General features: G+C 48.1%; 59 protein-coding genes (1 of these 59 only partly in view). 29 read left to right on the forward strand and 30 right to left on the reverse strand.

Annotated features, from left to right (window positions below; translation table 11 throughout):
• A protein-coding gene (locus KNQ04_RS13220; RefSeq protein WP_214851299.1) for a beta-glucoside-specific PTS transporter subunit IIABC crosses the window boundary here: on the reverse strand, positions 1 to 1,507 show its 5' portion. Its footprint begins 392 nt before the window's first position; the window shows 1,507 of its 1,899 coding nt (coding positions 1–1,507); the start codon lies at positions 1,505 to 1,507; its stop codon lies off the left edge, out of view.
• A 165-nt stretch (positions 1,508 to 1,672) separates the two neighbouring features.
• Here KNQ04_RS13220 and KNQ04_RS13225 point away from each other — a divergent pair, with 165 nt between their 5' ends.
• Together KNQ04_RS13225 and KNQ04_RS13230 are read left to right on the forward strand one after the other, a co-directional pair.
• Positions 1,673 to 2,383 carry a GntR family transcriptional regulator gene (locus KNQ04_RS13225; RefSeq protein WP_214851301.1) on the forward strand — a complete coding sequence of 237 codons (711 nt, stop codon included), beginning with the start codon at positions 1,673 to 1,675 and terminating at the stop codon, positions 2,381 to 2,383.
• 242 nt (positions 2,384 to 2,625) lie between these two features.
• Positions 2,626 to 2,841 (forward strand): hypothetical protein, encoded by a 216-nt coding sequence (locus KNQ04_RS13230; protein ID WP_214851303.1) that lies wholly within the window; start codon positions 2,626 to 2,628, stop codon positions 2,839 to 2,841.
• 195 nt (positions 2,842 to 3,036) lie between these two features.
• Here the strand turns inward: KNQ04_RS13230 and KNQ04_RS13235 are convergent, their stop codons facing one another.
• A complete protein-coding gene (locus KNQ04_RS13235) occupies positions 3,037 to 4,239 on the reverse strand; it encodes a cation:proton antiporter (protein WP_214851304.1) in 1,203 nt (400 codons plus the stop codon).
• Between the two features lie 223 nt (positions 4,240 to 4,462).
• On the opposite strand from KNQ04_RS13235, the gene KNQ04_RS13240 reads away from it, so the two are divergent.
• Both KNQ04_RS13240 and KNQ04_RS13245 read left to right on the forward strand, forming a co-directional pair.
• On the forward strand, positions 4,463 to 5,092 hold the full coding sequence (locus KNQ04_RS13240) for an ArsR/SmtB family transcription factor (protein ID WP_214851305.1): 630 nt from the start codon (positions 4,463 to 4,465) through the stop codon (positions 5,090 to 5,092).
• Positions 5,093 to 5,172: 80 nt separating this feature from the next.
• Positions 5,173 to 6,420, forward strand: coding sequence for an MFS transporter (locus KNQ04_RS13245; protein ID WP_214851306.1), 1,248 nt, complete (start codon positions 5,173 to 5,175; stop codon positions 6,418 to 6,420).
• Between the two features lie 53 nt (positions 6,421 to 6,473).
• Here KNQ04_RS13245 and KNQ04_RS13250 read toward each other — a convergent pair whose 3' ends face one another.
• The 5 genes from KNQ04_RS13250 to licT all read right to left on the reverse strand — a co-directional run bounded on the left by KNQ04_RS13250 (position 6,474) and on the right by licT (position 12,409).
• Entirely contained in the window at positions 6,474 to 7,562 is a 1,089-nt protein-coding gene (locus KNQ04_RS13250; RefSeq protein ID WP_214851307.1) for a flavin monoamine oxidase family protein, read from the reverse strand.
• Between the two features lie 75 nt (positions 7,563 to 7,637).
• Positions 7,638 to 8,000: a hypothetical protein gene (locus tag KNQ04_RS13255; protein ID WP_214851308.1), complete on the reverse strand. Its 363-nt coding sequence runs from the start codon at positions 7,998 to 8,000 to the stop codon at positions 7,638 to 7,640.
• Between the two features lie 145 nt (positions 8,001 to 8,145).
• Positions 8,146 to 9,597: a glycoside hydrolase family 1 protein gene (locus KNQ04_RS13260; RefSeq protein WP_214851309.1), complete on the reverse strand. Its 1,452-nt coding sequence runs from the start codon at positions 9,595 to 9,597 to the stop codon at positions 8,146 to 8,148.
• 17 nt (positions 9,598 to 9,614) lie between these two features.
• The gene (locus KNQ04_RS13265) at positions 9,615 to 11,450 is read right to left on the reverse strand and encodes a beta-glucoside-specific PTS transporter subunit IIABC (RefSeq protein WP_214851311.1); all 1,836 of its coding nucleotides are present in this window, start codon (positions 11,448 to 11,450) and stop codon (positions 9,615 to 9,617) included.
• Between the two features lie 107 nt (positions 11,451 to 11,557).
• Positions 11,558 to 12,409 (reverse strand): BglG family transcription antiterminator LicT, encoded by an 852-nt coding sequence (gene licT / locus KNQ04_RS13270; RefSeq protein WP_214851312.1) that lies wholly within the window; start codon positions 12,407 to 12,409, stop codon positions 11,558 to 11,560.
• Between the two features lie 280 nt (positions 12,410 to 12,689).
• On the opposite strand from licT, the gene KNQ04_RS13275 reads away from it, so the two are divergent.
• Positions 12,690 to 13,277 (forward strand): TetR/AcrR family transcriptional regulator, encoded by a 588-nt coding sequence (locus KNQ04_RS13275; RefSeq protein ID WP_353049728.1) that lies wholly within the window; start codon positions 12,690 to 12,692, stop codon positions 13,275 to 13,277.
• A gap of 30 nt (positions 13,278 to 13,307) precedes the next feature.
• The gene (locus KNQ04_RS13280) at positions 13,308 to 14,495 is read left to right on the forward strand and encodes an MFS transporter (protein ID WP_214851314.1); all 1,188 of its coding nucleotides are present in this window, start codon (positions 13,308 to 13,310) and stop codon (positions 14,493 to 14,495) included.
• A 50-nt stretch (positions 14,496 to 14,545) separates the two neighbouring features.
• On the opposite strand, the gene KNQ04_RS13285 is transcribed toward KNQ04_RS13280, so the two are convergent.
• Positions 14,546 to 14,725 (reverse strand): DUF2171 domain-containing protein, encoded by a 180-nt coding sequence (locus KNQ04_RS13285; RefSeq protein ID WP_159172541.1) that lies wholly within the window; start codon positions 14,723 to 14,725, stop codon positions 14,546 to 14,548.
• Between the two features lie 197 nt (positions 14,726 to 14,922).
• On the opposite strand from KNQ04_RS13285, the gene KNQ04_RS13290 reads away from it, so the two are divergent.
• Complete coding sequence (locus KNQ04_RS13290; protein WP_159172542.1) at positions 14,923 to 15,132, forward strand: helix-turn-helix transcriptional regulator; 210 nt, start codon at positions 14,923 to 14,925, stop codon at positions 15,130 to 15,132.
• Positions 15,129 to 15,605: a DUF2178 domain-containing protein gene (locus tag KNQ04_RS13295; RefSeq protein WP_214851315.1), complete on the forward strand. Its 477-nt coding sequence runs from the start codon at positions 15,129 to 15,131 to the stop codon at positions 15,603 to 15,605. The genes KNQ04_RS13290 and KNQ04_RS13295 overlap by 4 nt, the downstream gene beginning before the upstream one ends.
• A gap of 12 nt (positions 15,606 to 15,617) precedes the next feature.
• Here the strand turns inward: KNQ04_RS13295 and KNQ04_RS13300 are convergent, their stop codons facing one another.
• On the reverse strand, positions 15,618 to 16,034 hold the full coding sequence (locus tag KNQ04_RS13300; RefSeq protein ID WP_214851316.1) for a GNAT family N-acetyltransferase: 417 nt from the start codon (positions 16,032 to 16,034) through the stop codon (positions 15,618 to 15,620).
• Between the two features lie 151 nt (positions 16,035 to 16,185).
• Here KNQ04_RS13300 and KNQ04_RS13305 point away from each other — a divergent pair, with 151 nt between their 5' ends.
• The 3 genes from KNQ04_RS13305 to KNQ04_RS13315 all read left to right on the forward strand — a co-directional run bounded on the left by KNQ04_RS13305 (position 16,186) and on the right by KNQ04_RS13315 (position 18,935).
• Positions 16,186 to 16,722, forward strand: a complete 537-nt coding sequence (locus tag KNQ04_RS13305; protein WP_214851317.1) for a GNAT family N-acetyltransferase — start codon at positions 16,186 to 16,188, stop codon at positions 16,720 to 16,722.
• A 195-nt stretch (positions 16,723 to 16,917) separates the two neighbouring features.
• Positions 16,918 to 18,276, forward strand: coding sequence for an alkaline phosphatase (locus KNQ04_RS13310; RefSeq protein WP_214851318.1), 1,359 nt, complete (start codon positions 16,918 to 16,920; stop codon positions 18,274 to 18,276).
• A gap of 11 nt (positions 18,277 to 18,287) precedes the next feature.
• Positions 18,288 to 18,935 (forward strand): hypothetical protein, encoded by a 648-nt coding sequence (locus KNQ04_RS13315; protein WP_214851320.1) that lies wholly within the window; start codon positions 18,288 to 18,290, stop codon positions 18,933 to 18,935.
• A 492-nt stretch (positions 18,936 to 19,427) separates the two neighbouring features.
• Here the strand turns inward: KNQ04_RS13315 and KNQ04_RS13320 are convergent, their stop codons facing one another.
• From KNQ04_RS13320 to KNQ04_RS13340, 5 genes are all read right to left on the reverse strand, one after another.
• A complete protein-coding gene (locus KNQ04_RS13320; RefSeq protein WP_214851322.1) occupies positions 19,428 to 21,092 on the reverse strand; it encodes an FAD-dependent oxidoreductase in 1,665 nt (554 codons plus the stop codon).
• A gap of 12 nt (positions 21,093 to 21,104) precedes the next feature.
• Positions 21,105 to 22,409: an arsenic transporter gene (locus KNQ04_RS13325; RefSeq protein WP_214851324.1), complete on the reverse strand. Its 1,305-nt coding sequence runs from the start codon at positions 22,407 to 22,409 to the stop codon at positions 21,105 to 21,107.
• A 94-nt stretch (positions 22,410 to 22,503) separates the two neighbouring features.
• Positions 22,504 to 22,812: an ArsR/SmtB family transcription factor gene (locus tag KNQ04_RS13330; protein WP_214851326.1), complete on the reverse strand. Its 309-nt coding sequence runs from the start codon at positions 22,810 to 22,812 to the stop codon at positions 22,504 to 22,506.
• Between the two features lie 95 nt (positions 22,813 to 22,907).
• Positions 22,908 to 23,147: a hypothetical protein gene (locus KNQ04_RS13335; RefSeq protein ID WP_214851328.1), complete on the reverse strand. Its 240-nt coding sequence runs from the start codon at positions 23,145 to 23,147 to the stop codon at positions 22,908 to 22,910.
• Positions 23,144 to 23,692, reverse strand: coding sequence for a GNAT family N-acetyltransferase (locus KNQ04_RS13340; protein WP_214851330.1), 549 nt, complete (start codon positions 23,690 to 23,692; stop codon positions 23,144 to 23,146). Before KNQ04_RS13340 ends, KNQ04_RS13335 begins: the two co-directional genes overlap by 4 nt.
• A gap of 190 nt (positions 23,693 to 23,882) precedes the next feature.
• Between KNQ04_RS13340 and KNQ04_RS13345 the strand changes: the two genes are divergently transcribed.
• The gene (locus KNQ04_RS13345; protein ID WP_214851332.1) at positions 23,883 to 24,083 is read left to right on the forward strand and encodes a hypothetical protein; all 201 of its coding nucleotides are present in this window, start codon (positions 23,883 to 23,885) and stop codon (positions 24,081 to 24,083) included.
• An 11-nt stretch (positions 24,084 to 24,094) separates the two neighbouring features.
• The gene (locus tag KNQ04_RS13350) at positions 24,095 to 24,679 is read left to right on the forward strand and encodes a VanZ family protein (RefSeq protein ID WP_214851334.1); all 585 of its coding nucleotides are present in this window, start codon (positions 24,095 to 24,097) and stop codon (positions 24,677 to 24,679) included.
• A gap of 89 nt (positions 24,680 to 24,768) precedes the next feature.
• Here KNQ04_RS13350 and KNQ04_RS13355 read toward each other — a convergent pair whose 3' ends face one another.
• Positions 24,769 to 26,475 (reverse strand): methyl-accepting chemotaxis protein, encoded by a 1,707-nt coding sequence (locus KNQ04_RS13355; RefSeq protein ID WP_214851336.1) that lies wholly within the window; start codon positions 26,473 to 26,475, stop codon positions 24,769 to 24,771.
• A 167-nt stretch (positions 26,476 to 26,642) separates the two neighbouring features.
• On the opposite strand from KNQ04_RS13355, the gene KNQ04_RS13360 reads away from it, so the two are divergent.
• On the forward strand, positions 26,643 to 27,695 hold the full coding sequence (locus KNQ04_RS13360; protein ID WP_214851338.1) for a C45 family autoproteolytic acyltransferase/hydrolase: 1,053 nt from the start codon (positions 26,643 to 26,645) through the stop codon (positions 27,693 to 27,695).
• A gap of 147 nt (positions 27,696 to 27,842) precedes the next feature.
• Here the strand turns inward: KNQ04_RS13360 and KNQ04_RS13365 are convergent, their stop codons facing one another.
• Genes KNQ04_RS13365 through KNQ04_RS13380 form a run of 4 tightly spaced genes read right to left on the reverse strand, consistent with a single transcriptional unit; the run spans position 27,843 to position 30,888 of the window.
• Complete coding sequence (locus KNQ04_RS13365) at positions 27,843 to 28,319, reverse strand: GNAT family N-acetyltransferase (RefSeq protein WP_214851340.1); 477 nt, start codon at positions 28,317 to 28,319, stop codon at positions 27,843 to 27,845.
• Entirely contained in the window at positions 28,316 to 28,903 is a 588-nt protein-coding gene (locus KNQ04_RS13370; RefSeq protein WP_214851342.1) for a GNAT family N-acetyltransferase, read from the reverse strand. Before KNQ04_RS13370 ends, KNQ04_RS13365 begins: the two co-directional genes overlap by 4 nt.
• Before the next feature lie 51 nt (positions 28,904 to 28,954).
• A complete protein-coding gene (locus KNQ04_RS13375; RefSeq protein WP_214851344.1) occupies positions 28,955 to 29,704 on the reverse strand; it encodes a VLRF1 family aeRF1-type release factor in 750 nt (249 codons plus the stop codon).
• A 14-nt stretch (positions 29,705 to 29,718) separates the two neighbouring features.
• Positions 29,719 to 30,888 carry a hypothetical protein gene (locus tag KNQ04_RS13380; RefSeq protein ID WP_214851346.1) on the reverse strand — a complete coding sequence of 390 codons (1,170 nt, stop codon included), beginning with the start codon at positions 30,886 to 30,888 and terminating at the stop codon, positions 29,719 to 29,721.
• A gap of 216 nt (positions 30,889 to 31,104) precedes the next feature.
• Between KNQ04_RS13380 and KNQ04_RS13385 the strand changes: the two genes are divergently transcribed.
• Positions 31,105 to 32,247: an AI-2E family transporter gene (locus tag KNQ04_RS13385; protein ID WP_214851348.1), complete on the forward strand. Its 1,143-nt coding sequence runs from the start codon at positions 31,105 to 31,107 to the stop codon at positions 32,245 to 32,247.
• Here KNQ04_RS13385 and KNQ04_RS13390 read toward each other — a convergent pair.
• Positions 32,197 to 32,763 (reverse strand): DedA family protein, encoded by a 567-nt coding sequence (locus tag KNQ04_RS13390; protein ID WP_214851350.1) that lies wholly within the window; start codon positions 32,761 to 32,763, stop codon positions 32,197 to 32,199. The genes KNQ04_RS13385 and KNQ04_RS13390 overlap by 51 nt on opposite strands.
• Before the next feature lie 55 nt (positions 32,764 to 32,818).
• Here KNQ04_RS13390 and cls point away from each other — a divergent pair, with 55 nt between their 5' ends.
• The 3 genes from cls to KNQ04_RS13405 all read left to right on the forward strand — a co-directional run bounded on the left by cls (position 32,819) and on the right by KNQ04_RS13405 (position 35,460).
• Complete coding sequence (cls, locus tag KNQ04_RS13395; RefSeq protein ID WP_214851351.1) at positions 32,819 to 34,258, forward strand: cardiolipin synthase; 1,440 nt, start codon at positions 32,819 to 32,821, stop codon at positions 34,256 to 34,258.
• Between the two features lie 239 nt (positions 34,259 to 34,497).
• A complete protein-coding gene (locus KNQ04_RS13400; protein ID WP_214851352.1) occupies positions 34,498 to 35,022 on the forward strand; it encodes an HAD-IIIA family hydrolase in 525 nt (174 codons plus the stop codon).
• Positions 35,023 to 35,052: 30 nt separating this feature from the next.
• Positions 35,053 to 35,460, forward strand: a complete 408-nt coding sequence (locus KNQ04_RS13405; protein WP_214851353.1) for an NUDIX hydrolase — start codon at positions 35,053 to 35,055, stop codon at positions 35,458 to 35,460.
• Positions 35,461 to 35,562: 102 nt separating this feature from the next.
• On the opposite strand, the gene KNQ04_RS13410 is transcribed toward KNQ04_RS13405, so the two are convergent.
• Positions 35,563 to 36,024, reverse strand: a complete 462-nt coding sequence (locus KNQ04_RS13410; RefSeq protein ID WP_214851354.1) for an NUDIX domain-containing protein — start codon at positions 36,022 to 36,024, stop codon at positions 35,563 to 35,565.
• Between the two features lie 13 nt (positions 36,025 to 36,037).
• The gene (locus KNQ04_RS13415; RefSeq protein WP_214851355.1) at positions 36,038 to 37,108 is read right to left on the reverse strand and encodes a GGDEF domain-containing protein; all 1,071 of its coding nucleotides are present in this window, start codon (positions 37,106 to 37,108) and stop codon (positions 36,038 to 36,040) included.
• A 328-nt stretch (positions 37,109 to 37,436) separates the two neighbouring features.
• Between KNQ04_RS13415 and KNQ04_RS13420 the strand changes: the two genes are divergently transcribed.
• Positions 37,437 to 38,198 (forward strand): arylamine N-acetyltransferase family protein, encoded by a 762-nt coding sequence (locus KNQ04_RS13420; protein WP_214851357.1) that lies wholly within the window; start codon positions 37,437 to 37,439, stop codon positions 38,196 to 38,198.
• Between the two features lie 2 nt (positions 38,199 to 38,200).
• The gene (locus KNQ04_RS13425; RefSeq protein ID WP_214851359.1) at positions 38,201 to 38,701 is read left to right on the forward strand and encodes an NUDIX hydrolase; all 501 of its coding nucleotides are present in this window, start codon (positions 38,201 to 38,203) and stop codon (positions 38,699 to 38,701) included.
• Positions 38,702 to 38,762: 61 nt separating this feature from the next.
• Here KNQ04_RS13425 and KNQ04_RS13430 read toward each other — a convergent pair whose 3' ends face one another.
• The 3 genes from KNQ04_RS13430 to KNQ04_RS13440 are packed head-to-tail and all read right to left on the reverse strand — an operon-like array spanning position 38,763 to position 41,045.
• Positions 38,763 to 39,473, reverse strand: a complete 711-nt coding sequence (locus tag KNQ04_RS13430; RefSeq protein ID WP_214851360.1) for a DUF554 domain-containing protein — start codon at positions 39,471 to 39,473, stop codon at positions 38,763 to 38,765.
• A 55-nt stretch (positions 39,474 to 39,528) separates the two neighbouring features.
• Positions 39,529 to 40,443 carry a DMT family transporter gene (locus tag KNQ04_RS13435; protein WP_214851361.1) on the reverse strand — a complete coding sequence of 305 codons (915 nt, stop codon included), beginning with the start codon at positions 40,441 to 40,443 and terminating at the stop codon, positions 39,529 to 39,531.
• Entirely contained in the window at positions 40,428 to 41,045 is a 618-nt protein-coding gene (locus tag KNQ04_RS13440) for a GntR family transcriptional regulator (RefSeq protein ID WP_251137057.1), read from the reverse strand. The genes KNQ04_RS13435 and KNQ04_RS13440 overlap by 16 nt, the downstream gene beginning before the upstream one ends.
• Positions 41,046 to 41,256: 211 nt before the next feature.
• Here KNQ04_RS13440 and KNQ04_RS13445 point away from each other — a divergent pair, with 211 nt between their 5' ends.
• The 3 genes from KNQ04_RS13445 (at position 41,257) to KNQ04_RS13455 (ending at position 42,711) form a co-directional block, all read left to right on the forward strand.
• On the forward strand, positions 41,257 to 41,577 hold the full coding sequence (locus KNQ04_RS13445) for a PadR family transcriptional regulator (protein WP_214851362.1): 321 nt from the start codon (positions 41,257 to 41,259) through the stop codon (positions 41,575 to 41,577).
• A 3-nt stretch (positions 41,578 to 41,580) separates the two neighbouring features.
• Entirely contained in the window at positions 41,581 to 42,339 is a 759-nt protein-coding gene (locus KNQ04_RS13450; protein ID WP_214851363.1) for a hypothetical protein, read from the forward strand.
• 129 nt (positions 42,340 to 42,468) lie between these two features.
• The gene (locus tag KNQ04_RS13455; protein ID WP_214851365.1) at positions 42,469 to 42,711 is read left to right on the forward strand and encodes a hypothetical protein; all 243 of its coding nucleotides are present in this window, start codon (positions 42,469 to 42,471) and stop codon (positions 42,709 to 42,711) included.
• 93 nt (positions 42,712 to 42,804) lie between these two features.
• Here KNQ04_RS13455 and KNQ04_RS13460 read toward each other — a convergent pair whose 3' ends face one another.
• Both KNQ04_RS13460 and KNQ04_RS13465 read right to left on the reverse strand, forming a co-directional pair.
• Positions 42,805 to 43,356: a GNAT family N-acetyltransferase gene (locus KNQ04_RS13460; protein ID WP_214851366.1), complete on the reverse strand. Its 552-nt coding sequence runs from the start codon at positions 43,354 to 43,356 to the stop codon at positions 42,805 to 42,807.
• A gap of 19 nt (positions 43,357 to 43,375) precedes the next feature.
• Complete coding sequence (locus tag KNQ04_RS13465) at positions 43,376 to 44,596, reverse strand: MDR family MFS transporter (protein ID WP_353049730.1); 1,221 nt, start codon at positions 44,594 to 44,596, stop codon at positions 43,376 to 43,378.
• A 116-nt stretch (positions 44,597 to 44,712) separates the two neighbouring features.
• Between KNQ04_RS13465 and KNQ04_RS13470 the strand changes: the two genes are divergently transcribed.
• The 4 genes from KNQ04_RS13470 to KNQ04_RS13485 all read left to right on the forward strand — a co-directional run bounded on the left by KNQ04_RS13470 (position 44,713) and on the right by KNQ04_RS13485 (position 48,631).
• Positions 44,713 to 46,338, forward strand: coding sequence for an ABC transporter substrate-binding protein (locus KNQ04_RS13470; protein WP_214851367.1), 1,626 nt, complete (start codon positions 44,713 to 44,715; stop codon positions 46,336 to 46,338).
• 159 nt (positions 46,339 to 46,497) lie between these two features.
• Positions 46,498 to 47,658 carry a globin domain-containing protein gene (locus KNQ04_RS13475; protein ID WP_214851368.1) on the forward strand — a complete coding sequence of 387 codons (1,161 nt, stop codon included), beginning with the start codon at positions 46,498 to 46,500 and terminating at the stop codon, positions 47,656 to 47,658.
• A gap of 174 nt (positions 47,659 to 47,832) precedes the next feature.
• Positions 47,833 to 48,006: a DUF6440 family protein gene (locus KNQ04_RS13480; RefSeq protein ID WP_214851369.1), complete on the forward strand. Its 174-nt coding sequence runs from the start codon at positions 47,833 to 47,835 to the stop codon at positions 48,004 to 48,006.
• A 61-nt stretch (positions 48,007 to 48,067) separates the two neighbouring features.
• Positions 48,068 to 48,631 carry a GNAT family N-acetyltransferase gene (locus tag KNQ04_RS13485; RefSeq protein ID WP_214851370.1) on the forward strand — a complete coding sequence of 188 codons (564 nt, stop codon included), beginning with the start codon at positions 48,068 to 48,070 and terminating at the stop codon, positions 48,629 to 48,631.
• Here KNQ04_RS13485 and KNQ04_RS13490 read toward each other — a convergent pair.
• A complete protein-coding gene (locus KNQ04_RS13490; protein WP_214851371.1) occupies positions 48,617 to 49,120 on the reverse strand; it encodes a DNA topology modulation protein in 504 nt (167 codons plus the stop codon). The two genes, KNQ04_RS13485 and KNQ04_RS13490, sit on opposite strands and share 15 nt — an antisense overlap.
• 248 nt (positions 49,121 to 49,368) lie before the next feature.
• Complete coding sequence (locus tag KNQ04_RS13495) at positions 49,369 to 50,571, reverse strand: MFS transporter (protein ID WP_214851373.1); 1,203 nt, start codon at positions 50,569 to 50,571, stop codon at positions 49,369 to 49,371.
• A gap of 209 nt (positions 50,572 to 50,780) precedes the next feature.
• Here KNQ04_RS13495 and KNQ04_RS13500 point away from each other — a divergent pair, with 209 nt between their 5' ends.
• The gene (locus tag KNQ04_RS13500; RefSeq protein WP_214851374.1) at positions 50,781 to 51,083 is read left to right on the forward strand and encodes a hypothetical protein; all 303 of its coding nucleotides are present in this window, start codon (positions 50,781 to 50,783) and stop codon (positions 51,081 to 51,083) included.
• Between the two features lie 539 nt (positions 51,084 to 51,622).
• Entirely contained in the window at positions 51,623 to 52,144 is a 522-nt protein-coding gene (locus KNQ04_RS13505; protein WP_214851375.1) for a hypothetical protein, read from the forward strand.
• A gap of 112 nt (positions 52,145 to 52,256) precedes the next feature.
• On the opposite strand, the gene KNQ04_RS13510 is transcribed toward KNQ04_RS13505, so the two are convergent.
• The coding region (locus tag KNQ04_RS13510; protein ID WP_214851376.1) for an IS30 family transposase at positions 52,257 to 52,677 on the reverse strand (421 nt) is incomplete at its 5' end.

Genomic DNA, 52,677 nt, shown 5'->3' on the forward strand with positions numbered 1-52,677 from the left:
CGTCCGGGACGTCCATCAGGCGGACGACTTGACCTGACAACGGCGATACAATCGTTTCTTCGTTCGTCAGTGTCACACTGACTTCTTGTTCATGGACAACTGGTGCTGCTTGTCCTGTTGGAGTTGCCGCTGCCACCGTATCTTCACCAAACCCGAGTACTTGGATCAAGACGACCGGTAAGACGAGGGCGATTGCGGCACCAATCAAAAGACCGATAATCGACGACGGGTAATCGGAACTGATGCCGTTGACGAGTGTTAACGGTCCCGGTAGACCGGCGTAGGCAAAATAATATGGTTTAAAGAAACTAGCGACGACGGCTCCGACCGCGCCCGAGATACAACCGTAGATGAACGGTTTCTTAAACCGTAACGTCACCCCGTAAATCGCCGGTTCCGTGATTCCGAAAATCCCCGTCAGACCGGCCGAGACACCGACTTTTTTTGTTTCCTTGTTGCGTGTTTTTAAGATGACGCCTAGGACGGCACCGACCTGAGCGATGACGGCGATCGTCTGATAGGCTTGGAACGAGTCGCGTCCATACTGTTCGAAGTTCGCAAGGACCATCGGCGTGACACCCCAGTGGACACCGAAGATGACGATGACTTGCCAAAAACCACCAATCAAAAGTCCAGCGAGTGCCGGTGCGTGGTCGGCGAGATAGTTATACCCGTTGGCAATCCCTTCTGCTCCGAGTGTCGTAATCGGACCAATCAGCAAAATCGTCAATGGGACCATGATGACCATACTGAAGAACGGGACGAACAGCGGTTTGATGACATCATTGATCGTCCGGTTCAAGAACCGTTCGAGATACGATAAAATCCAGACGAGAAACAACGGTGGTAAGACCGATGACGTGTAGGTCGTTCCGGATAACGCGATGCCGATGAAGGAAATCGACTCACCCGCGACAACACGTGCTGCCATATCAGCCCACGATGGACTGACGAGTGCCGCGCTACAGGCGACAGCGATGAAGGGATTGACTTTAAAATGATTAGCTGCCGTGATGGCGATGAAAATCGGTAAAAACGTAAACGGTGCCCATGAGATAAAGCTGAACACTTCATAGGTTCCCGTTTTTGCGAAGTCCTTAAACAGTAAAGAAATCAGGATGAGTGCACCTTGCAAAATTCCCGCTGCTGCCAGGATATAGACGAATGGAGCGAAGACGGCTGACATCGTTGCGATGATCCGGTTCAAGATGGTACCTTTGTTCGCTTGTATGTCTTCAGCCGTATCATCGAGCTGGACCAATTTCGAAAACGCTTCATAAACCTCACCGACATGCTGACCGATGACGACCTGGAACTGCCCTCCGGATTCGACGACCGTGATGACGCCCGGCAGTGCTGCCACTTGCTCCTTTGCCGCCGTGTCCGACCGCTTCAAGACGAGTCGTAACCGCGTCGCGCACCGCGCTGCACTGATGATATTGTCTTCCCCTCCGACCGCCTCTAAGATCGACCGGGCAAGTTTTTCATAATCCCGCACTTTACTCATGTAAGAACCTCCTTTTTATGATAACCCTTTCATGCACTCTTATTGTAATTGTACATGTACAATTAATCAATACATATTTAATTTAAAAAGACATGTTCGCAAGTATCACCCTTTCATTATGATATAGTTGTGATATAACAATTTTTACGTAAATGAGGGTGAACCATGCTGAAATATCAACAAACGGCGACGGAAATCGAAGCCTATATTGAACGACATGCGTTACAGCAAGGCGATAAATTACCAGTCCTCGATCAACTGATCCGCCAATTTGAAGTCAGTAAGACAACGATGACAAAAGCGCTCGAATTGCTGGAGCGTAAAGGAATCATCTTTCAAGTCCGGGGCAGCGGGATTTTCGTCCGGAAGACGAACCGCAAAGGCTACATCGAACTTTTTTCGACGCAAGGGTTCAAACAAAATCTGGTCGCGCACGACATCCAGTCGAACGTCTTGTCGTTTGAGCTGATCCCGTGCCCGGAAACGATTGCCGAAAATCTCGGTACTACACCAGGCGACATGGTTTATTTCGTGAAACGGATCCGCTATATCGACGGCAACATCATGTGCCTTGAGGAATCCTATTATCGCCAAGCAATCGTGCCTTACTTGAACCGGGAAATCGTCGAACAATCGATTTTCGAGTATCTTGAGACGGCACTCGGGCTGAACATCGGCTTTTCCGACATGTACATGCACGTCGGTAAATTGCCGGAGACGATTGCGGAACATTTGGAACTTGAAGCCGGTGATCCGGCATTGACGGTCGAGACGATTTTCCATTTGACGAACGGTCGTCCGTTCGATTATTCCGTCATCACCTATCATTACGAACACTCGCAATTCGTCGTTCAGGCGAACGGCTTGTATTTATGAGGGGACTTCTCACATGAATGAAGAAGTGCTTTTTTATTACGGCATACTTGCTGGCGGTTTTGTGTTAATTACTCTGAGCGTATTAATATTTTTTTCTTCGTCATGACAGTGAAGCGAGAATCAAGCATTATGTCGGAACACTTCTGATGTTGTTGTGTGGTGTAGGACTAATTGTTTATACCGTTCCGAGCCTAAAATATGTCTTCTTTCAGGATTATGTGACAATTAAAGGAACCTGTACGGTGGAATACGATGATCAATCCAAACCGCGGACGATTGATCTTTATTACGATGAAACAGGTGACTCTTTCAGTTTCTTGGATCGGGCCGACCTCGGTGCGTACGGACCGGATGTCCCGTATACCTGTCACGTGACGGCGACAAAAGATCATGCATTTCCGATTGCTTACCGGATTTATGATGTCAAGACGGATCGGCTGTTGTATTCGTCTGAATGACTGGTCAAGTTAGAGAAAACTACATGATTGCGGATTTGATGATTTCCGATTTGTAACAGCTTGAGACCATCCGTTTTTCTTGTCTTTATGAACACTTACAATGTTCAGGCGAACGGGTTGTATCTGTAAACGCAAAAAAGCAGACATGATCCAAGTACTTTTTGGACAGTGTCTGCTTTTTGATTTTCTATTTAATCATCGTTTATGCCGTTTACTTAAAAAAATCGTCAGCGGATAAATGCCGATACTCTGGACAATCAACGACAGGACGATTACAGCAAACGATAAGGAAATCAACACATCATATTGCGCTGACACCGTTTTTTCGAGCCACAGTAACAACGCGACAGACATCGAACCTTTAATCCCCGCTGCCGTAATGATTGAAATCGTCGAAAAGTCGTCGCGAAATTCACCTTTCCAGGGCGGTACGGCATAAATGAAGCCACCGACCATGATGAACCGTGCCAACAAAGTGAGACCAAAAATGATCAACGCCAGTCCCCATTGTGAAAAAACTAAGTATCCAGCTGCTTGAATCCCAATGAGTAAGAACAAAATCGATAAAAATGTTGGTTTGATGATGTTCCAAAATCCATCCAATGATGCTTTAATCCCCTTCTCCTCATCCGCTTTTTCAATTTCGTAAGACAAGAAAATCCCCAAAATGACGGTCGTGAGAACACCTGAGACACCTAGCGCTTCTGCAAGATAAAATCCACCGTACGACATGACGATACTCAACATCACTTGATATTCTTTTTGCTTCGTCAAGTGAATGATTTTACTTAAAATCCATCCGAGCAGTAAACCGATCAGAATTCCGCCAAACGAAACAAGCATAAATTGTTCGATAAATGTCGTGAAATTAAAACGTTCCCCCGTTTGAAATATCGATAATAATATCGTAAATAAAACGATACTCGTCCCGTCATTGACCATCGATTCTCCTTCCACGATATCGGCAACTTGTTCGTCCCCTGTACTTTTTTTGATGATGGATGTCACCGAGACCGGATCGGTCGGAATCAAGATGGCGGCAAGGAGCAGCGAAGCCGTCAGCGAAAGTGAAATGAACAGATTCGAGATCCAGTAGATTGAGACACCAAGCAATAAGGCCGTCACAATCAACCCGATCGTGCTGAACGCCGTAATGATACCCCAATTATTTTTCAACTGTTTAATCGGAAACTGATACGCTGCCGTAAACAGGAGCGCTGGCAAAAACACTTCAAATACGATTTCCTTCGATAGATGAAGCGAAGAAAAGTACGGGATAAATGAAAGACCCAGTCCAATCACAACGAGCACCATCGGAACAGGAATCATTTTTTGTTTTAAATCGATGGTGTAAATTACGTAGCCGATAAGTAGTAGCATCAAAATTTGATACGTCATACAGTCACCCTTCCCTTACCTGTCGTACTAAAATATTCTATGTGCCCTTATACCTTTTCAATAATTAGTTAAAACACATCCTTCACTCGATTTTCCAATCTGTCAGGTAATACCTCATCCAAGAGAATGTAATGCTTTGCAAAAAATAGTAACTGTTAAAAGTAAATTTATGTTATTCTATTGTCAAATAAATTAGACCGGTCAAATAAAAAGGAGGGATCTCATGAAATCCATTTTAACGCTAACCACTTTAAGCCAATTAAAGGCGCTGAGTGTTCCGATCCGAGCTGAAATCATGATGCGGTTGATCGAAAAACCACTCACGGGTCAAATGTTGTCTGAAAAACTTAACTTATCGCGTCCTAAAGTACACTATCATTTAAAGGAGCTCGAAAAGAATCACTTGATCACGTTAGTCAAAACGGAAGAAAAAGGCGGGATCATCCAAAAGTTTTATCAATCGGTGGCGCGGGGATTCACACCATCACTTGAGCTCTTGCCGCATATGGAAGACGTCAATGAATCCAATCGGCAACTGCTTTTTCAAATGGCCGAAAAAACAAAACAAGTTATCTTATCTGCGCCCGAGCATGCATTTACCCCTCAACGAGCCAGTGAATCGCCTGCTGATTGGAATCACGTCGGTTCAATGTGGCAAATCTCTGTAACGGAGGAACAGTTTAACGATTGGATGAAAAAATATTTTGAATTGATGGAGGAGCTTAGGCACCTCTCAAAAGAACCGAGTGAAGAAACCGCTCAAAAACTTTACTTCTTTTCTACGATGGCGTTTGAAGTGGATGAACTCATCATGGAAACGATTGAACATGAGGATGAAGAAAACAAGGCTTGAACGTATAGCCTTTTTCTTTATTCGTCATTGTCAAATTAAATTGACTGGTCAAAATAATAAATCATTTGGAGGTTTTATGTATGCTTGAGCTTTTGAAAAACCGCAATTTCATGTTTTTATTGGCCGGCCGACTCGTGACGAATATCGGAGACAGTCTTTATTACATCGCCGCGATGTGGCTAGTCCATGACATTGGACAGAGTGCATTTTATACAGGGCTTGCCGGGTTTCTGATTTTATCACCAAAAGCCCTGCAATTTCTTGCGGGTCCGCTGGTCGACCGCTGGAGAATCAAAACGACATTAATCGTCACCCAAATTGTGCAGTCGCTTTTGATTTTGCTCATTCCATTTGCTTACCTGCTCGATTTTTTAAGTATTGCATTAATTTTATCCGTCATGCCACTCCTCGCCTGCATCGAAGAATTTGCCTATCCGACGCAAACTAAAGCCCTGCCCTTGTTTCTTAAAGAAAAAGAACTGCTGCAAGGAAATTCGCTCTTTGCATTTGCTTATCAAGGCGTTGATCTTGTCTTCAATTCATTGGCAGGATTAGCAATCGCCTTCTTTGGTGCCGTCACGATGTTTTTCGTCGATTCAGTGACATTTGCGCTCGCCGCGATGTTTTTTTCATTCCTCAACATGGATTTTGTAAAAACACCAGCTCCAAAAACGCAACACTCCTTAAAACTCACCTTCATAGACTATATCGATGATTTAAAAGAAGGCTTCGCTGTCGTGTTCAAGTCATTACTTTGGGTCTTTCTGATTGGTTCATCTGTTGCAAATTTTGCGATTGGGATGACGGTTGCTGTCCTTCCTGTCTTCGCGGATCAGATCAGCGGTGTACAAACATACGGTATTTTGTTAGCCGCTATGTCAGCGGGTTCGTTGCTCGGTGCACTCCTCGGTTCGACCCTCGGAAAACTACGCGTCGGCATCGTCACGAGCGTTTGTTTTTTAGTCGGGTCCATCTGCTGGATACTTGCCGGGCGGCTCTCAAGTCCATTGATTACACCGATTTTATTTGGTATCGCCTGGATTCCAATCGGTGCCGTAAATGTTTTGTTTGCCGGTGTTACGCAAACCATCATCCCGAACCAAATACTTGGGCGAGTAAATTCAGTCGCGTATAGCTTAGGAATTGCCGCGATGCCGATTGGTTCGTTACTAGGTGGATATGTCGCGACCTTTGTTGATCCCCACTTCATTTTCATGTTCGCTGGACTCGGTATTTCGTTGATTGCATGTGTTTGGTTCTTCCATCCCGATCTCCGAAAGTTACCACAGGTGGAACAAATGACTACTTCGACTTTTAAAATCAGTTAAAAACGCCCCCGGTCATCGAGGACGTTCATGATAAATATTGTGCGTGTCACAAATCACCCATGCCGCATCGTCCATTCGGCGACGACCCGCTTCGCCGACCGGAGCGCCCCTTCGATATGGCCGCCAAACGCAACATCCGTTTCCGTCCCGGCAAGATAAAGTCGCCCTTGCCAGTTTGCGTCGACTGCGATGGGTCCATATTGCGGAAATTCTGTTAACGGGCGGGCATCTGCAGGCGTCGCTGTATCGGGGTCTTGTGCCCAGTCATAATACAGCACTTCCCGCGGATGCCGGGCTGCTTCACCGTACATCGTGATAAGTTGCTCGAGGATACGGGCTTTGACTACTTCCGGTCCGAGTGACTGACGTTCTTCTGCCGTCAACCGTAGGAAACCGAACAAGGCACCGGGGCCGTTCTGCGGTGATGCATCATGAATCTCCTGCAAGGCACCGACCCAGCTCATCCCGAACCCGGACTGCCCTGCTTCGCGCCAAAACGGCGTGTCATAGACGACAAGTGCTTTTGCTTGTCCGGCCATCCAGGTCGGGGTCGTTTGCAGTTTTTCGCGAGTCGTCTCGGAAAATGGCGGTTCGATCGCGACTCGCTCGATAAGACGGGGTGGAAGGGCAACCACGACACTATCATACGTTTCTGAAGTCGTCCGCCCGTCTTTGATTGACGTAACGATTACTTGTTGTTCCGTCTGCTCAAGTTTCGTGACGCGTGTCTGTAAGCGCATTGATGCCGCCGGAAGTTGTGCCGCAATCGCTGTCACGAGGGCTTCCATTCCTCCCGCTAACCGTTTTGACGGGACGATACTGTCCGGTGCCAGCAGATGATGTTCGATTGTTCCTGCTTGCCGTTCGAGTACCATCGCGCCCGTCGTGTGTTGTTCAAATGCCGTCAGACCGAGTTCGGTGACAAGTTCCGTGATGACCGTCTCCGTATCCGGCCAGTACCATGTCGGTCCGAGGTCAAAGCGGTTTGTCTCGTCTCCGTGCGTAGCCGCCATGCTTACAATACGCCCGCCGATCCGTTCCCGTGCCTCATAGACGGTGACCGCTTGTCCCTTCTGTTGTAAAAGTGATGCTGTATAGAGCCCGCTGACGCCTGCTCCGATGATTGCGATGGATTGTGTCATCTTGATTCTCCTTTGCTACGGACAGATCAATTGTCCCTGTCCTCATGTGCTGTAGCAAGTGTACCTTGTTCCGACTCAATCCTCCAACCGCTCGAACTCGAGTAAACGGACAGGCTTAACATATACCTCCTCGTCGAACGTCGTCAGCGAAACGAATGTCTCGCCTTTTTGATAGAGAATTTCGGCTCCTTCTTGATTCACTTTCTTCCAGCCGTCATGCTTCAAGCGTGCTGCATACAGGAGTCCCGGTCCATCTGTTTCTGAAGCAAGTTGCGTCGCGTAGTGTTGACCGTTCGCACCCGTTTGCTCCGTCGCAAAGCGCGGAATCGGGAACGAACTGACAGATGCACCTTCTTTGAACAATAGGGATATCACCCCGTAATACGTTCCACCAATTAGAATCATAATCAAGATAATCGATAATACTTTTTTATACATTTTGTATCCTCCTATTTTTACCCATCTATATCCATTATCTCCATCCCCTTATCTTTTTACCATCTTTTTAAAGTCTAATTTTTTGAACATTCATTCGAAAAAAGGAAAGACCTGACTTCGCTTAGCGAAATCAGGTCTTTCCTTTTTATGAACGCGTTGAAACTGAGTCTTTGTACAAAGCTTGTCCGTTTGTCGCAATCACTTCCTGATACCAGAAAAATGAATCCTTCCGTGACCGCTCGAGTGTACCGGACCCGTCATCTTGCTTATCGACGTAGATGAAACCGTACCGCTTGCTGTACTCGCCGGTCGAGGCACTGACCAGGTCGATACATCCCCAGCTCGTATACCCCATGACCTCGACGCCATCCTCCATCGCTTCAACCATTGCTTGAAGATGTGCTTTAAGATAGTCAATCCGATATTCATCATGAATTGCACCGTCTGCTTCCACCTTATCGTAAGCACCGAGTCCATTTTCGACGATGAACAGCGGTTTTTGATAGCGGTCGTACAGCTTATTTAAAATAATCCGTAGACCACCGGGGTCGATTTCCCAACCCCAATCACTTGCTTTCAAATAAGGGTTTTTGACGCCGTTCATGATATTTCCGGCTGTCATGTCTGTCGTTTTATCAGCCTTTTCCGTCCGTGACATATAGTAGCTGAGAGAGAAGAAATCAACCGTGTATTCTTTCAGGATTGCCGCATCGGTCTTTTCCTGTTTAAGTTCAATCCCATTCTCCGTAAAGAAACGTTTCGCGAATGCCGGATACTCGCCGCGGACATGGACGTCGCCGCAGAAGTAATTCATCATCCGCTCTTCATCGAGTGCGACTTGAACATCTGCTGGATTGGAACTATACGGGTAAACCGGTGCAGCAATTAACATACACCCGATTTGCATCGAGGGATCGACTTCCCGTGCTGCTTTCGTCGCAAGACTACTCGCGACGAGCTGATGATGTAACCCTTGGTATGTCGTTTGAAGATGGTTTTCTTCATCCTGTAATGCGACACCGAGGCTGAGCATCGGCATGAACTGCGCCCCATTGATTTCGTTAAAGGTCAGCCAGTATTTCACTTTCCCTTGATACCGCTCAAACAGAACCCGGCTATACCGTTCAAAAAATATCACGAGACGGCGGTCACGCCACCCCCCATATGCTATTGCCAAATGTCTTGGCAACTCATAATGCGAAATTGTCACAAGTGGTTCAATCTCCTGAGCAATCAACTCATCGATGACACGGTCGTAAAACGCGAGACCTTCCTCATTCGGCTCCATTTCGTCCCCGTTCGGGAAAATGCGCGACCAGGCAATCGACATGCGGAATGTCTTAAAACCCATTTCTTTAAATAAGGCAATATCCTCTTTATACCGGTGATAAAAATCGATGCCTTCATGGTTTGGATATGTGTATTGCTCATGTAATTCAAAGTCAAATGCCGCATCATGAATCAACTGCATCCGTTGTTTCCCGCCCGGCATGACATCAGCAATTGATAATCCTTTACCTCCCTGATCAAATCCGCCTTCAAATTGATTGGCGGCAGTAGCGCCACCCCATAAAAAGTCTGCTGGTACGTTCTTCATTTTCCTCTACCCCTCTCTTATACTAAGATACGTAACACGTCACGTGACGGCTCAACCAATCCGACATACGTCGGAAGAACATCCAAATAGCTGGCTGTGTTTGTCACGATGACCGGCGTGATGATGTCATATCCCGCCTGCTCGATTTCTTTTAAGTCAAACGCAATCAACCGATCTCCTGCTTTGATGTTCTGTCCACTCGTGACGAACGATTCGAAATACTGTCCGTTCAACTGGACCGTATCGAGTCCGATATGAATCAGGATTTCGACACCTGTATCTGAACGTAAACCAATCGCGTGCATCGATTGATATACTGTCACGACTTCACCATCGAACGGAGCGTAAACGACTCCTTCGTTCGGAATGATGGCCACACCTTTGCCCATCGCGCCACTCGAAAAGACTTCGTCATTGACTGACTCCAGAGAAATGATTTCGCCTTTGATTGGCGCGAGGACGGGTAACCCGACTTCTTTTGATAAAGATGGTGTTGTTTCAGTCGTTGCAATCTCTTCCTTCGTCAGGAAGTACGTCAAACTGAAAGCAACCGCCGTCGCCACGAACAAACCGATGAAGGCACCCCAAAACGAGAGGTCAACACCACTTTGAGGAATCATGACTGGCACAGCGAATATGCCAAGTCCGCCCATCGTGTAAGAAGCTGTACCTAGTGCACCGCCAACAAGTCCACCTGCTGCTCCACCGATGACACCAAAGATAAACGGCTTTTTCCGCGGCAGCGTCAAGCCGTACATCGCAGGTTCCGTGATTCCGAAGACACCGGCAATCGTTGAAGATGTACCGAGTCCCTTCGTCTTCTTATCTTTCGTTTTAACAGTAATCGCGAGAACGGCACCGACCTGACCAAACGTTGCCATGAGTACACCGACGCTGATCGTATCAAACCCGATGACGGTAATGTTATTGATGAGAATTGGTACAAGACCCCAGTGCAATCCGAACATGACAAAGATTTGCCAAAACGCTCCGATGAAAGCGATCGCGAGGACTGGACTTAGGTTGTAAATGAACGAGTAAGCACCCGCTAGTCCTTGACTCGCGTACGTCGCAAGTGGTCCGATTGCGAGGAACGTCAACGGGACAACGATTAAGAGCGCGAGCATTGGCGTCGTAAAGTTGCGGACGGCCTCATGCGAATGTTGATTAAAGAACTTCTCGAGCTTCGCTGAGACATAGGTCGCTAGGATAATCGGAATGACGGACGATGCGTAACTCATCAAGACGACCGGAACCGTCAAGAAACTGAGTGCTTCACCTGATGCCTGCAAGGCGACCATCGAAGGGTAAACGAGCGCTCCCCCGATGACCATCCCGATATAAGGATTCCCACCGAACTTTTTGGCAGCTGAATGACCTAAAATGATGGGCAGGAAGTAAAAGAGCGCGTCTGCTGTCGCATTGAGGACGATGTATGTCCCCATGTCTTGCGTCAACAGTCCAAGGGCAACTAAAATCGCCAGTAAGCCTTTCAGTAAACCGCTCCCTGCCATCGGTCCTAAAATCGGCGTGAAGATTCCGGCAATCGTATCGATCAGCCGGTTGAACACCGTCGTTTTTTCACCGTCATCAACCGTCTTTTCAAAACCACCAATCGCGACTACGTCTTGATAGACTTCACTGACATTGTTTCCGATGACGACTTGAAATTGTCCGCCACTTTTGACGACAGTAATGACACCGTCCTGTTGCTTGACCTGTTCAGCGTCAGCCGCTTGCTCATCTTTTAGCTTGAACCGTAAACGCGTCGCACAATGAAACACACTTTTTACGTTGTCTTGTCCGCCAATCAATCGTACGATGTCTTTTGCTAACGCTTGATATTTTCCCATTCGTCTCACTCCCGGTTTAAATAATAGGATAAAAAAAACCTAAACCACTACAAGTAACACCATACTTGTAGTCATTTAGGTTTGGCCTGCATCATCAGTAACCATCCTTAGGATTGACTTTGTTTCATTAAGTTTTCGATGTGAATCATCAAATATAATCGTTCATCCGTCGAAACATGATAGTCGTATTTCGCTTCAATTAAATTCGCAATTTTCAATACACATTCAGCAGCTGCAGGGTACCGATTTTTGACCATTTCGAACAGTGTTTCATCGCCCCCCGCCTTCAAGGCTGCTTTAGAAACGATTCGTTGCACAAAGTACTTTAAATGAGTTAAAAAGCGGGAATAGGCATGTGCTTCTTCATCGAGTTCGATTTGAAAGTGATAGGTAATGATGGTCAAAATCGCTTGTGTCGCCTTCGTCATTTCCGTGACGACGTGTAAGCTTTCTCCTTTTACGCCAAGCATCGAGGCATTGACGAGATGAAGCGCAATCGCGACTGCCTCATCTTCATCGAGCTTGACATTATGCCGCTCATTGATCAGGTGAACGGCTTGTTTGCCAATCGAAAACTCTGGTCCGTAAAAACGTTTGACTTCCCAAATCAGAGGGTTTCGAATGATGATTCCTTCCGCATACCGTTCGAGGGCATAGTGAATATGATCGGCTAGCGTTACGTAAATCGTGTCATGCAACTCGTTGTTCAATTGATGCTCTGCTACTTTAACGATTTCTTTGACAGTCTCGATTTCGTCTTGTGGCATCTGATTCAAAAAATCGATGAATCGTTCCTGTGTTTCCTTACTTTCAAGTGTAAAAATTTTTTCGATACGATTCTCTTCAATCGTATCCCCCGTCCGTTTTTGGAACGCAATCCCGCGTCCCATCACAACATGTTCTTGCCCTTTTGATTCAATCGATACAACGTTGTTATTAAACACTTTTACGATCTGCATGGAATCCATCACCTCCACCCACAGTCTGATGAAAAGAAAAAACCTAAATTCATATCCATCGCCGCAACACGCAACAGATATCAATTTAGGTTTTGCCTGCTTGACCAGTAACAACCCTAACGGTTTATTCTTTTCGTAATCAGAATACAATTTCTTGAAGACTGCGTCAAGAAAAAGTTAAGCGTTTTCATTTTAGGTAAATATTTTTTTAAAACACGTTCCTTTTAAATCTCATACATTGATGATATAGTGTTTTCATAAACTAACGACCGTTAGGAAGGTGAATGAATTGAAAGCTGCACAATTAATCCCGACCGCTTTACGTCACTTCGCGAGTCATGGCTACGAAGGGGCCTCCTTAAACGACATCGCCCAAGAAGTCGGAATCAAAAAACCATCCATCTACGCCCACTATTCCGGGAAGGACGACCTCTTTTTAAAGACGATGGCGTACGCACTCGGTGAACAAAAAAAACATCTTGCGTCCTACTTCGTCGAGACACGGCAGTTGCCGCTTGAAACATCTCTAAAAGGATTCTTCGACTGGTTCATCGAGGAAAGCAACCAAAACGACCAAATGAAGTTTATCCTTCGCATCGCGTATTTCCCACCCGTCAAGCTGGAGCATGAAGTGACGGCGTTGATCAATCCGTTTTTCGATTCGATCCATCGTCATCTAGCACGCTTGTTCCGCGAACGCGACCGGACAGAGCAGATTCTTTACTCGGATGATTATACGAGTGGCGCACTCGCCTACTTGACCGTTGCGGAAGGGACGATGACAGAACTCGTCTATAACGGGATTGACGCCTATCAACAACGACTCACTGCCGTCTGGCCGATTTTTTGGCGCGGGCTCGTCCGTTAAGAAGTCAAATCAGAAACTGAGGTTTAAATCATGCAAAACAACAAGCTCATTTTAGGTACACTTTTACTCAATCTGTTTATCGCCTTTTTAGGGATCGGACTCGTCATTCCCGTCACCCCGACAATCATGAATGAATTGAATATCTCTGGCTCAACGGTCGGCTATATGGTGTCGGCGTTCGCCTTTGCCCAACTGATCCTTTCGCCGCTTGCCGGACGCGCCGTCGACAAGTATGGACGCAAGCCGATGATCATCATCGGCCTGTTCATCTTCAGTATGTCGGAACTGCTATTCGGGCTTGGACAGACGGTCGAAGTGTTGTTTGCTTCGCGTATCTTAGGTGGTGTCAGTGCCGCCTTCATCATGCCCGCCGTCACGGCGTTCATCGCCGACATCACGACGAACGAGACGCGTCCGAAAGCGCTCGGTTATATGTCAGCCGCCATCTCGACCGGTTTCATCATCGGACCGGGAATCGGCGGATTTCTCGCTGACGTCGGGACACGCGTTCCGTTTTTCTTTGCCGCGACATTCGGGATGATTGCGATGATTTTGTCCGTCTTCACGTTACGTGAACCGGAACGTCATTATGCCGATGCGCCGACCGTCAAACAAGCGAACGGCTTCTCAAAAATCTTTTCCCCCCTCTATTTCGTCGCCTTTTTGGTCCTGTTGATTTCGTCATTCGGCCTCGCCTCGTTCGAATCGCTGTTCGCCCTGTTCGTCGACCGGAAGTTCGGCTTCACGGCAAAGGACATCGCCCTCGCGATTTCTCTCGGAGCAATTGTCGGAGTCATCGTCCAAGTCGGCCTGTTCGACCGCTTGACGCGGTGGTTCGGTGAGATTCGCCTGATCCGCTACAGCTTAATCGTCTCGACCGCCCTCGTCCTCGTCATGACGTACGTGACGAGTTACTTCGCAATCATCCTTGTGACGATGGTCGTCTTCGTCGGCTTCGATTTGATGCGTCCTGCCGTCACGACGTATCTGTCGAAGATCGCCGGCGATGAACAAGGTTTCGTCGGCGGAATGAACTCGATGTTTACGAGTGTCGGGAACATCCTCGGGCCGATTGCGGGCGGACTCCTGTTTGACGTCAATCTCAACTATCCGTTTTATTTCGCGACGATCGTCCTGACGGTCGGCATCATCCTGACGGTCTTTTGGCGTCAACCGAAACTGTCGGTCGACTCAGACGCAACGAAACTTTCATCGTGAACATCAAGAAGCGTCCCCTGAACTAAGGGAGACGCTTCTTTTTTCATGCATTAAGATGATTGCTGAAACGCTGGACTGACATGATCATCATCGACTGACCTGACCCACTCGACCGGGACATATAATGATTTTGCGATGGCTTCATCGGTTTTCCCAAGCTTCCGTAACGTTTTGACGATGCGCATGCGGCGTGCAAGTTCCCGTTGATCCGGAATGCATTCAGGTAACATGTTTCTTCCCCCCTTTTTTCTATCCCGGTGCCGTCGAAGTGATAAAGTACATATTACCCGAAAGTTGTCAGACTATTCTGTTTTAGTTAGACTCCATGAATTTTCGATAAATGAGACGAAAAAATAAAAAGTATAGTCCGCTTTACAAAATGTAAAACAAACTATACAATCAAATCATCGAAGAAAGGAGTGTCCCGATGAAACTCTCGAATCGCGTCAAAGCATTACGGCGCCAAACGGACTGGACGCAAGAACAATTCGCTGACTTGATCGGTGTCACGCGCCAGACCGTCATTTCACTCGAAAAAGGAAGCTATACTCCGTCATTGTTACTGGCGATGCAAATCGCCAAAGTTTTTGACCGACCAATCGAAGACATCTTTTATCTGGAGGAGGAATCACCATGAAACGTGTCATCATTCAATCGAGCTTAAACATTTGTCTTTATTTTCTTTTCGCTGCTTTTATCAGTTCTGTTCACGATCAACTCGAGGTGTTCAACGACGATCCCGTTCGCGGCACTGGGTTCAACATCACATTGAAACTTCCACTTGTTCTTCCGATGATATTCATCGCTATTTTACTAACCGTTATGGGCTACCTGAACCGGACAAACAAAAAAAGTACATTTTCGGAATGGTCCGTCGGGATGGCTGAATTTTCTGATCAAGATGAGCGCGAAGAAGTCATCACAGGCAAGGCGACACGTGTTGCCTATACGACGTTTTTATCCACTTTACCGGCCCTGATGATTCCGTTTTTATTTTACGTCCAACTCGTTGAAGACTTTCCGAACTTTCCCTTCTACGCCATCGCGACCGTCTTATCGCTCGGCACACTGTCCTATCTGATCGCTTGGATTTATTATTACAAGAAGTAAGAGACAGCTCATTCAAAGTAATTTTTTATAGAAGTACTGCGTCATCCCTTCGACCGGATGATCGTCTAAACGCCCGTATTCGACGTACCCGTTTTTTTCGTAAAAGCCGGGTGCCTGAAAGCTGCACGTGTCGAGGATGACTTTGCTGCAGGCACGTTCTTTGGCATAGGCTTCGACCATACTCAATAATTTGCTGCCGTATCCGCCGCCTTTGACGGACTCGTCAAGCCATAAGAAGGAGACGTGAACGTGGTTCCAACCGTATTCGCCCGTCACTCCGCCTTTAATCTGATCCCCGTCTTTTAATAGAAAACAAATTTGTTCTGTCTCATGTTGAACCGACAGCGGAACGTTCGTTTTGTTGAAGCTGATCAATTGTTGGCGAATGTATTCACGGTCCTCCGTTGAACCGTTTTGAATCTGTATCATCTTAATCCGTCCTTTCTTTCCTATTTTAGTCTACCATTCAAGCACCCAGTTATTTCAATTTATATTAATAGAAATATTTTACATTCAATAGCAGGTTGTGGCATGCTTAAACAAATAAGTTCTGATTCCATTACGTTGGAGGCGACGACAAATGAATCCGATTGACACGAATGAACGACCGTTGACGTACACGATTCGTCCGGCCGAACGCACGGATGCACGGCAACTTGCTTTACTGCGCGCAAGACTCGATGCGGAAACGGACCACTTCGACCGTTTCCCGGGAGAAGACGTGCTCGACGAAGAGGGATTTCTGCAATTGATTCAGCACGAAACCGGTGTTCCCCACTTCCTGCTCGTCGCGGAAGTCGATCGGCAACTCGTTGGTTACGCCCGCTGTGTCGGTTTCCCCTTACGCCGGTTCGCCCATAAAGCCGACTTCGGCGTCGGGGTCGTCCGCGACTTTTGGGGGCAAGGCATCGGACGGGCTCTCTTACAGACGACACTTGACTGGGCACGGACGGTCGAACTGCAAAAGATTCAACTGGCCGTCGTCGAAACGAACCAAGGCGCGGTCCGCCTGTATCAGACAGCAGGCTTTCAAATCGAAGGACGGCTCAAACATGACCGACTGCTCGCGGACGGTTTGTATTATGATACGATTCTGATGGGAATCCTGCTCGATTAACCCCGTTGTATCAAAAGCCAGTGGGCATGTGCTCACCGGCTTTTTTATATTTTGATGAGCTCCAGTGCTCCACTCGCCTGTTCATACCATCTTCATAATTCTTTACAGTCTCCTCATATCCCATTTATATTCCACCCGTAGGATGATGGTGTAGGCCGTACATACTCATCAGACCATGAAACTGGAGGAATTGACATGAAACTGAAACGACTTGTTCCCATTCTTGCCCTATCGACCTTATCGCTCGGCACAATGGTATCGACACCGGATGCCGATGCCAAAAGTAAGTACAAGAAAACACCGGAAATCCGCAATGTCATCTTTTTAATCGGTGACGGGATGGGCGTCTCCTATACGTCCGCACACCGCTACTTAAACAATGATCCGACGACGACCGTTGCGGAAAAAACAGCCTTTGACCGGTATCTCGTCGGTCAGCAAATGACCTATCCGGAAGATCCGTCACAAAACATCACCGACTCTGCCTCTGCTGCAACTGCGATGTCGTCCGGCGTCAAGACGTATAACGCTGCGATTGCCGTCGACAACGATAAGTCTGAAGTCAAGACCGTCCTTGAGGCGGCGAAAGAACGCGGTAAGTCAACAGGACTCGTCGCGACATCAGAAATCACCCATGCGACACCGGCCTCATTCGGTGCCCATGACGAAAACCGAAAGAACATGAATGCAATCGCAGATGATTATTTTAAGGAACGGATCAATGGGAAACATAAGATTGATGTTTTACTCGGCGGAGGCAAGTCCAACTTCGTCCGTCCGGATATCGATTTGACGAAAGCCTTTAAAAAAGACGGTTACGGTTATGTAACGGATCTTGACGAATTGAATGCTGACCGCAACAAACAAGTCCTCGGTCTGTTTGCCGACGGTGGTCTGCCGAAACGGATCGACCGTGAAAATACGGTGCCGTCACTCGAAAAAATGACGAATGCGGCGATTAAACGGCTCGATACCAACAAAAAAGGCTTCTTCTTGATGGTCGAGGGCAGCCAAATCGACTGGGCCGGTCATGATAATGACATCGTCGGTGCGATGAGCGAAATGGAAGATTTCGAACGGGCATTTAAAGCGGCGATTACCTTCGCGAAAAAAGACAAGCATACGCTCGTCGTCGCGACGGCCGACCACTCGACAGGCGGCTATTCGATTGGAGCAGACGGGATTTATAATTGGTTTGCCGAACCGATTAAAGCAGCAAAGAAAACGCCCGACTTCATGGCTGAAAAGATCGTTTCCGGTGCCGATGTCCGCAAGACCTTGACGACGTACATCGATCAGCAGAAGCTAGCTTTGACGGAAGAAGAGTTCACTTCTGTCGAACAAGCCGCTACCTCTAAAAAAGTGACCGATGTCGATAATGCGATTGAAGAGATCTTCAATCAACGGTCGCACACAGGTTGGACGACGGGCGGACATACGGGAGAAGACGTTCCGGTCTACGCCTATGGACCAGCTAAAGACCGGTTTGCCGGACAAGTCGACAACACCGATCACGCCAAAATCATTTTTGATCTCTTGAAAAAGAACAAGTAAGGAGGTCGACGATGAAACGACTCTTGACTTCACTCATACTCGGTACGGTGCTCGCCGGATGCAGCGATTCTTCAGCTGACCAACAAGCCGCATCAGTACCACCTATCACGCACACCTCCGTCGCGCTCGAAAAAATGGACATTTATGTGCCGAACCCACAATTGCCGGACGACCGGGCGTTGACGAAACGGAATCAAACCGTTCGTGACGCTAAAGGTGAAGTGACGTTAAAACAGATCCAGCCCGGCAAACAGACTCACTCAATCGGACCGATCGAGATGACGATCGAGGAAGTAAAAGTTGTTCAGAACCGTCCGAGTTACGCGATGATCGATTTCTTTCACGGCTTCACCCATGAAGAATCGTTCGACATGGTGAAGACGCGCGTCACGCTTACGAATACGAGCAAGCAATCGGTCACGTTCAACCCGGTTGCACATGTGAAAATCAATCAGACGACAGAAAAAACAATTGATGATGACCTGTACCTCGAAGCATTGGCCGGGACATACGAGCCGTCGGAACAGCGAAGTGGCAACCTCGGTTTCATCACGGAACGTCCCGTTGAAACACTGGAGTTTTTGACGAGTGACGTCCTTGATGCGCAGCAGCAGGTCATTAAAAAAGGTCAGCCTTTTACAGTGACGCTACACGATTAAATCAACAGACAAGACAAAGAGCCACGTTCCGACTAGCGGAGCGTGGTAGGTGTAGACAAACTCTTGTGAAGCGTGAACAGGCTATAACGAGAGGCACTCTGTTCGCGCTTCCCTGTCTCGCCTCGTCTTCAAAGCGGCAATCGTCCGCGCCTCTACAGCAAAGCTGCAGGGTCGCGACCGATTGCTTTTCGCGGTTCTAAGCGATTCGAGACGGATTGCGCGCTAAACCGTCTGACATGACTAGATTTCTGTCACGGTATTACTTGCAAAGCGTCACATTTCGTTGACTCCTACGGGAAAAAGTGCGTTTTTAACGCACTTTCAGAGGCAGGCAAGACCCTGCTCGTTGTCCGTTAGGACCAAGGAGCAACGGCTTGCGCCTCACCCGAGGAAAGCTACGAAAAAAGACGCTTGATTTCCTGATAGCACGTTGTCTACAGCCTGCCACGCTCCGTCTGACGGAGCGTGATTCTTATTTATCCGGTTCCGGGCTTATTTCTTAGAAAAACATTGCTTCAGGTGCTGATAGTTCGTATTCCCGCCGGACAAGTTACAGACATCCGTAAACCCGAGATTTTTGAGCACGTTTTGCGCTGCATTGCCGGTGACGCCTTTATTACAATAGACGACGGTCGGGATGGACGGATCGAGTTCCGCGGCCCGCGTCCGCAGTTCGCCGAGCGGGATATGAACCGCTCCGTCGACATGATTCTTCTCGAACTGTTTTTTCGACCGCGTATCGATGATTTGAATCGTCTCTTCCGCCACTGTTTGCTCGATTAACGTTTCCGGTGTCACTAAACGGGCCGTCTTCTTAATCGCGTTATCGAGCGCCATCCCCGTATAGAGGACGGGATCTTTTGTCGTCGAAAACGGCGGTGCGTACGCAAGATCGAGGTGGAACAAGTCTTCCGCCTTCGCCTTGAAGGTGATTGCCGTCGCGAGGACATCAATCCGTTTATCGACGCCTTGCGGTCCGACGATTTGTGCGCCGAGGATCCGGCCCGTCGCTCGGTCGGCAATCGCTTTGATGACCATGTCCTTTCCGCCCATGTACTCGGGGCGATCCGGTTTAATGTTGTGTAAAATCTCGATATCGAATCCGGCAGCCAGGGCTTCTTTTTCCGTCAAGCCGGTCTGGGCGACCGTCAAATCGAATGCCTTGAAGATCCCCGTTCCGAGAATACCGCGGTGTGCCGCCTCTTCCCCTGTGATGACCATCCCAGCAATCCGGCCCATCTTGTTGGCTGTTGAACCGAGCGGACGATAGATGGCTTCACCCGTGATGACGGAAAAGCTCTCTGCGACGTCACCGACGGCATAAACGTCTTTCAGGTTCGTCTGCATCTGCGGATTGACGGCAATCGCTCCCGTCTGACCGAGCGTGACACCGATTTGTGTCGCCAATTCCGTATTCGGTTTGACACCGACCGAGAGGATGACAAAATCCGTCGCAACCGTTTTACCGCTTGCGAGCTCGACTTGCCCGACTTTGTCTTCGCCTGTCAATGCCGTGACGGATTCATTTAACAACAGTCGGACGCCTTTACTTTCGAGATGATCCGCGACACGTGATGCCATATCGAAATCAAGCGGCGGCATGACTTGCGGCAACCGTTCGACGAGCGTGACGGCAATGCCGCGGTACGTCAACTGTTCCGCCATCTCAAGTCCGATGAACCCCCCACCGACAATCGTGACCGACTTTGGATCGTGTTGCTCGATGTATGACCGGATCGCTCCAGCGTTTTGGACGTTGCGGACGGAAAAGACGTTTCGTTTGTCAACACCGGGGAATGGCGGGATGATGGTTGACGCGCCTGTCGCGAGGACAAGCGTATCGTACGTATCCTCAAACCGTTCGCCTGTTAAATGGTTCAAGACGGTTGCCGTCTTCGTCTGATGATTGATTGATTCAACTTCATGTCGGGTTTTGACGTCGATGTTATACCGTTTTTTAAAGAACGCTGCGTCACGTGGTGTCAAGGTGTCGATATCTTCAATCTCACCGCCGACGAAATACGGAATCCCACATCCCGAGTATGAAATGTCTTGATCGCGGTCATAAATCGTAATTTGTAATGATTCGTCATTCCGGCGGGCTTTCGCGCCGACTGATGTCCCGGCAGCAACTGAACCGATTATGAGTAATTTCATAGAAAATCCCCCTTAGTAAAGTAACAAGCTGATGTAAAGACCGAGTAAGGCAATCGCAAGCGTCGGAATCGTCAACACCGCTCCGATTTTAACGTATTGCCCCCAGCCGATTTTAACACCCTTCGTCCGTAAGACGTGTAACCAGAGTAACGTCGCAAGACTCCCGATCGGTGTGATTTTCGGTCCGAGGTCGGAGCCGATGACGTTGGCATAAATCAGGGCTTCGCGAATCACACCGGTCGTCTGGCTGTGATCAATCGCCAAGGCATCAATCATCACGGTCGGCATGTTGTTCATGATTGATGACAAAATGGCAGCGAGGAAGCCCATGCCGAACGTCGCCGACGCAAGATTCGTCGCAAAACCGTCAATGATATCCGCGAGGATTTGCGTCAAACCGGCATTTTGCAGACCATAAACGACGATGTACATTCCGAGCGAGAAGAAGACGATCGCCCACGGTGCACCGCCGATGACTTTTTTTGTTGGTACACCCGGTGAACGGCGTGCCATCAACAAGAAAAATAAGGCGATGACGCCGGCAACAAGACTGACTGGAATCCCGATGAGATCACTCGTAAAGTAACCGACGACAAGCAACACGAGGACGAGCCATGATAGCTTGAACATTCGCTGATCTTTGATCGCCGTGCGCGGCGCGACAAGTTGCGTCACGTCATACGTCTTCGGGATACTTTTCCGGAAGTACAGATACAAGACAAGCAGACTGCCGATGACGGAAAAGACGTTGACGAACACCATCCGTGCCGCATAGTCCGTAAAGCCGATGTCAAAGAAGTCGGCCGAGACGATATTGACGAGGTTTGAGACGACAAACGGCAGACTTGCCGTATCGGCAATGAAGCCGGATGCAAACACGTACGCCAAAACGACATAGTCCGGTAATTTTAAGTAGCGGACGATGGCGAGGACGATCGGCGTCAAAATCAAAGCCGCTCCGTCATTCGCGAATAACGCTGACACGAGTGCCCCGAGCAATGTCAGATAGACAAACAGTTTGACCCCGCCGCCCCGGGCAATCCTGGCCATATGAAGTGCCGCCCATTCGAAGAAGCCGATTTCATCCAAAATCAATGAGATGATGATCAGGGCGATGAAGGTAAACGTCGCGTTCCAGATGATCCCCCAAACGGTCGAGACATCGTCGAGATTGACGACGCCGGTCAGTAAGGCAATCAGTGCCATCCCCATCGCCGAGTAGCCGATGCCGAGGCCTTTTGGTTGTTTGATGATTAAAAATAACGTGATCAGGAAAATCCCGATCGCAAGCAGGTGTGTGCCGGTCAATGCATTCACTTCATTTCTATGAAAATTTTTAATTTCGTCAGCTTCACATAACAACTCTGTTATATAAAGGAGCTGTTTGCCGACCGCAACATGAGATGTCCGGTCAGCAGATCTTTCCTTCCGTCAAAGGCGGTCGGTCGAGCGTTGCTAAAATCGTCACGAGCAACGCATAATGTGGATGGTTTGGATTGAGTCGGAAATGAATCCACTGCCGGTCGCGCCGTTCCAAGATGACGTGTGCTTGCCGTAACAATTTCAGGTGCCGGCTGATTGCCGGTTGCGAGATCGCATACAGATCGACGAAATCACAGACACAATGTTCACGCTCTTGCAGGCGATTCAACATATCAAGCCGGATTCCGTCACTCAGCAATTTTAAATAGACACTGACGGTTTCGACGTCTGTGTTCAATGGTCCTTCACCTCCTTCACTTTCCCAGCAAATACGTGCTCCAACATAACCAGTCTATTATATAACCAACTTGTTATTCAATGATTTTTAAAAAATTATGGATTCTGCTTGAAGGATTTGAACGACGGTAGATTGACGACCAAAAAATAAAGCGCGAATGCAATCAAAAAGAATACGGTGAAGAACAACAATTTTTCATCACTTAAAAACAACGTCCGGTCGATGTGCAGATGCCCGGTTTTATCAATCGCGACCGGCATCGTCACCAACGTCAAAAAAACACCGCCCATCAGGAAAAGTCCCAGTACGTTGAAATACCGTCGTGGTGTTTTCATCGTTGCGCCGACCAGTCCGGACGTATCATCGAAAACAAATAGCCGTCGTGCGATTGTCCCCCTTGATAAAGATAGCCGCGTAACTTTCCTTCTTGAACGAATCCTTGTTTTTCGAGGAGACGGATTGACGCTACATTATCCGGGAAGGTGACGGCTCCGACACGGAATAAATCAAGTTCTTCAAACGCATACCGCAAAATTACCCGGACCGCTTCCGATGTATAACCTTTCCCCCAGTGCGACTTACTTAATTCGAAACCAATTTCTGTTTTCTTGCTGTATTCACTCAAGTGATTAAAGCCGATCGTCCCGATGAACGCTCCGGTTTCCTTGACGACCATCCCCCAACGGATGCCGCGTCTTGTTTTATACGTATCATCAAACGACTTGACGATCATGGTTCCTTGTTCGGCAGATGTCAACGGGTCCATGCCGTAAAAACGTGTCACCGCCTCGTCCGATAAGATTTCAAATAAGGCTTCCGTATGGTCGTCCGTTACCTCGACGAGCTGTAATCGTTCCGTCTGTAAAACGGGAAAAGTCATGTTCATTCCTCCAATTTTCATTTACTGTCCTTAAACGCATATTACGGCACTCTCACTCAAAATCCCTGCTTTTTCCACAAAAACAATGTTAATTCCTAATAATGAAAGACGAATGGGTTTTGTTGTGTTATCCTATTTTTGGTCTTTAATTCCCATTTCACAGATTCAATAGTCTAGGAGGTAGATGTGTTTGAATACAAAACTAGCATTCATCTTATGTCTCATACTTGTAGCTGGATTTCGCGTCATCCATCTGTTTGATTTGCCTTATTTGATGCAGCAACTCTATGGTGTGTTTTATATCTTCTCGACTGGCATTATCGTATTCACGATATGGAAACAAAAAAAGCGAAACGCGTCCAATCTTAAGGGCGACGATTTATCTATGTAAAGGAGCATCATATGCCATCCATCTCATTCCCCGTTTTCACCCTGCTCGGACTACTCGGATTATTGATGTATACTGGATTTGATTTCAGAAGACAGGCATTTAATCACTTAGGCAAACGAAGTATCATGTACAGCTTTCTCGTGTACGCGATTGTCGTCGTCCACTTGACGATCGGTTTCATTTATTTCCCTCCGCAAGCAGGATCAATCGAAATTCAGTTGCGCCCTTTCCACTTTATTAACGATTGGATGATTGCAGGACAGCAAGGCAATTGGTTCTTTTGGAATTCAGTAAAGTTGACTGCTTATAACTTCCTTTTGTTCCTTCCGCTCGGCGTCTATCTTGTTGTCCTTTTCAAAATACGGTTCACAACAGGGTTGCTGCTCCTTTTCCTTGTGAGTTTTGTGATTGAGACGCTGCAATTTGTCTTCAGTTATGCCGGTCTGCTGTTCCGCCGTACCTTCAACGTCGATGATTTATTGCTGAATACACTCGGTGGCGTGCTTGGGATGCTCATCGCTTATAGCGTCATCCACTTCATGCTGACGAAATTCAACCAGTTCCCTAAGCAAACGGACAATACTAAGATTTCGTAACCCATACAAAAACGACGGATGCCTTTCGCTGTAACAGCGTCGCATCCGTCGTTTTTGTATGATCTTATATTTCACGATCCAAAATCGATTCAAACTTGAAACCGATTGGATAGCCCTTTTAAATCCTCTGCCATCGTCGCAAGCGACTGCGAGGCCGATGAAATTTCCTGCATCGATGCCATCTGTTCTTCCGTCGAAGCGGAAATGTTTTCCGTTCCGGCGGCAGCACTTTCCGTGACACTCTGGATGTCACGCATGACGGCTGCAATCTGTTCGCTGCCTGCTGCCATTTCCTGAACGGCACCGGATACTTCTTCGACTTGACCGGTTACGTCAACGATTGAACGTTCGATTTCCTTGAACGACTCACTCGCTGCTGCAACGACTTGAATGCCACCCGTCATCTCACCCGATACTTTCTCCATTGAGACGACGGAATGTTCCGTCTCGCGCTGGATGACTTGAATCAATCCCTCGATTTGTTTCGCCGCAAGTGCCGACTGCTCAGCAAGCGTCTTGACTTCCGCTGCGACGACGGCGAACCCACGTCCCTGTTCACCGGCCCGTGCCGCTTCGATTGCTGCATTTAAGGCAAGCAGGTTCGTCTGTGCGGCGATGCCTGTTATCGATGCCGTAATCTGACCGATTTCTTTTGAGCGACCGCCGAGTCCGACGATGACCTGTCCGAGTTCTGTGACATCTGTATTGATCTGTTCCATTTGCCGCCCGAGCTGACCGACGACGTGATTGCCCTGTTCGACTTTTTCCATCGCGCCACCCGTCACGTCAGACATCTGTTGGGCGTTACTGGCAACTTGTCGGATGCCTGATGTTAACTCGGTGACTGTCCGTGACGCACGTGAAACTTGATTCAACTGTTGCGTCGACCCGCTCGCGATTTCTTCCATCGTCACGGCGACGAGTTCCGTCGCTTTTGTTGTCGCTTCCGCGTTTGCACTCAGTTCGTCCGATGCTTTTGCGACGTGATTTGACGTTCCTGTCATTTCGACGATGACATGATGCAACTGTTCTGTCATCGCATTAAACGATTCTGTCAGTTGACCCAGTTCATCTTTCGAGACGTAATCCCCACGCACCGTCAAATCGCCGTCACCCGACTGTTCCATCCACCCCTGAAGAGAACGGATTGGTCGTGTGATTAAGCGAATGATGTAAATCGCAAGAATCGCGAATAGAAGCAACGATCCGATGAAAATTACCCCCATTAAGTAAAAGGCTGTCTGTTTCTCTGCCTGATTCTCCTCATTGATCGTCTTCGCCTGATTCGTCATTGATTTCATTAAGCTCGCTGCCGATTCGGCGACTTGGTCACGAACCTGTTCGAGACCACCAGAATATGTCTGATACGCTTCTTCCTTATTACCTTCAACGGCCAGACTCTGAATCGTACTGAGTCCGTTATCGTAGGCGATGACGTAATCATTTAATTCTTCCAGCTGTTTTGCTTCACGCGGTCCGATGTTTGCCGTCCGTTCGAATTTATCGACCGATGTCCGGATTTGCGCTTGCCGTTGGTCGATTTGGTTTTCCAACTCCTCGAGCCGCGCCGGATCTTTCGTCAACATCATCTCGGCAAGAAATGAATCGAGTGCCCGGGTATCAATCCGGATTTGTCCGACCTCCTGGACCGGGATCAGGTTCTCTTCATACATCGCTTCCGATGCATTTGCCATCTGGTTCAAGAAGTAGATGCTTGCACCTGCAATCAAGACCATCGCAACGATCGCTGTCGCAATCAATACTTGAATCTTTTTTCGTACTGTTAAATTTTTCATTCTTTTTCCCCCTCACCTTTCTATATCGGTAAAATGAGGAAATGTTTGACTCCTTTTGTCGAAATGATTTTGCGCGTGATGTGTTCTCATGGATGCGCCGATTACGACTTTTGCCTGTGCGTTCGGTATAATCAACAGTACGAGAGAAGCAGAAAGGATGAGTCGTCATGCAGCAGGTCGCTAATGAAATCACTCAGTTTCGCGGCACCCATTACGAGTTCGGTCGCGAACAAGGACGGTACGTCAAACAAAATGAATTGCTCCATAACCGGGAAGACAATTGGAAGATTCGCGTTCCGCGCTTTCAGGTCGACCCGAACGAAACAAAAGAAATGTTCATGCGGTACGTCCCGCACATGTGGGATGAAATTCTCGGACTTCAGGATGAACTCGAACTATCGCTTGAAGACACGTTACTTCACTTCGGACATTACCGTGTCGAAGGACCGAAAAGCGGCTGCTCCATCATGACAGGCGATAATTTTTTAGTCCGCAATTATGATTATCATCCGATGACGTATGACGGACGGTTTTCCGTTTTTCAACCGACCGACGGCGGGTCTGCCATCATCGGTCCCGCGTCCCGCGTGACCGGTCGGATGGACGGGATGAACGAACACGGTCTTGCGATGGGCTACAACTTCATCAATCGGCGACGCCCCGGGGATGGCTTCGTCAGTTTTATGATTGGTCGAATCATCCTCGAAACGTGCACATCGGTCGAGGACGCGATTTCGCTCGTCAAAGAATTGCCGCACCGGGGTTCTTTCACCTATGTCGTCCACGACAAGTCGGCCCGCTCGTTCGTCATCGAAGCGACGGCACGCGACATCGAAGTCCGGGAGACGAATCTCTGTACGAACCACTTTGATCTACTGCAACACGAAAACCGGTTCCATCTCGATGACTCGAAACGACGGATGATGGAGATGAAGTCGCACCAGCATTTGATTCAAGACGCGGAGTCTGCGTTTCGTCTACTCAACGATACCGATAAAGGTGTCTTTTCCGAGCTCTATTCCCACTGGGCCGGAACGATTCATACGTCGGCGTACTTCCCGACAGACTTGAAGGTCTGGTTCGCGCTCGGCGGTGACCAACAACCGGTCGAGTTCGATTTTCGCGACTGGTTAGCCGGGAACGACTTTGCTCTGAAACGAATTGAAGGAGAACTTGAAACCGACATCCAGTTCGCGAATACGTTACAGACCTGGCGTTAAAAAAAGCGATGCAAGCGCAACATACATCCTCCGATAAGAAACCAACTGTAGCGCAGGACTTCGTCTAGAAAAAAGTACGGGAGCAGATGTCAAATCTGCTCCCGTACTTTTTCTTTTAGCATATGTGTTTAAACCAAACCTGTTCCATTAATCCAACCGTTTTTCCATGTGAAGATCCGTCGTCACGTACCCTGACGTTTCATAGAGTGCAATCGCCCGTTTGTTGTGGGCAAAGACATGAAGCCCGATGACTTTGATGTTCATCCGCCGCGCGACCTGTTCAAGCGCGACCATTGCCTGTCGCCCGTAGCCTTTTCCTTGGTGACGTGCGTCAACTGAAAAATCATAAATGAACGCCGTCCGTCCCTGTTTTTTCTCCACGACATGAAACCACATCATCCCGACCGGTTCAGCCGTCGATTCATCGACAAGCGAAAAAAGGTAATTGTCTTTTGACGCGCGCCCATCCGGCAAGAGTTGACGAAATTCCGTCGTCGACCGCTCGATTGCTTCAGCTTCCACCCACGTTCCGGCTTTCACTTTTTCCGCGGCGTAATCTTCAATTGCAGTCGGTAAATACGTGTGATATGTCACTTCTGACATCGGTTCAAATCGGATTTTCATCTGTCGTACCCCACTTCCATGCCGCCCGTTGGTTGACTTGCCGATTGCCAATCCTGCGCAAGCATCGCATAGACGGCGATATCATGATATGTACCATAAAGTCGCTCCGCATCCCGCAAAATCCCTTCTTGCTCGTAACCGAGCCGTTCTGGTATCTTCCGACTACGTGTATTGTCGACGGCACATTCAATGACAACTCGATTCAAGCCTAACGTCGTGAAACAATACTCGGTAATGAAAGCAACGACAGGCGTCATCAACCCTTTCCCACGTCCGTTTCCCGTCAAATAATAACCAATCGAGGTCTGCCGTAACGTCTGATTGATTTCGTGTAAAGCGATTGTCCCAATCAGCGCACCATCGTAATAAATGCCACAGGCAAATCCGTCTCCGTCCGCATACTGTTTCAGCCATGTCGGAATCACTTCATCGCGGTAGCTTTCAGGTCCCGTCGCTCCATCGACCCAGCCGAGCCATTCCCGTAAATGATCACGATTGGTATCGACAAGCGCATATAACGCGTCCGCATCCTGGCGTTCAATCAACTTCAAACTCAATTGTTCTGTAATCTGGTGCATGAACATCTTTCTTCACTCCCCTATGTACGTCTAAAGCTATACTTTAGACGTCGACCCTCAAAAAACCTGCTTGAGAATCTGTTGCTGTGATGAGTGGGACAAATTTTTGTGAATGACCTGTCTCGGTTTCGTCGTCAGCGCGTTCTCGAGGAAGTTCGCTTGCGACCGTTCTCCGAGAAGGATGATTTGTTCCCAGCCGAGCGAACGATTCATTTTTTCGACTTCTTGAGCCAGGTTACGGTAAAAACGATCAGCTTGTTCCGCTACACGATTTTGATACTCGTCGCTTTGCGTATTACTCGAGGCACTAGAACGCCCACTGCCCCCTTGATAACGACGCCACTCCCCGGTATCGAGATCCAGTTCATAATCGTGCGTCGCCTCGACTTCACCGAGTCGGACGTCAAGCACCGTCGCTGAATCCAGATGCGTCAACACGATGCCCGTCCGTGGAAACTGCTGATCAAGTACTTCAAGTTGATTCAAATTCGGTTTCGGTTGATAACTGACTTCATTCGTCACATCGAGTTGTAAGAAACGGAGCTCATCAAGCGAACCATCGACAGAGACAAAGGCGACGATACTCCGCAGTAAATCCGTCCGTTTATTCGCAATTGCTTTTTCGACATGCGTAAATAATCGCTCGATATCTGCTTTCTCATCACCTTGAAGTAACTTTTTCTTTTCATTCCGTAAGACCGTCTCCCATTGATTCCGTTTTTCCGGAGCCGTATTTAAATAAATCGACAAGACCTTTGATGTACCATCCACTTTTTTTAAGCGTTCAATATCTTCTCCGAGTCCCATGATGTGTTCCTCCTTTAATAGATGAATGACGCTAAAATACCGGTGATGAAGACGGATGTGATCGTGACGGTCGAGAAGCCGGCAACGACCATTTTCGGTAAGATTTCGTCTTCAATGATTTGGACCTCGTCTTCCGTCTCCCCGATATTTTTAGCTGCTTCCTGACTGAGAATCAAGGTACCTGGAAAACCATATAGTGACGTCAAACCGATTGCGATTGCCATCGAATAGGAATATCCGAGAAATTTCCCGGCAAGCATCGCAAACAACACGATTCCGAGCACACCGAGGATAAAGGCAATCAACAGTGGCACAAACAGTTCGACGAGATCCGCAAATGACGTAGTCGCGAGTGGTCCGAAGATGATCAACAGAATCGCAAGCATCATCAAGCCGTAGGCATCGATTCCGTTTAGGACGTTTGGCTTTAAGACACCGGTCGCCCGCAAGGCAATCCCGAGCAGTAAGGCGATGACAAACGTATTGAGCCAGCCGTTCGTCAAGCCGCTGAGGAACGACGAGACGATGACGACGACACCGACGACAAACAACGTCCCGGCTGTCGTCTGGAACGGTTCCGGTAAAATCGTCTGTTTCTCGGATGTTTCCGACGGATCGAGGGCCGCTTTTCGGGTGATACTGCCATCCCGGACACCATCCCGAATCCGTAACGCTTCCTTCCGTAAGATGACCGACGTCAGCGGAAAACCAATCAGTCCTTGTAAGGCGGCAATCAAGACGGGAAAGACGGCGACAGAAATTAATCCCGCATTCAAGGCCTGTTCCTGGACGATGATGACGGAAATCGTCCCACCACTGACGGCAGCAATTGCACTGAGGACATAATTCGTATCAAGGAACAGACGTCCGATCGTAAAGAGCAACACACTGATCCCGATGACGGCTGATACCCCAATCAGAAATGTTTTCCACTGCCGTTTGAATTCCTCGAGACTGATGAGTGTCCCAAGGTGGACGATGATCATCCCGACGACCGTTTGCCCGAGTGGCAACAGGGACGACGTCGGCAAGAGATCTTCCGGGAACAGGTTCGTCTTAAAGCCGATCAAAAAGATGATCGAAGCGACAAATAAAGAGGATAATAAGGCCTTCGTTTTTTTCGAGATATAATCACTGACCGTCCAAATGAGCATGATGATTGTAAAGGCGATGATTGGTTGCATGTTGCTTCCTCCTATTCAGGAGCGAATGAGGGACATGGCAGTTCGAATGAACGACGGCTGTTTCGTCGGAGAGGGTTCAAAGAGGACTATACACGATAGTTTATTTTACCCGATTCCATTGAAGACTAACGAACATGGAAGGATCGCTTGGCTTTTTATTTTTTTAAAAATTGGGGAAAGGATAGGTATCGTGCCTAAATCAGAAGGAGGGAGTTCATGTCTGCCCTGATTTCGAACCGGTCTTTTCGGATTGGATTACTCATCTTACTGTCATTGTCTATCATCTTCATGGCACGCCAAGTCGATTTTTTGTTTTATCCGCTGTTCGTCTTGTTTACAACGATTTTTACCCCGTTCATCATCGCCGGTATTCTCTTTTACCTGTCCGTCGGTTTCGTCGATACACTCGAACGACGCCTGCGTTCACGCAAACTGGCGATTTTCATCGTTTTGGTATCGTTACTTGCGCTCGTCACCCTGTTCCTTTTGACCTTATTCCCACTCATCACAAAACAGCTTTTTGCCTTCATCAATGCCGTACCCGATTTTGCAGAACGGCTCTATTCCCGGTCCTTATCGCTTTTTAAAACATATGGCACATCCATCCCATCAATCGAAAACCAATTGCCCACTGTAGAAAGTACGATAAAAAGTGTAACCGCTATCCTCGGAAACGTCTTTTCCTCGATTGCCGGCTCAATCCTTTGGTTAATCCGGTTAGTCGCTTCGACGATTTTTACGTTATTTATCGCTCTGTTCCTGTACGTCTTCATGTTGGTCGACGGGAAAAAATTACCGAACGCGCTTGTCCAGCTCATCCCGATCAGTTACCGCAAGGAAGCCCTGCTGATTTTAACAGACATGAACGGGACGATTCGCTCTTATGTCCGGGCGCAATTGATCGTCTGTACGTTCGTCGGGACTCTCGCGACACTCGTCCTCTGGTGGCTCGATGTTCCGTACTTCTTACCGCTTGGTCTGTTCATCTTCGCAACAAACATCATTCCGTACCTCGGTCCGTTCCTCGGTGCGGCACCGGCTGTCTTGATCGGCTTCTTGGATGAACCGATCAAAGGATTGTATGTCATCATCGGCATCACGATTGTCCAGCAGCTTGATGCCAATGTCATTTCCCCGCTCGTTCAGGGAAAATCCTTGAAGGTCCATCCGATTACGATTACGGTCGTCCTGCTCGTCGCCGGTCAACTGGCCGGCATTCTCGGGATGTTGCTCGCCGTCCCGTTTTATGCTGTCGCGAAGGTGACGGTCCTCAACATCATTAAACTCGCGCAACTCCGGAAAATGGCGTTACGGACGGACAAACCAGTTCCGGATCGTGTCCCGGAAGATCCAACCTAACAAGCAGGACAGGATCAGTAGTCCGGGTAATAAGATGACACCGCCATGCGTCGCCCACCACGTCGAAAAGCGGTTCAACAGACCATAAGCGCCGAGCAGGTTAACGAGAATCGTCCAGAGCAGCGCATAGACGCCGGTTCCGGCTAACGTCACGAGCACGTAGGGGCGAAACGGATAGGCGAGCAGTCCTGCCATATAATGAATCGGACGCCGGACACCGGGCAGGAAAAACGACATCGCGATGGCGACTGTCCCTTTTTCCTGTAAAATCACTTCGGCTTTTGCGAGATGCTTATTGGTCAATAACTTTTGAAAAACGGGAAGTTCGCGAAACATACGGGGGATGCCGTAAAACAGATTAAAACACACGAAACACGCGGACCAGACCGATAAGAAAATCAAGAGGAGGCCTTGACCCTGACGTAACCAGCTGCTGATTTGACGGATGACGAGCAAATCATCCGAAATCGGGATGAACAAGATACTCGAGATGAAGCGGATCCACTCCGAAAACATATTGTCTTCCCTCCCACCCTAAGTCATTCTCTCTGAAAACGAGGTGTTCGTATTGATGGACTATACCCTAATCTTGCCGGTTTTGCTCTATATCGTATTGATTGCCAACGTCGCTGCGGCAATCGCCATCCTGTTTTTCGAACGGCGCGACGTCAGTGCCACCTGGGCCTGGCTGATGATTCTCTTTTTCTTACCCGTCATCGGCTTTTTGATTTACTTATTGTTTGGCCGGTCGTTGAAACAAGAGACGTTTTATCACGTCCCGGAAGAAAAACGGGAAGCACGGGAACAGCTACTGACGGAACAAACGCAGGACGCGGTTTTACCCGGAACTCCACTTTATCCGTACCGTAAACTGATTGCGGCGAACCGGTCGTCAGGTGCCCTGTTGACGGAAGCGACCGATGTCCGGACGCTGTTCGATGGACACCAGAAATTTGATACGTTAGTTGCCGACATCGAGAGCGCGCAAGTCGAAATCAATATCCAATACTTCATCTTAAAACGTGATCCGCTCGGCGACCGTCTACTGAACGCTTTGTTTGAACAGGCAAAACGCGGTGTCAAAGTCCGGATTCTGTATGACGCCGTCGGCTCGTGGAAACTAAAAGCGAAGGACTTCGCGGCGTTCAAACAAGACGGTGGTGAAGTCCGCTCCTTCTTCTCTTCGCCGCTCGGTATCTTCAACCTGCGGATCAACAACCGGAATCACCGGAAACTCTGTACGATTGACCGGCAAATCGGCTACATCGGCGGCTTTAACGTCGGATCGGAATACCTCGGAGAAGACGAACAGTTCGGTTACTGGCGCGATACACATCTGCGGGTCCTCGGCCCCGTCGTCGAAGAACTCGAATTTCACTTTGAACAGGACTGGGACGCCGCGAGCCGTGAGCGAACCGATTGGTCAACGGCTCCGATTCCGCTGTTAGCTTGTTCGACAGACCGAGTCCCGACTCAAATCGTGACGTCCGGTCCAACGTCGGAAACGGAATACTTGAAAAATATGCTGATTCAAATGATCCATACGGCGGAAAAATCGATTTATATTCAGTCGCCCTACTTCATTCCGGATGCCAGTTTCATGGATGCCTGCCGGATTGCCCTCGCTTCCGGTGTTTCTCTTAAAATCATGATTCCGAACCAGCCGGACCATCCGTTCGTCTACTGGGCGACCTATGCGGCGGTCGGCGAATTGATTCAACATGGGGCGGAAGTTCACACGTATGAGATTGGCTTCATGCATGCGAAGACGATTGTCGTCGACGGAAAAATCGCCTCCGTCGGAACAACGAATATCGATGCCCGGAGCTTCCGGTTGAACTTCGAGATGAATGCGATTTTGTATGATGCGGCGATCGCCGAAGAACTGGAACTGCTCTTTTTATCGGACGTCGCCGATAGTAGCTTATTGACCCGGGAAAAATACGCTGCCCGTCCGCGGATGATCCGTTTTAAGGAAAGTATCTCGCGTCTGTTGTCGCCGATCTTATAACGTTAAAAAAAGGAACAAGCAGCATTTAATGGAATAACTAAACAGATGGACTGCAAATCATAAACTAACTCATTTCTGGCTAAACATACTCATTTTGAGTGATTTTGAGTATGTTTAGCGTATTTGACTATGTTTAATGCGTTCATTTTTCTTCTAAACTGATTCATTTGTAATAAAATGAGTATGTTTAATGGCATGGAGTGACGTACTGACTACATTCATGACGGGAGATATACACGATGAAAAACATAGAAGCCGTATTTTTAGATCGGGACGGTACCATCGGAGGCGACTCTACCATCCACTACCCGGGAGAATTTAAACTGTTTCCGTATAGCGCTTCAGAAATCAACCGCTTGAAAAAATCTCGAATCCAACTGTTCTCATTCACCAATCAGCCCGGCATCTCGAAAGGGGTAGCAACGATCGACGACTTTCAACGGGAACTGACCGGGTTTGGTTTTGATGATGTGTACATATGTCCCCACCATCCACATGAAGGATGTCCGTGTCGGAAGCCAGATATCGGTATGTTATCGGAAGCACAAAAAGATCATAATTTGAATTTGGAAAACTGTGTCGTCATCGGCGATCGTTGGACGGATATGCTCGCGGCAGCGAAAGCAGGTTGTATTAAAATTTTAGTCCGGACAGGGGCTGGCGAAGTCTCGTTACGCGACCATCATCATGAAATGGAGAAGCTTTCCATCGATTACATTGCTGAAGATTTACCGGATGCCGTCCACTGGTTAATGCAAAATTAAAACAGGACGATTTTTTAAAGGAAGTGTACCATGACATATCCGAGACATTCACTTTTGGAAGGTGCCGTCGTCCTTGATGCACAAGGAAAAATCCTGCTCATCAAAGGACCACGACGCGGATGGGAATTTCCGGGTGGCATTATTGAGCTCGGTGAAACCATCGAAGACGGAATCATCCGGGAAGTGAAAGAAGAGTCCGGTATTGACATTGAAGTGATTCGATTTTGTGGCATCTATCAAAACGTCAGCGAGCAGGTGTGTGCGACGTGTTGGCTAGCAAAAGCAATTGGTGGTACACCGCAAACGAGCAGCGAAAGTCTGGAAGTTTGCTTTTTCCGTTTAGAAGAAGTTTTAGACATGGTGACCTGGTCAAACTTTCGGGAACGAATCCTCAAAGTATTAAACGAAGCGGAACAACCCTTTTTTGTCCCTTTTTAAACCGTAGCAGCATCTACACAATTAAGTAAGGCATCCACCGCGCCGGATGCTTCCGTGCGATGGATGCCTTTGTTTACGGAACAATTCTTTTGATGGCGTTAGTTAACGTTTGACGACTTTCCTGACCGCCCATGCCTGATGCGCATGAAATAACTTATCCGTATCTTGAATACTAAGCCACGTCAGATGATGATCCACTTCGACTGCCGCTTGTGTCAACTCGAGTAACGTTACTTCGTAAAAGAACGCATCGTTGAGGAGCGCTTCCCCGTTTAGTGCTATCAAATGCTGTCTGGCCCGTCCAAGCGGTGCTTCGATACGAATCGTGTAACCCGTCTCTTCTAACAGTTCTCTGTGAAGTGCTTGCTCCGGTGTTTCACCGACTTCTATCCCACCCCCGGGAAGGAAGAAATTTTGTGAATTAGTCCGAACGGTTAGGTACCTTTTCTGTTTCTTATCGAACACAATGGCATAGACGCTCGCCTTGTTTTGATAATGCATCCCTTCCTGCTTCAATCCAAAAGTCGGAATTTCTTTTTTTGTATTATTTTCAGACTGTCTCATTGAATATCTCCTTTTACATTGAAATCAATTCGTTCATGCAGGATACATTTCTCCCTCTGCTTTTCGCAGTATACAAACATTGGTCGGCTTGATCTATCAACTGAAGAATATCTTTTGAACGACCGTTTGCAATTCCGATTGATGTCGAAATTTGGATTTTAGTCCCATCAGCCAGTTTGAATGAGTTTCTTGAAATGATTTCCCGAATTCTCTCGGCAACTCCATACGCTTCACTACTACTTAAATCAGCTATTAAAATTCCAAACTCTTCTCCTCCGATTCTAGCCTTTACATCGAGATCTCGTGTTTCATTAAGAAGTAAAACCGAAAATTGTCGTAAAATCTCGTCTCCTTTGACATGGCCATACGTATCATTTATTTTTTTGAAGTGATCAATATCAAGTAACAATACATTACAAGGTTTATCAATCAAGGCAATTTTGTGGATTTCAAGCTCCCAGGATCTTTTGTTAGCTAACCCTGTCAAATGATCCGTTTCAGAAGATGTTTTATATTCGCTAATGCGACTGTTCATGATATGGATATCCAGATTGAGTAAAGTTATCAAAATACCAATAAATAAGCTTATGATGGCAACCATTCCCATGACGCTTAAAGCGTCTACATTGAATTCACTGTTAATAAAAATCGCAAGGATGGCAATCACTACGGCCCACGTATTCAATGCTACTCCTTGTAGAAAAGATTTTCCATTTATCTTTTCAATTTTATAGAGCAACAAAAAGCCGAAGACAATTAAGAAAATCGCGCAACACGCGATAACGGATTGAAAATTGAAGCCATACGTAAATCGATAGAGTGATATGATTATCGCAGAAATAATTAAAGGCGACTTTAATTGATAAAACCCTAAGAGGATGAGTGATAGATATCGAAAATCAATCCGCACAGTCTCGGCATACGTGAAACCCTTATGGATGAGAAAAATTCCGAGCAAGCCGGATAAACCACCAATCACAAACTGTTTCAGAACAATCTTCTGCGTGGAGTAGTTTATAATTTTTGAAATTAAATACAAACCTGTAAAAGCAATGCATGCATTGGTCAACAAATTAATAAACATAACATCCCCAGCCCTTCATCTCATGTATCCCAACGAAAAATAAAGTTACGGTATCTTTAAACAGGTATCATCGAATTTTTGTAAACTTTTGTACAGTATTCGGGTTATCTTTTAATTATTCCTTCTTTTTACAAATTATATTGTTAATGTAGAATTCGTCTTTAATTCCCTTCATCCGAAACATTCTTCTTTGCAGCTTCCCGCAGAATCCATGTAATCGACAAGACGGCGAACAATATCCGCGGCAATCAGTATTTCCAGATAACATATGTCATTTTTTGGACGGATTGTGCGATAATAAAAACATGAACCAAAGGAGGAATTTCCGTTGTCATCACTCATAAATAAAGTCGCCTCGCGGATTCAGTTCCCACTCGACCAATCGATTACGTTCGACGATTTACCATCTTTATTAGAAGCGTTCGCCTACCATTTGCCGTTTGATAATCAAACTGTTTTATCGAAACGGATGATCCCTTTTAACGAAGTACGGCTCGAGCAGACGTTCGTGACGAATCAAGACGGCGGTGTTTGTTACGACTTGAATCATTTACTGTATGACGTGTTACTGAAGACCGGCTTTGAAGTTTCCCTCATCAAAGCGACCGTTTATGACAATGAACATGAAGTCTGGTCGGCGACCGGTCCGACTCATGTCGCGATTCTACTCCAGTATGAGGGCGCGACGTACCTCGTCGACAGTGGGTTCGGAATCAATCTCGCCTTACGCCCTGTTCCATTGACAGGTGAAACCGTCATTTCATCAAGCGGCAGCTTCCGGATTGCCCCGAACGGCGCCGGGTACCAGCTTGAAATGCAGCGGCTAGGACTCGACGACACGTTCATCATCGGCTACCATTTTTACACCCAACAGACGCTTTTGCCGGAGCAACTCGCAGCGATCGAACAAATCATCCAGCAGCATGCGGCTTCCCCGTTCAATAAACGGAGCTTACTCGCCATCCGGTCGGAAAGCGGTCACCGTATTTTGACGGAACAAGCTTTGACGACTTGGACGGATGGAAAAAAAACCATCTTACCTGTCCCGTCAGACGAACAGTATGCAACTTGGAAAAGGGAGCTGTTTTAATCGTGGCGGACGTACATTATCCGTATACGCTTTGCCTGATTCGCCAGGATGACCAGTTTCTGCTGCTTAACCGGCAAAAGCAACCGGCGATGGGGATGTGGAACGGGGTCGGCGGCAAAATCGAACCAAATGAAACACCGACTGCCGCCGTCATCCGGGAAACGTTTGAAGAAACGGGAATTGCGTTAGCAGAAGTCCACTTCGCCGGCACCGTCGTCTTACGCGCTGAACACGCAGTCGGCATCTATCTCTACCTCGCCGACTTACCGGACGGACATATCCTGACGACACCACGCGCGACGCGCGAAGGGATTCTTGACTGGAAATCGCTAAACTGGATTCTTGATCCGGACAATATCGGGATCATCAGTAACTTAAAACATTATTTACCGAACATCTTGAACGGTCCTCTTTGCCGACACACGTTCGACTACAATCAACACCAGCTGACCGATTACGCGACCGATGTTTTGCCTGAAGACGTGCTTCAATCTATTCACTAAAAAAACTGCGCCCCTCATTTCGTGGACAACAGATGTCTCCGAAATGAAAGGCGCAGTTTTTTTAATTAAATCCGGATAGTTGAAGACCCGTCACAATCAGGGCCACCATCACGATGCCGGGCAGGAGATTTGCGACCCGGATTTTTGTGATACCGGCAAGATTCAATCCGATCGCTAAAATCATCACCCCACCGGTCGCCGTCATCTCGACGATGAACTGTTGCAAGATGGCATCCGGAACATATTGGGTGATTGCGACGGCACCGAGGGCAATCGCCCCTTGATAGAGAAACACGGGAATGGCAGAGAAGATGACGCCGATTCCAAGCGTCGAACTGAGGACGAGCGAAGTGAACCCATCAATCAGTCCTTTCGTATACAACACGTCGTGATCTTGACGTAAGCCACCGTCGAGCGCTCCAAGCACGCCCATCGCGCCGATGACGAAGATCAGCGTCGCCGTGACGAAACCTTCGGCGATGTTCGACGGGCGCCCCCGGCCGATTTTGAGTTCAAGCCATTCGCCGAGCCGGTTCAGTTTTTCATCAATCCGTAACCATTCGCCAAGCGCCCCACCGACGACGAGACTGCCGATAACGATTAAAAAGTTTTCACTCTTCAACCCCATTTGGACACCAAGTACGACGACGGCAAGACCGATTGCTTGGACGACCGTCTCTTTCGTCCGTTCCGGGATTTTGTGAAACAGTAGGCCGAGTAACGTCCCGATGATAATCAGCCCTGTGTTGACAAATGTTCCTGTAAGTACCATCCTTGATTCCCTCGTTTGCTAAGTTATTTTTATATTAAGGTAATTGAAATAAAGTTTAGTCCGGCATGACCTTTGGGCTGGTTTGCCGAAAACTATGCAGCGTCATCCCGAGCATGACGGTGACCATCCCGAACAGTGCCAGTCCGCTCGGAAAGACCGCGTGTAAAAAGACGAGCTCACCAAGGACGGTGAACACGATTTCAAACGATTGAGTCGCTTCGACAGCCGCCAAGCGGATCGGTTCGGTCCGGACGAGCGTCGTCGCATAAAAAAATAGTGATGTCGCAATGACGCCGGAGAACAAGGCAACCAGTCCCGACTGGCCGACTTGTGTCGCTGACGGCAGACCGACTTGCACGTACGCAAACCCTGACAAAATCAACCAGAACGGCAGGCTTGCAAGTGTCATCCCGAGAATCCGGTCAAATACCCCCAGGTCATCCCCATACCGTTCCATCATCTTCCGGTTGCCGAGCGGATAAGCGATCGCTGCCAGGATGACCGGAACGACACCAAGTAGCAGCGTCGTCACCGACACGGTACCCGCGACCGACAGTTGCATCAGCAGGACACCCATGACAATCAACAGCGAATAGCGGAGCGATGCCCAGGGAATCGTTTGTTTGAACAGTGGCGCAAGCAACGGTCCCGCAAGAATCGTCACTTGCCAGGTTCCGGCAATCAGCCAGCCCGGTGCGTAATCGGCCGCAAAACAAATCCCGCTGTAAAAAATACCGAAGCCGATCGTCCCGTAGGTCAGCCAAAAGCGCGGTGCTGTCCGCAACGCAGACCACACACGTCCTAGCCGACGACGATAGCCGACGATCAAAATCAAAAGCGGTAACATCAAATAAAACCGCAGGGCCGCACTGTAAATCCAGTGTCCCCCACTTCCTTGCATCGATTGATTCAAGATGAACGTGACGGCAAAAAACATCGCCGACAGGATGCCGATCAAGATGGGTCGCATGTCGTTTCCTCCTCTAAAGCCGCAATCAGGTGTCGTCCGAGACCGTTCCAATTTTGTTCCGTCGTCCGGACGAGTGCTTCCAAGTCCCGCTGATCACAAGCCGCAAGAATCGCCTCGTGATCAGCGAGCGAATCATGCCCGTGCTGACGAAACTGGGCATACTCCAAACGGCGGATCAGCGGCGTCAGCCGGTTCAACGTGTCAATCAGTTGCTGGTTTTGACTCGCCTCTAAAAAGACATGATGAAACGCATCATCACACCGCATCGCCTCGAGGGCGTCCCCACGTTCGACCGCCGTCCGAAACTCCGCATTCACTGCCCGTAACTTCACTACCATCGCTTGTGTGATGTGTGCCACTGCCAGTCTGCTCGCGAGTCCGTGGAGCGTCGCGACGATTGGAAACGTCTCGCGTGCTTGTGAGACATCAAGTGCCGTCACGTTCGTCCGTGAACCTGGTTTAAAGACGACGAGTCCCTCCTCTTCCAGTTTTTTCAGTGCTTCCCGGACCGGCGTCCGGCTGACACCGAATTGTTCTGCCAGTTCCAAATCGTTCAATTTTTCACCCGGCGCCAGCTCCAAGGTGATGATTTGTTGCTGCAAGTGTTGATATACTTCCTGACTCAAGGAAGTCCGTTTGATTTTAAGAGCCTTTTTTGAGTTATCCATAAAACTAATATATTGCATATCAATGTCGATTGCACTTGTTTTTTTCAATTATTAGGAAAATTCCATTCACTACCTTGTATTACAAGTTATTGAGTGATAAACTGTATTTACCTTGCAATACAAGATAGTGAAACGAGGAATTCATATGTCATCTACTCAAATGTTAAAGGGCATTCTTGACGGTTGTTTACTAGCGCTGATCGCAGAAGAAGAAGTCTACGGTTATGAACTGGCGACAAAGCTTGCGACCTACGGCTTTGCTGACGTCAGCGAAGGAACGATTTATCCGTTATTGATGCGGATGCAAAAGCTCGGTTGGATCGAATCGACGCAACGCCAGTCCCCGAGCGGACCGAAACGAAAGTATTATGCCATCACTTCGGCAGGACGAGACGAACTGACTGCTTTTTCAGCTCGCTGGTACAGTCTTTCAGCAAGTGTCAACCAAATTTTAAAGGAGGAATGATGCATGCACCCCTTATCCACCGAATCAACTCGTTTTTTAGATGACTTACACGTGTATTTGTTAGCTTCCGGAAAAAATGAACAGGCGACGCAAGATATCGTCAGCGAACTCGCGGATCACTTACGCGACGCTGAGTCGGATGGCAAATCGGTTAAATCCATTACCGGTGATAGTCCGGCCGCTTACATCCAGTCGATTTCAAACGAACTTCCCTTTGACTGGAAAGGATTGCTGCAAGTCTTCGGACTTGTGTTAGTAGGCGGATCCAGTTTTTCTTTTTTTCAACAGCTCTTTACGGGTGCCGTCTCCTACAGCGCGATGCTGCTTACGAGTTTTACGAGCACAGTCGTGTTACTCATCGTCTGCCTCGCGCTGATTCTGCGGTACCTGTCGACGCATATGATCAGTCATGGCCGTCAAAAGCTACTGTTCGGACTGTTTGGCGGCTTATTTTCAGTCAGTATCTTGGTGACCGTTCTTGCCGACCGCTTCATCGATTCGCCGACCGTGACGTTTTCGCTTCCTGTCAGTTATGCAATCGGGTTACTTTATCTCGTCGTCATCGTATGGTTATCCGTCTCGTCAGGGACATGGGTCATCGCTATCGGACTCGCCGCCTATTTTTTACCGCAATTTGTCTTACATCAGACTGGAGTCAATGGATTAATCGTTATTTTGAGCAGTTATCTCATTTCGATGATCAGTATGAATCTTTACTTTTTCTTACCGATGCTGCTAGCGAAACGACAAATCCAGAAGTGATTTAGTTCGAAAAAAATGTATAGAATCCGCTACAAGCAAATATTGCTATGAGTTAGAGAATGCGCATTTGGTATTTAATTACATTATCAAGTATACTGATTTAAAAGCAATTGAATCGAGGTTACTTTTATGAATACCAAGATGCTGATTCTCGTCTTCCTCATTGTCTATTTAGTACTTAGCCTGCCGGCACTGTTCGGGATTGGAATTGTCATCGATTGGGTCCCTGAAGCGACCTTCGTCCAAAAGTTTAACGGATACGTCCTCGTGGGACTAACGGATAACTACTTATTCAAATGCGTCATGGCAGGGCTGATTAGCGTTGTTCTGAACCTGTTACTATCTAAACGTAAAACAAGTAAACGTCTGTAAATACCGCTCCTTCTTTAATTGTTAAACAACGTAAAAAAACAAGACGTCCCTCTTCCATAATCCGGAGAGGGGCGTCTTGTGCTGCTGATCCAATTAACATAATTTTTCCGCTTCATACCGCTCCCGTGTCCACCGATACAAGCGGCTCGTCACCGTCCGCCCGTCAATCCGCTCCATGACGAACGGTCGGTCGAGCACGTGGCGGAAGCCTATCTTTTCGATGACGCGTTGCGATTGTCCGTTAAAATCAAAGTGAGCACACCAGACGATCTCCATCTCAAGCTCCACAAAAGCGACAGCGAGTGCCGCGTCGACAATCTCCGGCATCCGTCCCTGTCCCCAGTAATCAGGATGCAGGACGAATCCGAACTCGACTTGTTTTTTGTCAGCCAGTGCCTCGACCGGCCGGCGCACATGCATCCCGAAGCTGCCGATGACCTGGTCCGTTGCCCGGTCGACGATCGCATAACCATCATTCGCTTCCTGAAACATCGTGATGACGGCGCGGCTTTCGTCGATGGACGCATGCGGTGCCCAGCCTGCGTTCGGTCCGACACGCGGATCTTTTGCATAGGCATACAGGCTTTCAGCGTCACCCGAACGCCAGCGCCGTAACCGGTGCCGCTTCGTTGTCAATTCCTCCATTTTAGCCACTCCTTTTTGATTACGAGACGTTTCGTTTCGTCTCGACGGCTTCTTTCAAATAAAGACCTGAATACGCTAAGACCAATCCAAGGAAAACGATCAGGCCGATGTAAACACTCATCATGAACGGGGCAAGGACTGCTCCGAGAATGATCGTCGAGCGTGAAATCAAGTCGGCCCCGGCGTGGGACGTCCCCGCGAACGCCGAGTAGGCGCCGCGTTTATCTTCCGGCATCATGTTCGCTTTTTCAGCGTTTAACGTCGGTGAGTACAACAACTCCCCGATCGTCGCGATGAAGATGAATGTCAACAGGACGGTCATTGAGTTGGCACTCGTGACGGTCATGTAACCGACCAGGTATAACGCCAGTCCGGCGACAAGCGTCTTCCGGCTAGAAAATCGGTTCGCGAGCCGTTGGATGAAAAACGTCAGACAGACGACAAGAATCGTATTCTCGATATTGATCAGACTGACCATCCGGACACCGTTGACGAGGAGATTGCCGACTTCGACCGTCTTGAACTCGTCCGCCAGCCGGACGGCGACGTAACTGCCCATCGAAAATTCGGCGGCAAGGATACACATCGAACCGAGGACGACCTTGACGAACGGACGGTCGCGCCAGGCGATCCGGTAACTGTTCGTGATGTCGGTCAGGACGGACCGGAACGGCTGTTTCCGCCAGACGTGTTTCGATTCGTCGAGCAGGAAATGGTACGCGACCGGTAAGAGGAGCGACGTACACGTCAATAAGCTGAACAGGAACAATCGGTTGCTGACATAGAGCCAGCCTCCGAGTGCCGTCCCGAGTGCAATCGAAAGGTTGATCAACCAGTAATCAATCGCGTAGACAGCCCGGCGGTTTTCCGGCGTCGTCGCGTCGATGATGATCGCCCCCATCGCCGGCCGGCCGATGTTACTCGTGACGGTAAAGATGGCATAAGCAATCGTGAAGGCAATCATCTGATCGACGGCGAGACTGATCGTCATCGCAAGGAACATCAAACCGGTCGCCGTCGTCGACAGGACGAGCAGCCGTTTTCTCGGGAAACGGTCGGCGAGATAACCGCCAATCAATCCGATGAAGAAACTTAACAAGACGGTACTGATTAAAAACAATCCGGCAATGACTTGATTAAAGGCATCGACGAACAATAAGGCCATGAACGGCATGATGGCGAATGACACCGTCCGGTTAAAAAAGGATGTTACGAGTCTGACTTTAATTGGTTTAGGTATTTATTTCCACTTCATATTGTCACCTTCCATTCTCTACCTGTATGATAAACAAGACAGATTAATTAAAAAATGGACATCGTCGTGAATCGATGTCCCCTTTTAGGAAGGAGCAGCTGATGGAAACGTATCTCTTTACGTTATGGAAAACTTGTCGCGATGGTCACTATACGATCCAGCATCTTGCCGATACGGTCCACTTGAGTCCGAAACAATTCAAACGTTATTTGAAACGCTGGCAAGACGACGGTTGGCTTGATTATACGAGCGGTCAAGGGCGGGGACACTTGTCGGAGCTCGTCTGGTTGCGCCACGTCGAGCGCGAACTGGCCCGTCAACTGCTTGAGCGGATTGACCGCGAATCAATCGACGCCGTGACCGAGCAGCTCAGTTGGGACTGGTCCCCCGCCCAGACCGGCCGGTTCATGCGGCGGCTCGAACAAAAATTCGGGTATGATCAAACGGCATCCGATGCCTTACTCATTCCGCGAAAACGCCCCTTCATGACATCGCACCCGCTCGAGGCAGCTGATATCCATAGTGCCCACCTCGTCCAAAATGTCTTTAGCCGTCTGTTTTGGATTGATGAAGACGGTCTGCTTAAAGGGGAACTTGCCCATCATTATGCTTGGCAAGGCAACACCTTGTCGCTTTATTTACGAAAAGACGTCCGCTTCCACGACGGTTCACTGATGACGAGTAAAGATGTCACAAAAAGTTTACGGGAACTGATCGCCTTTCCTGCTTATGCCTGGTCGTATCGCCACGTCGAACAGATTAAATCGAACGGACCGTACCGGGTCGACCTGATCCTTGATCAGCAACGGAAATCGCTTTTACCGAAGCTTGCGACACTTCACACGAGCATTCATAAAGAAGGCGTCGGGACCGGTCCGTTTCAGCTGACCCAACAGGATGATAAAAAAACCGTTTTACAGGCGTTTGCGAACTTTTTCGGCGTCCGTGCCTTGCTCGACCGAATCGAGTTCATCCAGATGCCGGACGCTTATGATCCGGTCTACCGGACGTCGTTCTCGGAAACGGGCGAAACCGGGACGATCTCCACCCAGTCGGGATTCGGACTGATTTTTTTGAATCCCCGTCCGGGCGGTGTCTTCGAAAGCGAGGAGGCGCGGCACTACATCCATAGATTGATTGCTTCCATCCGTCCCTTCATCAGCCAATGCAATGAACGCAGTCAACCGAACACCCGTGGCTTTCTCGGTGAGTTTAGTCAAGAATACATCGTTCCCGATGGACCACCTGTCACGTTCGACCGGCCGATCCGGATTAAACTGACGGATTTCACGGAAAACGTGACGTACTGGTTATGTGAGATGTTCGACCGCCAGCACGTCCCTTATGAATTCGTTCCGGTCGGATTTAAAGAAAGTATCACCAACCTGAATGCTTTTGCGGACATCGATCTTGTCCTCCACGCGGAAGTGTTCGAGCGCAACTTGACGGTCGCATTCCATCAGTTCTTAACGAATGAATATTCCCCGCCGGCCAAGCTGTTCCGTCAGATGCCGGAGATGGACCGGCGTATCCAGCAGTACGACGATACGCCGTTTGAGGACTGGATGCCGCTCCACCAGTCGTTCGAGCGCTACGTCATCGACGCCTCCTATTTCATCCCGTTGTTTGATGACACGCGACTGATTCCTTATCCGATCGAATTGCAAAACCTCGTCATCGATTCGTTCGGTTACCTCGACTTCTCAAAACTGTGGATTCCGACTTGACCTCTGACTTGAGTCAGTGGTTTTTGTCTGTTTCTTGACGAATCGATGGCACGTTTGTGACAAAGTTCACTTTCTTTTTTAATCTAGTATTTTATATGTTGTATTTACGGACGAAAGCTCCAATACTGTGGGAGAACGAACTGAAAAGGAAGTGGTCTTATGTTAAACGCAACAACGATTCAACTCATCAAGTCGACCGTCCCTGTTCTCGCAGAACACGGACCAGCGATCACCCGTGTCTTTTATCAACGTCTGTTTGAACGGCACCCGGAGATGACGCACATCTTTAACCAGACGAATCAAAAAACAAACCGTCAGTCGCAAGCCCTCGCTCACGCGGTCTATGCGGCAGCTGCGAACATCGATCAACTCGACGTCTTAAAACCAACGCTCCTGCCCGTCCTACATAAACACCGGAGCCTGCAAATCAAACCGGAGATGTACCCGATCGTCGGGACAGAACTGTTGCGCGCGATTGAAGAAGTCTTAGGCGACGCAGCGACCCCGGCAATCATCGATGCCTGGGGTCTCGCCTATCAGGAAATCGCTGATTTGTTCATGACGCTTGAAGCCGAACTTTATGCGCAAGACGAACAGGCAAAAGGCTTCACGGGATATCAGACCTTCACGGTGACGGCGATCATGCAGGAAGCGTCGGACATCAAGTCGTTTACCCTGCAGCCGGCACACGCGTTGACATTACCGACATTTACACCGGGACAATACGTGACGCTCCGGATCAAAACGCCGGCAGGACTGTGGCAAAACCGGCAGTACAGCTTGATCAATCGTCCCGGTGATGCGTTTTACACGATTGCCGTCAAACGCGACGGAAGCGTCTCAAAACAACTGCATGACGAAACGCACGTTGGTGATACGGTCCTGCTCAGTGCACCGGCTGGTAATTTTGCGTTACCAACCGGACACACACCCGTCGTCCTGTTCGCTGGCGGAATCGGTCTGACACCGTTGCTTGCGATTGCCGATGCAGCACTTGCGACAAGTCGGTCCGTCACGCTTCACGTCGCGATTCAAGATGACCGCGACCGTCCCTTTACGACGCGTCTCGCAAGCCTGGAAACAGCCGGTGCAACCGTCATCCGTTATGCGGAACGACATGCACAAACAGGAACAGTTTCCGGTCGTTTGACGGAAGATGTCATTCAAAACGTCGACAAATCCGCAATCGCTTTCGTCTGCGGACCGGAAGCGATGATTCGGTTTGTCGCGTCGAACTGGCAAGGAGCGACGGAGCAACTGCATTACGAAGTATTCGGACCGGTGCTTGCGTTTGAGGCGGAAGCCGTCGGAGCAAACTAATCGAATAATCAACTGAAAAAAGACCGTTTCGACTGTGATTTTTGCAGTCAAAACGGTCTTTTCCCTTTCAAATTCAGTTATCTTAATAGTAATAGCGCTATGTCCGCTGAAGAAATTAATTCTAGCTGTTTGTTCCTGGCTACACAGCTAAAATAAGAAGGAGACGAGTACAGTATGGGTGATAAACGGTTCGTGTTGAAATCAAAACAACACCTCAGTGGAGGGATTATTAAAATCGTCGTCGATACGCAGACAGGCGTAAATTATTTGATGACAAGCGGTCTCGGGGTGAGCGGAATGACGCCACTTTTAGATCAGGATGGTAAGGTAGTCGTCGATAAACGTTAAGCTTCTCTATTTTTATTTTGCATGTGTGTTAATAAAAAAACTGACCATAGGAGGATTTAACATGCGACTACAGCAGGAACGCATTTACTTACGTCCATTAACAATAAAAGACGCACCTCTACTATTAGCAGCATCTCAAGACGACGAAATCCGATATGTGACGGCAACTAAAGCAATCTTTACGTTAAAGCAAATTCAACAGCACATAAAAATTATAAACAGCGATTCAACACGTTATGATTTTGCAATCTGTCTCAACAGTAACAATAAAATGATAGGAGAATTGTCTGTTTTTGAGATAGATCAAGAAAATAAGCGAGCAGGATTTCGAATTTCCATGAGTTCATTGAAATTAACAGGAAAAGGTTATGGTTCGGAAGCCTTACAATTAACGTTGCACCTCGTATTTAACGAACTACGATTGAATCGACTTCAACTTGAAGTATATAGTCATAATGCAAATGGGATAGCAGCTTATAAAAAAGCAGGGTTTGTAACGGAAGGTGTAATCCGTGAATCGATAAATTATAATGGGATTTATTTTGATGAACTGATTATGTCTATGCTCAAAAGTGATTATGAAAAACTGACTAACGCAAAACAAATTGTATCAAAGCTGATCTAAAAACTTCTGTACGTCACGCTTCGATGACAAAATGACGACGTTTTTCGTATGTCGCACTTCGTCGAGCTGGCGTAAGACACCCGGTCGCCGCGCTTTCGGGTACTGCCAGACCCACTTCAGGAACTGCCAGTTGAATTGTTCGATGCAGCCCTCCCCCATGTCCGGTCGCGTCCGGTTACGGTACTTCAGATTGCGTTTGATGACCCGGTACGCACAAACGATCCGTGGCATGTCGAGAAAGATGACCGTATCCGCGGCGTCAAGCCGCATCCCGAGCGTTCCCCCGTAGTTTCCGTCAAGGATCCATTCCGGTTGTTCCAACAACTGCCGTTGCACCTCTATTTGCTCGTCCCGCGAGACGGCAACCCAATTCGGTTTCCAGAACAAGGCATCGAGATGTGACACCTTAATCCCGGTTTGTTCATGCAATTGACGTCCGAACGTCGATTTCCCCGAACCGCCGGAACCGATGATGATGATTTTCTTCATGATTCTCCCCCTAAAATTTCGCTTAAAAATAGACTGCCGGCTTACGGCAGTCCGTTCATTTCTTCATATTATTCCACTTCAATTCGTCGCCATAACAGATTCAACAACACCGTCATCCCACTAATCGGAATTAAAAATAACAATGCTATCATCATCAGACCATCCATCGTCGCTATCCCCTTTTGTTCTTCTTTTATCAAGTGTACTGCGAAAGAAAGCGGTTGCCCTCCACCTTAAGACCGATTTCCTTATCCTGCCTTGTCCTGACTGATATTACTAGCTGCTTGACGTGACGTAAGCAGCATCAAGAATACGGCACCGACCAGTCCTGAACCGCCGAAAAACAGAAAAACGTGTTCGATTGACAGGAAGGTCGTCATATAACCGGACAAGATATAACAGACGGCAGAACAGAGCGTCGAGACGGCGACCATCGCCGAGCGGACCCGTCCGAGCAGTAAATCCGGCGTCGTTTGCTGGAGCAGCGTCGAAAACGGAATCCCGAATAAACTGAGGGCAGCACCCAGTAAAAAGAGCGCGATGAAAGCGAGCGACACGGTATCCGTCAAACTGAGGATGATGATGAAGAGGCCTTGTAACAACACGGACAGCCGGAACAGTCGACCGAGGGCGACTTGTTTCGCGAACCGGGCATAGAGGAGCGACATGAGAATGCCACCGATGACGAGCGCGAGCTCCAGTACCGAAAAGGTTTTTGCTCCGCCAGCGACGACGTCTTTCGCGAACGGCGCGAGTAACGTATTCGCGGGTGTAATCATCCAGTTGGCAATGACGGCGAATCCTAAAATCTGCATCAGCTGCCGGTCTTGTTTTAAGTACGTCAGTCCTTCCGTCAAGGCGTCGATGTACCGGTTCTGTTGCCCTTCGCCTTTTGGTCCAGCAGGCTTGATCGATAGGAGCAACAGCCAGGCTGCGCCATGCAGGACGGCTTCCATCAGTAAAATCGTCTCGATGGAAAAGCTCGCAATCAACACACCGCCAATCAAAAGACCGCTTAACGTCCCGATTCGGTCGAGTGTACTCAAGTAGGCATTCGCGACCGGTAACCGGTCTGCTTCGACGAGGCGGGTCACGACTTTAAACGCCGTATTGCCACCAATCGTCTGTAAAACCGTCTGAGCAATCAATAATGCAACCAGCAATCCGATCGAGCCGGAAAACAGTTGCAAGCCGATTGCCGTCAAAACTAATAATCCCGTCCGGACGGCAACCGTCCCCTTGAGTAAGCGGACCGGGTCGACACGATCGATCCACGGACCACTAAAGGTCGCGACGACGAACCGCGTCAAAAAGACGGCGCCAATCAACAGGGCAAGCTGAAATGCCGATAACCGTTCTGCACTCGTCCAGTAGATGGCGATATAGGAGATGCTCGCACCGACGACGGCAAATAAATCAGACAGATAAAAATAGCGAAACACCTTAGGCACGTCGTTTCCTCCTTGATGTGATATAACTCAACGCTTCATTTTACACTTATTTACATATCCTGTCGGAATGTTTTTTGACTTTTACAAATTCAAGACGGCGCGACATCTGGATGTCATCTAGAAGTCAAATTGTTATTTAGTTCTTACGGGACTGTAACGAGGTTTCACCTTCCCTTCCTTTATACTGAAATAGAAGGAGGTGACGATCCATGAAAATGTACACACGTATCGATACGCACGACGAATCGGCCGAGGTTCCATCAGAAACACGGCTTGGTTTCTATTTTTTACTGATTGTTTTACCGCTTGGTTTAGCCCACTTAGTTCAATCGCTCGTTCCTTCAACGGATCAACACCACTTGTTGTCGTTATCACTACTTACGTTTTTTGCGATTTTGTTATTTGCGATTCTCGGACATAAACATGATCGAAACGCAAAAGCGACGTTTTTCAGCTATGCCTTATTCTTAGGTGTCAGCCTACTTTCGACGCTTGCGATTCCAATCATTTAACTTTAAAAAACGCCATTCCTATTTTTAGGGATGGCGTTTTCAGGCTGTAAACAAACTCTGTGGAAAACGAGGAATTTGTACAGGTATGATTGTGTGTCGCGTTTTCCTGTCTCGCCTCGTCTTCAAAGCGGAAAGCGGCTTCACGACTTGTCTCCCCCTGCGCCACTGCCTAATAAGCGTCATGTTTCGTTGACTCCTACGGGAAAAAGTGCGTTTTTAACGCACTTTCAGAGGCAGGTAAGACCCTGCTCATTGTCCGTAAGGATCAAGGAGCAACGGCTTGCGCCTCGCCCGAGGAAAGCAACGAAAAAAAGACGCTTTTTAGGAGGTATTGTCTAATATCATTTTGTCTTCATAGTCAAACACTGCTCCTCGTTTTGGGGATGGCGTTTAAGCCGTTCATCGCTTCGAAAGCAGCGTAGCTCTATCTAAAAAATTAAATTCGCTACAGTGACGAAAATACACTTTGATATTTTTTAGATTAAGCGATTACAATTAATGGGATACTGATACATTCATAAGAAAGGATGCGTTTATCGTTGCATGAAGATACTCTAAAAGAATTTAGACCAAAAGGAATCGATTTTATCGACAAGATGATGGTCAACCGCTTTCAGGCCATTACCGTCGATAAAGACGACGAAAAAATTGTCAATGTGATGGACGACCCTTTTATACCGCCTTATGAGACGATTTGTGGCGTTTACTGCATCTATCGGCGATCCATCCTGGATGTATTGCGTGGTCATATTGCATCGTTCGAAAGCTATGAATTCAAAACAGCATTTACTGACGATAAATTAATTGAAGAAAAGCATGTGGGAGATGTTTTGGATTTTGCAACATTTGTCGTGATCGCTTCCGCGGATAAGGAAGTGATGTCACATTACTTTATCGGCGGCGACTGCGAAAAACTCGACAGCATCTTAAACGTTTGCTCCGGTTATCCTAAAGGAACGAATAAAAAAACCTTCTCTCATGCGATTCAACGCTTCAAGAAGGATATTACGACAGTCGAAAACATGGGGTATCTGGAAAATATAGTGCATGAAAAGGCATAGGCATTTGACTGACTGTCAAAAGCGAGTGTAAATCGAACCCGCTTCAACAACCAAACGCAAAAACAAGCCTCCGCATTAAAAGCGAAGGCTTGTTTTTTTACAAGATAGATTGTCAAATTAAGTGCAACACTTCTTCCGAGAAGACCTCGTATGCAGTTTTCCAGTTAAGACATTTTCTTGGTCTACCATTTATCCAGGAGAGCGCTTGAGCGAGTTCAGAGCGACTTACTTTTCCAAAGTCCGTCCCCTTCGGGAAAAATTCACGGAGAAGACCATTGGCGTTCTCGTTACTCCCACGTTGCCAAGAAGAATACGGATCAGCGAAGTACATCGGTAAGCCTAACGCTTCACGAATTCGTTCATGACAGCTAAACTCTTTTCCACGATCTGTCGTCGCGGTCTTGAACGTTCCCAGTGGGAAATAGAGATGCAATGCTCGAATCGCAGACTCCATCGATGCAGCGGACCGATCCTTCATCGGCACAGCGAGATAGAAACGGCTCTTCCGCTCGACGAACGTCGCGACACATGCC

The organism is Exiguobacterium sp. s193 (assembly GCF_018618755.1).
Taxonomy (GTDB): domain Bacteria; phylum Bacillota; class Bacilli; order Exiguobacteriales; family Exiguobacteriaceae; genus Exiguobacterium_A.

Coding starts and splice junctions, on each gene's coding strand:
- KNQ04_RS13225 (WP_214851301.1), top strand. CDS start 1,673: ATGCTGAAATATCAACAAACGGCGACGGAAATCGAAGCCTATATTGAA.
- KNQ04_RS13235 (WP_214851304.1), bottom strand. CDS start 4,239: ATGACGTATCAAATTTTGATGCTACTACTTATCGGCTACGTAATTTAC.
- KNQ04_RS13240 (WP_214851305.1), top strand. CDS start 4,463: ATGAAATCCATTTTAACGCTAACCACTTTAAGCCAATTAAAGGCGCTG.
- KNQ04_RS13245 (WP_214851306.1), top strand. CDS start 5,173: ATGCTTGAGCTTTTGAAAAACCGCAATTTCATGTTTTTATTGGCCGGC.
- KNQ04_RS13250 (WP_214851307.1), bottom strand. CDS start 7,562: ATGACACAATCCATCGCAATCATCGGAGCAGGCGTCAGCGGGCTCTAT.
- KNQ04_RS13255 (WP_214851308.1), bottom strand. CDS start 8,000: ATGTATAAAAAAGTATTATCGATTATCTTGATTATGATTCTAATTGGT.
- KNQ04_RS13260 (WP_214851309.1), bottom strand. CDS start 9,597: ATGAAGAACGTACCAGCAGACTTTTTATGGGGTGGCGCTACTGCCGCC.
- KNQ04_RS13265 (WP_214851311.1), bottom strand. CDS start 11,450: ATGGGAAAATATCAAGCGTTAGCAAAAGACATCGTACGATTGATTGGC.
- licT (WP_214851312.1), bottom strand. CDS start 12,409: ATGCAGATCGTAAAAGTGTTTAATAACAACGTTGTATCGATTGAATCA.
- KNQ04_RS13280 (WP_214851314.1), top strand. CDS start 13,308: ATGCAAAACAACAAGCTCATTTTAGGTACACTTTTACTCAATCTGTTT.
- KNQ04_RS13285 (WP_159172541.1), bottom strand. CDS start 14,725: ATGTTACCTGAATGCATTCCGGATCAACGGGAACTTGCACGCCGCATG.
- KNQ04_RS13290 (WP_159172542.1), top strand. CDS start 14,923: ATGAAACTCTCGAATCGCGTCAAAGCATTACGGCGCCAAACGGACTGG.
- KNQ04_RS13295 (WP_214851315.1), top strand. CDS start 15,129: ATGAAACGTGTCATCATTCAATCGAGCTTAAACATTTGTCTTTATTTT.
- KNQ04_RS13300 (WP_214851316.1), bottom strand. CDS start 16,034: ATGATACAGATTCAAAACGGTTCAACGGAGGACCGTGAATACATTCGC.
- KNQ04_RS13305 (WP_214851317.1), top strand. CDS start 16,186: ATGAATCCGATTGACACGAATGAACGACCGTTGACGTACACGATTCGT.
- KNQ04_RS13310 (WP_214851318.1), top strand. CDS start 16,918: ATGAAACTGAAACGACTTGTTCCCATTCTTGCCCTATCGACCTTATCG.
- KNQ04_RS13315 (WP_214851320.1), top strand. CDS start 18,288: ATGAAACGACTCTTGACTTCACTCATACTCGGTACGGTGCTCGCCGGA.
- KNQ04_RS13320 (WP_214851322.1), bottom strand. CDS start 21,092: ATGAAATTACTCATAATCGGTTCAGTTGCTGCCGGGACATCAGTCGGC.
- KNQ04_RS13335 (WP_214851328.1), bottom strand. CDS start 23,147: ATGAAAACACCACGACGGTATTTCAACGTACTGGGACTTTTCCTGATG.
- KNQ04_RS13340 (WP_214851330.1), bottom strand. CDS start 23,692: ATGACTTTTCCCGTTTTACAGACGGAACGATTACAGCTCGTCGAGGTA.
- KNQ04_RS13350 (WP_214851334.1), top strand. CDS start 24,095: ATGCCATCCATCTCATTCCCCGTTTTCACCCTGCTCGGACTACTCGGA.
- KNQ04_RS13355 (WP_214851336.1), bottom strand. CDS start 26,475: ATGAAAAATTTAACAGTACGAAAAAAGATTCAAGTATTGATTGCGACA.
- KNQ04_RS13360 (WP_214851338.1), top strand. CDS start 26,643: ATGCAGCAGGTCGCTAATGAAATCACTCAGTTTCGCGGCACCCATTAC.
- KNQ04_RS13365 (WP_214851340.1), bottom strand. CDS start 28,319: ATGAAAATCCGATTTGAACCGATGTCAGAAGTGACATATCACACGTAT.
- KNQ04_RS13370 (WP_214851342.1), bottom strand. CDS start 28,903: ATGTTCATGCACCAGATTACAGAACAATTGAGTTTGAAGTTGATTGAA.
- KNQ04_RS13375 (WP_214851344.1), bottom strand. CDS start 29,704: ATGGGACTCGGAGAAGATATTGAACGCTTAAAAAAAGTGGATGGTACA.
- KNQ04_RS13380 (WP_214851346.1), bottom strand. CDS start 30,888: ATGCAACCAATCATCGCCTTTACAATCATCATGCTCATTTGGACGGTC.
- KNQ04_RS13385 (WP_214851348.1), top strand. CDS start 31,105: ATGTCTGCCCTGATTTCGAACCGGTCTTTTCGGATTGGATTACTCATC.
- KNQ04_RS13390 (WP_214851350.1), bottom strand. CDS start 32,763: ATGTTTTCGGAGTGGATCCGCTTCATCTCGAGTATCTTGTTCATCCCG.
- cls (WP_214851351.1), top strand. CDS start 32,819: ATGGACTATACCCTAATCTTGCCGGTTTTGCTCTATATCGTATTGATT.
- KNQ04_RS13400 (WP_214851352.1), top strand. CDS start 34,498: ATGAAAAACATAGAAGCCGTATTTTTAGATCGGGACGGTACCATCGGA.
- KNQ04_RS13405 (WP_214851353.1), top strand. CDS start 35,053: ATGACATATCCGAGACATTCACTTTTGGAAGGTGCCGTCGTCCTTGAT.
- KNQ04_RS13410 (WP_214851354.1), bottom strand. CDS start 36,024: ATGAGACAGTCTGAAAATAATACAAAAAAAGAAATTCCGACTTTTGGA.
- KNQ04_RS13415 (WP_214851355.1), bottom strand. CDS start 37,108: ATGTTTATTAATTTGTTGACCAATGCATGCATTGCTTTTACAGGTTTG.
- KNQ04_RS13430 (WP_214851360.1), bottom strand. CDS start 39,473: ATGGTACTTACAGGAACATTTGTCAACACAGGGCTGATTATCATCGGG.
- KNQ04_RS13435 (WP_214851361.1), bottom strand. CDS start 40,443: ATGCGACCCATCTTGATCGGCATCCTGTCGGCGATGTTTTTTGCCGTC.
- KNQ04_RS13445 (WP_214851362.1), top strand. CDS start 41,257: ATGTCATCTACTCAAATGTTAAAGGGCATTCTTGACGGTTGTTTACTA.
- KNQ04_RS13450 (WP_214851363.1), top strand. CDS start 41,581: ATGCACCCCTTATCCACCGAATCAACTCGTTTTTTAGATGACTTACAC.
- KNQ04_RS13455 (WP_214851365.1), top strand. CDS start 42,469: ATGAATACCAAGATGCTGATTCTCGTCTTCCTCATTGTCTATTTAGTA.
- KNQ04_RS13460 (WP_214851366.1), bottom strand. CDS start 43,356: ATGGAGGAATTGACAACGAAGCGGCACCGGTTACGGCGCTGGCGTTCG.
- KNQ04_RS13470 (WP_214851367.1), top strand. CDS start 44,713: ATGGAAACGTATCTCTTTACGTTATGGAAAACTTGTCGCGATGGTCAC.
- KNQ04_RS13475 (WP_214851368.1), top strand. CDS start 46,498: ATGTTAAACGCAACAACGATTCAACTCATCAAGTCGACCGTCCCTGTT.
- KNQ04_RS13480 (WP_214851369.1), top strand. CDS start 47,833: ATGGGTGATAAACGGTTCGTGTTGAAATCAAAACAACACCTCAGTGGA.
- KNQ04_RS13485 (WP_214851370.1), top strand. CDS start 48,068: ATGCGACTACAGCAGGAACGCATTTACTTACGTCCATTAACAATAAAA.
- KNQ04_RS13490 (WP_214851371.1), bottom strand. CDS start 49,120: ATGAAGAAAATCATCATCATCGGTTCCGGCGGTTCGGGGAAATCGACG.
- KNQ04_RS13500 (WP_214851374.1), top strand. CDS start 50,781: ATGAAAATGTACACACGTATCGATACGCACGACGAATCGGCCGAGGTT.